General features: G+C 72.8%; 49 protein-coding genes, 1 tRNA gene and 1 pseudogene (1 of these 51 only partly in view). 25 read left to right on the plus strand and 26 right to left on the minus strand.

What is annotated here, in order from left to right:
* Positions 1-103: 103 nt before the first annotated feature.
* The 3 genes from ACIRFH_RS12200 to ACIRFH_RS12210 all read right to left on the minus strand — a co-directional run bounded on the left by ACIRFH_RS12200 (position 104) and on the right by ACIRFH_RS12210 (position 6,712).
* Positions 104-1,678, minus strand: a complete 1,575-nt coding sequence (locus tag ACIRFH_RS12200; protein WP_403519514.1) for a sodium:solute symporter family protein — start codon at positions 1,676-1,678, stop codon at positions 104-106.
* Between the two features lie 310 nt (positions 1,679-1,988).
* Complete coding sequence (locus ACIRFH_RS12205) at positions 1,989-4,028, minus strand: MFS transporter (RefSeq protein WP_403519516.1); 2,040 nt, start codon at positions 4,026-4,028, stop codon at positions 1,989-1,991.
* A gap of 188 nt (positions 4,029-4,216) precedes the next feature.
* Complete coding sequence (locus ACIRFH_RS12210; protein ID WP_403519518.1) at positions 4,217-6,712, minus strand: D-alanyl-D-alanine carboxypeptidase; 2,496 nt, start codon at positions 6,710-6,712, stop codon at positions 4,217-4,219.
* 177 nt (positions 6,713-6,889) lie between these two features.
* On the opposite strand from ACIRFH_RS12210, the gene ACIRFH_RS12215 reads away from it, so the two are divergent.
* The 3 genes from ACIRFH_RS12215 to ACIRFH_RS12225 all read left to right on the plus strand — a co-directional run bounded on the left by ACIRFH_RS12215 (position 6,890) and on the right by ACIRFH_RS12225 (position 9,190).
* Positions 6,890-7,648: a GPP34 family phosphoprotein gene (locus ACIRFH_RS12215; RefSeq protein WP_403519520.1), complete on the plus strand. Its 759-nt coding sequence runs from the start codon at positions 6,890-6,892 to the stop codon at positions 7,646-7,648.
* 320 nt (positions 7,649-7,968) lie between these two features.
* Complete coding sequence (locus tag ACIRFH_RS12220) at positions 7,969-8,826, plus strand: helix-turn-helix domain-containing protein (RefSeq protein ID WP_403519522.1); 858 nt, start codon at positions 7,969-7,971, stop codon at positions 8,824-8,826.
* 172 nt (positions 8,827-8,998) lie between these two features.
* Positions 8,999-9,190: a DUF397 domain-containing protein gene (locus ACIRFH_RS12225; RefSeq protein ID WP_403519524.1), complete on the plus strand. Its 192-nt coding sequence runs from the start codon at positions 8,999-9,001 to the stop codon at positions 9,188-9,190.
* A gap of 95 nt (positions 9,191-9,285) precedes the next feature.
* On the opposite strand, the gene ACIRFH_RS12230 is transcribed toward ACIRFH_RS12225, so the two are convergent.
* From ACIRFH_RS12230 to ACIRFH_RS12255, 6 genes and pseudogenes are all read right to left on the minus strand, one after another.
* Complete coding sequence (locus ACIRFH_RS12230) at positions 9,286-10,164, minus strand: MerR family transcriptional regulator (protein ID WP_403519526.1); 879 nt, start codon at positions 10,162-10,164, stop codon at positions 9,286-9,288.
* A 73-nt stretch (positions 10,165-10,237) separates the two neighbouring features.
* The gene (locus ACIRFH_RS12235) at positions 10,238-10,759 is read right to left on the minus strand and encodes a glutathione peroxidase (protein ID WP_403519528.1); all 522 of its coding nucleotides are present in this window, start codon (positions 10,757-10,759) and stop codon (positions 10,238-10,240) included.
* Positions 10,760-10,886: 127 nt separating this feature from the next.
* Positions 10,887-11,615, minus strand: coding sequence for a DUF5701 family protein (locus ACIRFH_RS12240; RefSeq protein ID WP_403519530.1), 729 nt, complete (start codon positions 11,613-11,615; stop codon positions 10,887-10,889).
* A gap of 59 nt (positions 11,616-11,674) precedes the next feature.
* Complete coding sequence (locus ACIRFH_RS12245; RefSeq protein ID WP_403519532.1) at positions 11,675-12,325, minus strand: CatB-related O-acetyltransferase; 651 nt, start codon at positions 12,323-12,325, stop codon at positions 11,675-11,677.
* Positions 12,322-12,996, minus strand: a complete 675-nt coding sequence (locus tag ACIRFH_RS12250; RefSeq protein WP_403519835.1) for a virginiamycin B lyase — start codon at positions 12,994-12,996, stop codon at positions 12,322-12,324. The genes ACIRFH_RS12245 and ACIRFH_RS12250 overlap by 4 nt, the downstream gene beginning before the upstream one ends.
* Before the next feature lie 261 nt (positions 12,997-13,257).
* Positions 13,258-13,938, minus strand: a pseudogene (locus tag ACIRFH_RS12255) (alpha/beta hydrolase fold domain-containing protein); the annotation flags it as partial.
* 70 nt (positions 13,939-14,008) lie between these two features.
* On the opposite strand from ACIRFH_RS12255, the gene ACIRFH_RS12260 reads away from it, so the two are divergent.
* Both ACIRFH_RS12260 and ACIRFH_RS12265 read left to right on the plus strand, forming a co-directional pair.
* The gene (locus tag ACIRFH_RS12260) at positions 14,009-14,665 is read left to right on the plus strand and encodes a TetR/AcrR family transcriptional regulator (RefSeq protein WP_403519534.1); all 657 of its coding nucleotides are present in this window, start codon (positions 14,009-14,011) and stop codon (positions 14,663-14,665) included.
* A gap of 161 nt (positions 14,666-14,826) precedes the next feature.
* Entirely contained in the window at positions 14,827-16,881 is a 2,055-nt protein-coding gene (locus ACIRFH_RS12265; RefSeq protein WP_403519536.1) for a SpoIIE family protein phosphatase, read from the plus strand.
* Between the two features lie 12 nt (positions 16,882-16,893).
* Here ACIRFH_RS12265 and ACIRFH_RS12270 read toward each other — a convergent pair whose 3' ends face one another.
* Entirely contained in the window at positions 16,894-17,238 is a 345-nt protein-coding gene (locus tag ACIRFH_RS12270; RefSeq protein ID WP_403519538.1) for a hypothetical protein, read from the minus strand.
* Positions 17,239-17,528: 290 nt separating this feature from the next.
* Here ACIRFH_RS12270 and ACIRFH_RS12275 point away from each other — a divergent pair, with 290 nt between their 5' ends.
* The 5 genes from ACIRFH_RS12275 (at position 17,529) to ACIRFH_RS12295 (ending at position 21,627) form a co-directional block, all read left to right on the plus strand.
* The gene (locus ACIRFH_RS12275; protein WP_403519540.1) at positions 17,529-18,050 is read left to right on the plus strand and encodes a toxin-antitoxin system HicB family antitoxin; all 522 of its coding nucleotides are present in this window, start codon (positions 17,529-17,531) and stop codon (positions 18,048-18,050) included.
* A 92-nt stretch (positions 18,051-18,142) separates the two neighbouring features.
* Positions 18,143-18,985 carry a DUF4097 family beta strand repeat-containing protein gene (locus tag ACIRFH_RS12280; protein ID WP_403519542.1) on the plus strand — a complete coding sequence of 281 codons (843 nt, stop codon included), beginning with the start codon at positions 18,143-18,145 and terminating at the stop codon, positions 18,983-18,985.
* 66 nt (positions 18,986-19,051) lie between these two features.
* Positions 19,052-20,056, plus strand: coding sequence for an ATP-binding cassette domain-containing protein (locus tag ACIRFH_RS12285; protein WP_403519544.1), 1,005 nt, complete (start codon positions 19,052-19,054; stop codon positions 20,054-20,056).
* A complete protein-coding gene (locus ACIRFH_RS12290) occupies positions 20,053-20,871 on the plus strand; it encodes an ABC transporter permease (RefSeq protein WP_403519546.1) in 819 nt (272 codons plus the stop codon). Before ACIRFH_RS12285 ends, ACIRFH_RS12290 begins: the two co-directional genes overlap by 4 nt.
* A gap of 231 nt (positions 20,872-21,102) precedes the next feature.
* Positions 21,103-21,627, plus strand: coding sequence for a GtrA family protein (locus ACIRFH_RS12295; RefSeq protein ID WP_403519548.1), 525 nt, complete (start codon positions 21,103-21,105; stop codon positions 21,625-21,627).
* Between the two features lie 192 nt (positions 21,628-21,819).
* On the opposite strand, the gene ACIRFH_RS12300 is transcribed toward ACIRFH_RS12295, so the two are convergent.
* From ACIRFH_RS12300 to ACIRFH_RS12310, 3 genes are all read right to left on the minus strand, one after another.
* Positions 21,820-21,892, minus strand: a tRNA-Arg gene (locus ACIRFH_RS12300).
* A 44-nt stretch (positions 21,893-21,936) separates the two neighbouring features.
* On the minus strand, positions 21,937-23,646 hold the full coding sequence (locus ACIRFH_RS12305; protein ID WP_403519550.1) for an IclR family transcriptional regulator C-terminal domain-containing protein: 1,710 nt from the start codon (positions 23,644-23,646) through the stop codon (positions 21,937-21,939).
* A gap of 84 nt (positions 23,647-23,730) precedes the next feature.
* Complete coding sequence (locus ACIRFH_RS12310) at positions 23,731-25,029, minus strand: M6 family metalloprotease domain-containing protein (RefSeq protein WP_403519552.1); 1,299 nt, start codon at positions 25,027-25,029, stop codon at positions 23,731-23,733.
* Between the two features lie 436 nt (positions 25,030-25,465).
* On the opposite strand from ACIRFH_RS12310, the gene ACIRFH_RS12315 reads away from it, so the two are divergent.
* Both ACIRFH_RS12315 and ACIRFH_RS12320 read left to right on the plus strand, forming a co-directional pair.
* The gene (locus tag ACIRFH_RS12315; protein ID WP_403519554.1) at positions 25,466-26,116 is read left to right on the plus strand and encodes a TetR/AcrR family transcriptional regulator; all 651 of its coding nucleotides are present in this window, start codon (positions 25,466-25,468) and stop codon (positions 26,114-26,116) included.
* 233 nt (positions 26,117-26,349) lie between these two features.
* Positions 26,350-27,885, plus strand: a complete 1,536-nt coding sequence (locus ACIRFH_RS12320) for an MFS transporter (protein ID WP_403519556.1) — start codon at positions 26,350-26,352, stop codon at positions 27,883-27,885.
* 113 nt (positions 27,886-27,998) lie between these two features.
* Here the strand turns inward: ACIRFH_RS12320 and ACIRFH_RS12325 are convergent, their stop codons facing one another.
* Positions 27,999-28,514 (minus strand): MarR family winged helix-turn-helix transcriptional regulator, encoded by a 516-nt coding sequence (locus ACIRFH_RS12325; protein WP_403519558.1) that lies wholly within the window; start codon positions 28,512-28,514, stop codon positions 27,999-28,001.
* 153 nt (positions 28,515-28,667) lie between these two features.
* On the opposite strand from ACIRFH_RS12325, the gene ACIRFH_RS12330 reads away from it, so the two are divergent.
* From ACIRFH_RS12330 to ACIRFH_RS12340, 3 genes are all read left to right on the plus strand, one after another.
* On the plus strand, positions 28,668-29,453 hold the full coding sequence (locus tag ACIRFH_RS12330; protein WP_403519560.1) for a dioxygenase: 786 nt from the start codon (positions 28,668-28,670) through the stop codon (positions 29,451-29,453).
* Positions 29,454-30,062: 609 nt separating this feature from the next.
* A complete protein-coding gene (locus tag ACIRFH_RS12335) occupies positions 30,063-31,061 on the plus strand; it encodes an RNA polymerase sigma factor RpoD/SigA (RefSeq protein ID WP_403519561.1) in 999 nt (332 codons plus the stop codon).
* A 397-nt stretch (positions 31,062-31,458) separates the two neighbouring features.
* On the plus strand, positions 31,459-32,145 hold the full coding sequence (locus ACIRFH_RS12340; protein ID WP_403519563.1) for a TetR/AcrR family transcriptional regulator: 687 nt from the start codon (positions 31,459-31,461) through the stop codon (positions 32,143-32,145).
* Between the two features lie 270 nt (positions 32,146-32,415).
* Here ACIRFH_RS12340 and ACIRFH_RS12345 read toward each other — a convergent pair whose 3' ends face one another.
* A complete protein-coding gene (locus ACIRFH_RS12345; RefSeq protein WP_403519565.1) occupies positions 32,416-33,387 on the minus strand; it encodes a helix-turn-helix transcriptional regulator in 972 nt (323 codons plus the stop codon).
* 62 nt (positions 33,388-33,449) lie between these two features.
* On the opposite strand from ACIRFH_RS12345, the gene ACIRFH_RS12350 reads away from it, so the two are divergent.
* The 4 genes from ACIRFH_RS12350 (at position 33,450) to ACIRFH_RS12365 (ending at position 39,306) form a co-directional block, all read left to right on the plus strand.
* Positions 33,450-34,988, plus strand: a complete 1,539-nt coding sequence (locus tag ACIRFH_RS12350; protein ID WP_403519567.1) for an MFS transporter — start codon at positions 33,450-33,452, stop codon at positions 34,986-34,988.
* A 391-nt stretch (positions 34,989-35,379) separates the two neighbouring features.
* Entirely contained in the window at positions 35,380-36,141 is a 762-nt protein-coding gene (locus ACIRFH_RS12355) for a DeoR/GlpR family DNA-binding transcription regulator (protein WP_403519569.1), read from the plus strand.
* Positions 36,138-37,085: a 1-phosphofructokinase gene (pfkB, locus tag ACIRFH_RS12360; protein ID WP_403519571.1), complete on the plus strand. Its 948-nt coding sequence runs from the start codon at positions 36,138-36,140 to the stop codon at positions 37,083-37,085. Before ACIRFH_RS12355 ends, pfkB begins: the two co-directional genes overlap by 4 nt.
* A gap of 127 nt (positions 37,086-37,212) precedes the next feature.
* Positions 37,213-39,306 (plus strand): fructose-specific PTS transporter subunit EIIC, encoded by a 2,094-nt coding sequence (locus ACIRFH_RS12365; protein ID WP_403519573.1) that lies wholly within the window; start codon positions 37,213-37,215, stop codon positions 39,304-39,306.
* A gap of 144 nt (positions 39,307-39,450) precedes the next feature.
* Here the strand turns inward: ACIRFH_RS12365 and ACIRFH_RS12370 are convergent, their stop codons facing one another.
* The 4 genes from ACIRFH_RS12370 to ACIRFH_RS12385 all read right to left on the minus strand — a co-directional run bounded on the left by ACIRFH_RS12370 (position 39,451) and on the right by ACIRFH_RS12385 (position 44,225).
* Positions 39,451-40,197, minus strand: coding sequence for a DUF6227 family protein (locus ACIRFH_RS12370; protein ID WP_403519575.1), 747 nt, complete (start codon positions 40,195-40,197; stop codon positions 39,451-39,453).
* Between the two features lie 189 nt (positions 40,198-40,386).
* Complete coding sequence (locus ACIRFH_RS12375) at positions 40,387-41,616, minus strand: Ig-like domain-containing protein (RefSeq protein ID WP_403519577.1); 1,230 nt, start codon at positions 41,614-41,616, stop codon at positions 40,387-40,389.
* A gap of 242 nt (positions 41,617-41,858) precedes the next feature.
* Positions 41,859-42,902, minus strand: coding sequence for a P1 family peptidase (locus tag ACIRFH_RS12380; RefSeq protein ID WP_403519579.1), 1,044 nt, complete (start codon positions 42,900-42,902; stop codon positions 41,859-41,861).
* Positions 42,903-42,995: 93 nt separating this feature from the next.
* On the minus strand, positions 42,996-44,225 hold the full coding sequence (locus ACIRFH_RS12385) for a low temperature requirement protein A (protein ID WP_403519581.1): 1,230 nt from the start codon (positions 44,223-44,225) through the stop codon (positions 42,996-42,998).
* 107 nt (positions 44,226-44,332) lie between these two features.
* On the opposite strand from ACIRFH_RS12385, the gene ACIRFH_RS12390 reads away from it, so the two are divergent.
* Positions 44,333-44,509 carry a hypothetical protein gene (locus ACIRFH_RS12390; RefSeq protein WP_403519583.1) on the plus strand — a complete coding sequence of 59 codons (177 nt, stop codon included), beginning with the start codon at positions 44,333-44,335 and terminating at the stop codon, positions 44,507-44,509.
* A 40-nt stretch (positions 44,510-44,549) separates the two neighbouring features.
* Here the strand turns inward: ACIRFH_RS12390 and mscL are convergent, their stop codons facing one another.
* From mscL to ACIRFH_RS12420, 6 genes are all read right to left on the minus strand, one after another.
* Entirely contained in the window at positions 44,550-45,020 is a 471-nt protein-coding gene (gene mscL / locus ACIRFH_RS12395; RefSeq protein ID WP_403519585.1) for a large conductance mechanosensitive channel protein MscL, read from the minus strand.
* Positions 45,021-45,131: 111 nt separating this feature from the next.
* Positions 45,132-45,719, minus strand: coding sequence for an RcpC/CpaB family pilus assembly protein (locus ACIRFH_RS12400; RefSeq protein ID WP_403519587.1), 588 nt, complete (start codon positions 45,717-45,719; stop codon positions 45,132-45,134).
* Positions 45,720-45,905: 186 nt separating this feature from the next.
* On the minus strand, positions 45,906-46,748 hold the full coding sequence (locus tag ACIRFH_RS12405) for an S-methyl-5'-thioadenosine phosphorylase (protein WP_403519589.1): 843 nt from the start codon (positions 46,746-46,748) through the stop codon (positions 45,906-45,908).
* Between the two features lie 83 nt (positions 46,749-46,831).
* Positions 46,832-47,155, minus strand: coding sequence for an FmdB family zinc ribbon protein (locus ACIRFH_RS12410; RefSeq protein ID WP_403519591.1), 324 nt, complete (start codon positions 47,153-47,155; stop codon positions 46,832-46,834).
* Between the two features lie 67 nt (positions 47,156-47,222).
* Positions 47,223-48,533, minus strand: coding sequence for an MFS transporter (locus ACIRFH_RS12415; protein WP_403519593.1), 1,311 nt, complete (start codon positions 48,531-48,533; stop codon positions 47,223-47,225).
* 245 nt (positions 48,534-48,778) lie between these two features.
* On the minus strand, positions 48,779-50,311 hold the full coding sequence (locus ACIRFH_RS12420) for a potassium/proton antiporter (RefSeq protein WP_403519595.1): 1,533 nt from the start codon (positions 50,309-50,311) through the stop codon (positions 48,779-48,781).
* A gap of 337 nt (positions 50,312-50,648) precedes the next feature.
* On the opposite strand from ACIRFH_RS12420, the gene ACIRFH_RS12425 reads away from it, so the two are divergent.
* The gene (locus ACIRFH_RS12425; protein ID WP_403519597.1) at positions 50,649-53,447 is read left to right on the plus strand and encodes a penicillin acylase family protein; all 2,799 of its coding nucleotides are present in this window, start codon (positions 50,649-50,651) and stop codon (positions 53,445-53,447) included.
* A 220-nt stretch (positions 53,448-53,667) separates the two neighbouring features.
* Here ACIRFH_RS12425 and ACIRFH_RS12430 read toward each other — a convergent pair whose 3' ends face one another.
* Positions 53,668-54,282: a 5-formyltetrahydrofolate cyclo-ligase gene (locus tag ACIRFH_RS12430; protein ID WP_403519599.1), complete on the minus strand. Its 615-nt coding sequence runs from the start codon at positions 54,280-54,282 to the stop codon at positions 53,668-53,670.
* A gap of 92 nt (positions 54,283-54,374) precedes the next feature.
* Between ACIRFH_RS12430 and galU the strand changes: the two genes are divergently transcribed.
* The 4 genes from galU to ACIRFH_RS12450 form a co-directional block, all read left to right on the plus strand.
* Positions 54,375-55,301, plus strand: coding sequence for a UTP--glucose-1-phosphate uridylyltransferase GalU (galU, locus tag ACIRFH_RS12435; RefSeq protein ID WP_403519601.1), 927 nt, complete (start codon positions 54,375-54,377; stop codon positions 55,299-55,301).
* Positions 55,302-55,306: 5 nt separating this feature from the next.
* Complete coding sequence (gene glp / locus ACIRFH_RS12440; protein WP_403519603.1) at positions 55,307-56,656, plus strand: gephyrin-like molybdotransferase Glp; 1,350 nt, start codon at positions 55,307-55,309, stop codon at positions 56,654-56,656.
* 85 nt (positions 56,657-56,741) lie between these two features.
* Positions 56,742-57,254, plus strand: coding sequence for a cyclic pyranopterin monophosphate synthase MoaC (gene moaC / locus ACIRFH_RS12445; protein WP_403519605.1), 513 nt, complete (start codon positions 56,742-56,744; stop codon positions 57,252-57,254).
* On the plus strand, positions 57,251-57,384 hold the 5' portion of the coding sequence (locus tag ACIRFH_RS12450; protein ID WP_403519607.1) for a molybdenum cofactor biosynthesis protein B. 406 nt of this gene lie beyond the right edge of the window; only the first 134 of its 540 coding nucleotides appear in the window; the start codon lies at positions 57,251-57,253; its stop codon lies beyond the right edge, outside the window. The genes moaC and ACIRFH_RS12450 overlap by 4 nt, the downstream gene beginning before the upstream one ends.

The following is a 57,384-nucleotide window of genomic DNA, read 5'->3' on the forward strand; positions in this document are numbered from 1 at the left end:
CGTTCGCCCGGTGAGGAGCGGCGTCCGGTGCGGCGAGTGGGGGCACCCCCTCCGGGGGAGCGTGCCGGGCGTCGCGACGGGGCGAACGTCGCCTGGTGCGGCACTAGTCCTTGACCCGCGTGACGACCGCGTCCTCCGTCCCGTCGGCCGGCGCCGGGAGCACCGCCGCCGCACCGGCGCCGTCGTCGTCCGTGTTCACGCGCTCGATGATCGCGAGCCGTTCCGGGGTGTCCTCCGGCTTCAGGAAGCCGACGACGACGTAGAGGACCAGGGAGACCGCGAGCGGGACGGACACCTGGTACTCCAGCGGTACCCCGCCCTCGACGTTCCAGTTGACCGGGTAGTTGACCAGCCAGAAGGCGAACAGACCGGCCGCCCAGCTGGTGAGCGCGGCCGTCGGTCCCGAGCGGCGGAAGGGCCGCAGCAGGCCGAGCATCATCGGGATCGCGATCGGTCCCATCAGACCGGCGACCCACTTGATGACGACGGTGATGATGTCCTTGAACGTCGGCGAGTCGACCTGCGTGGCCACCGCCATGGACAGGGCGAGGAAGACGACCGTCGTCACCCGTGCCGCGACCAGCCCGGACCGCTCGCCCCAGGCCCGTGCCCGCGCCGACACCACCGGCGCCACGTCCCGGGTGAACACCGCGGCGATCGCGTTGGCGTCCGAGGAGCACATGGCCATGGTGTGGGAGAAGAACCCGACGATGACCAGGCCCAGCAGGCCGTGCGGCAGGAGCTGTTCGGTCATCAGGCCGTAGGAGTCGGAGCCGTCCGGCTTCTGCGACTCCACCAGCAGCGGCGACATCCACATCGGGAAGAACAGCACCACCGGCCAGACCAGCCACAGGACCGCCGACAGCCGCGCCGACCGCGCGGCCTCGCGGGCGTTCGCCGTCGCCATGTAGCGCTGGGCCTGGTTGAGCATGCCGCCGTTGTACTCGAAGAGCTTGATGAAGAGGAAGGCGAGCAGGAACACCGTCCCGTACGGGCCGACCAGCGGCTTGCCGTGGCCCTGGAGGGCGGGCTCGTCCCAGACACCGAAGAAGCCGCCGTGGTCGTCGAGTTTCATGACGACGGCCACGAACATCGCGACGCCGGCGAGCAGTTGGATGACGAACTGCCCCAGCTCGGTCAGCGCGTCCGCCCACAGGCCGCCGATCGTGCAGTAGACGCCGGTGACGACGCCGGTGATCAGGATGCCCTGGTTGAGGGAGATGCCGGTGAAGACCGACAGCAGCGTGGCGATGGCCGCCCACTTCGCGGCCACGTCCACGATCTTCAGCAGCATGCCGGACCAGGCCAGGGCCTGCTGGGTCGGCAGGTTGTAGCGGTTCTTCAGGTACTCCAGGGGAGAGGCCACGTGGAGCCGTGAGCGCAGCCGGTTGATGCGCGGCGCGAACAGCTTCGACCCGACGGCGATGCCCAGGGCGATGGGGAGCGACCAGGTGACGAAGGACGTGACGCCGTAGGTGTAGGCGATGCCCGCGTACCCGGTGAACATCACCGCGCTGTAGCCCGACATGTGGTGCGAGATGCCGGACAGCCACCAGGGCATCTTGCCGCCGGCCGTGAAGAAGTCGCTGACGTTGTCCACGCGTTTGTGCGACCAGACGCCGATCGCCACCATCACGGCGAAGTAGCCGATGAGCACGGACCAGTCGAGACCGTTCATGTGCCCCCTTCCGGGGTCCGCCTTGTGAACTCCGCTCAGCAGGCCGGCGCTTCGCGGGAGCGGGGGGAGGGCGAGGCGCACGGCGAAGTGCCCGCTCATCGTGGGTGCGTCGACGCGGGCACGACAAGAAAGCGGAGAGTCAAGAGCGGGTAAAAAGGTTCGGCTTGTTGACCTCGGTTCACCTACATGAACGACGAAGGGGTGAGGCAGCCGGCGTTCGCGGACCGGTTTCCCGGCCGTCTCGCCGGCTCCGGAGCCACCGTCGGGCGGCTCCGGAGCGAATCCCGCGCTGCTCCGGCGCTGCCCGGCGCTACTTTGTCGCGAACTTCAGCTCGTCCTTGAGCTGGTCCGCGAGCCGGTCCTTGAGCTCGTCCTTCATCTCGTCCGGGCACGGGGTGCCGCGCGAGAACCCGTACGGGGCCGCCAGGTGGTACGTGCCCGCCTTCGGGGCGACCAGCACCGTCCACGTGTCGCCGTCGACGGTCTCCTCCGTCTCCGTCAGGCAGCCGTTGACGTTCTCGAACGACTTCGGCGAGCCCTCGGGACGGTCCCTGGAGGCCTCCGTCTCCTGCGGCGGCTTGAGCTTCTTGCCCTCGGCGTCGACGAGACCCAGCCACGGCGAGTACGGCATCCGGACCAGGACCGGACCCGCCTTGTGCACGTCGATCGTCCACTCGCCCTGCTCGGCGCGCTGGACGACCGCGTCCGGCTCGGCCAGCGGGGCGGGGTCGGTCACCTGGAACAACTGCCAGTTGGTGTCGCCCCAGACCTGCTTCAGATACGGCAACCCCCGCTGCACCAGCGCGCGCTCCCGCTCGCCGCCGTCACCGTCCGGCTCGTCCTTGGGCAGCACCACGAAGTGCACCGCCCAGCGCTGCAGCCACTCGTGGTAGTTCGCCGAGTTCAGCGTGTCGTCGTAGAAGAGGGGGTTGCGCTCCATGTCGGCCTGGCGGTTCCAGCCCCGCGCCAGGTTCACGTACGGGGCGAGCGCCGAGGCCTCGCGGTGGGAACGGGCGGGCACGACCTCCACCCGGCCCTTCTCCGCGCCGACCTCCTGGAGCTCGTTGACGAGCGGCGCCAGCTCGCGCGCCCAGGAGGCGGCCGGCGTGGTGTGGACGATGTCGTCGCCCGTCTTGTAACCGATCCAGCCGGTGAAGCAGGCGAGCGTCGCCATCAGCGCGTACCACTTGCGCGAGCGCGGCACCGTGAACGGCAGCGCGGCCACCAGCACCACCCCGGCGAAGAGCATCGGCAGGCGCGTGATGTTGGAGCCGATCTGGGAGCTGATCGCCCAGACGAGGAGCACGGCCAGCCCGTAGACCGCCGCCGTGATCCGCACCGTCCTCCACGTGCGCGGCACCACCGCGTACACGCCCCCCGCGCACAGCAACGGCAGGATCGTCGAGCCGAAGATCATCGGCTGCGTGCCGGAGAACGGGAACAGCCAGGCCGACAGCGCGACCACCACGCTGGGCGCCAGGCCCAGCGCCCAGGCGCCCGGCCGGCGCTTCTGCAGGAACAGGGCCACCGCGACCAGGCCCACGAACAGGCCCGAGACCGGCGAGGCCATCGTGGACAGCGCGGCCAGCGGCGCCGTGCACAGCGCCTTCGCCCAGCGCTCGTGGCGCCAGCGGTGCGGCCAGCAGAACACCGTGGCCACCGCGCCCAGCGCGAACATCGTCCCCAGCCCGAACGTCACCCGGCCCGAGATCGCGTTGCACAGCAGCCCGAACAGGCCCGCGAGCGACGCCCACAGCGGGTTGCGGACCACCCGGCTGCGGATCAGGATCAGCGTCAGCAGCCCGGCCGACAGCGTCCCCGCGATCATCATCGTGGTCCGGACGCCGAGCACCGACATCAGATACGGCGACACCACGCTGTACGACACCGGGTGCATGCCGCCGTACCAGGCGAGGTTGTACGCCGAGGCCGGATGCCGGCCGACGAACTCCGCCCACGCGTCCTGCGCCGCGAGGTCACCGCCGCTGTTCGCGAAGGTGAAGAACCACATGATGTGGAGGATCCCGGCGAGGGCGGTGACGGACAGGACGGGGTGGCGCAGCATGCGCTCGCGCACGGCCAGGAGGGCGCCCTTCACCGCGGACGGCGCTTCCGGCCCGGCAGGCTCCGGCCCGGCAGGCTCCGGGGCGCCGGGTACCCGTCCGCCGGACTCCCGCCCGGCAGGCTCGGTGCGGTCCGGCTCACGGTCGTCGTCCGCCGGGCCGGTGCCGGTCCTCCCGCCGTCCCCGCGGTCCCCGGCGTCCTTGCGGGGCGCGGGTACGTGTGGTCGCGGGCCCGTTCCCGGACCCGGATCGGCGTCGTCGGCGTGTGTCGGCTCCGCAGTGGCCACCTGAAGGCACTCCCCGTGTCCCGTCTTCTGCTTTCGGCCGCGTACGTCCCGTACTCTTCACGACTCTTCACGGCCGCGTTCCCGCGACCCGGCGACCTGCCCCGTTTCGTGACGCTAGCACGCACCCCGTCCGGCGGCCGCCGGACGGGGTGCGTGACAGGCGCCGTGCCGTCCTGTCCTGCCCGGTGTCAGCCGAGCCGGGTCAGCCTGGCCGTGAGACCGGGCTCCGCGAGGTCGTCCCGGAGGGCGACCGGGACCTCGACGGCGTCACCGCCGCTGCCGTCGCCGACGACGAGCGTGCCGACCTGGGTGCCGGCCTTCGCCGTGTGCGGCACCGACCCGTCGCCGGGACCGTCCAGCCTCAGCCGCACGGTCAGGCCGGACCAGCCGACGGCGGAGACGTCCTTGGTGGCGACCACCGGCGTGGTGCCGCCCAGACCGTCGTCGACCCGCCCGACGACATCGCCCTTCTTCACGACGGTCTTCGAGGTGAGCGCGTCCTGCCCCGCCTCGATCAGCTTGCGCACGACGCCGGTGACCTCGTCGATGTTGGCGACGCCGTTCCGCCCGAACTGGCCGAGGGCCGCGCCGATGATCGTCCGGTTCTTGCCGTCGATGTTCTTCTCCGCGGCGAAGAGGATGTTGCCGCCGGCCGCGGTGGTGGTGCCGGTCTTGATGCCGATGGCCACGGTCGGGACGAGCCCGAAGAAGTTGTTCTGCTTGTCGCCGTTGAGGTCGACGTAGCTGGGCTGCCGGGAGATCTCCTTGAAGACCGGGTTCTCCATCGCGGCGCGGCCCAGCTTCACCAGGTCCTCGGCGGTGGAGACGGTCGTCTTGTCGAGGCCGCTGGGGTCCGTGTAGGTGGTGTTCTTCATCCCCAGCTCCTTGGCGGTCTTGTTCATCTTCGCGACGAACGCGTCCTCGGAGCCGTTGCCGGAGTCCCAGCGGGCCAGCAGCCTGGCGACGTTGTTGGCGGACGGCAGCATGACCGCCTGCAACGCCTCGTACTCGGTGATCTTCTGGCCCTCGGAGACCCTCACCACCGACTCGTTCTCGGCCTTGCCGGTCTCGTAGTGCTTCTGCGCGGTCGCGTCGACGGGGATCTCCGGACCCTTCTCGCCCGTCTTCAGCGGGTGGTCGCGCAGGATCAGGTACACCGTCATGACCTTGGCGATGCTGGCGATCGGTACGGGCTTCTGGTCGCCGGACGTGCCGAAGGTGCCGATGCCGTTGACGTCCATGGCCGCCTGTCCCTGACCGGGCCAGGGCATGGAGGGCTTGCCGCCCTCGAAGGAGACGGTCTCCTGCGCGGTGAGGTGCAGCGTGGGCGTGGGCAGCGGGCGCACGGCCTGGACGACCCCGAACACGAGCACCAGCAGCAGGACCAGCGGGGTCCAGATCTTGACCCGGCGCACGGTCGTGCGGAGCGGGGTCTCCGGGGGCGGCGGGGTGTTCGTCAGCTCGGCCAGCAGGTCCAGCGGCGGCTTCGGCGGCAGCGGCTGCTGCGTGGTCCGCTCGGGACCGACCTGCGGCACGGCCGCGGTGGCCCCGGCGGAGGCCGCGTGGGGCGCCTCGGGACCGGCCTTCGGGGCCGGGGCCGGGGCCGGGTCCGGCTGCGCGGGCCGCGGGGGCTTGCGGGTGGCCGGGTCGTCCGGGTGCCGCAGGGCGACGAACTTGCTGGTGCGCTCGGCGTCGGTCTCGGCGTCGGTCTCGGCGTCGGCCTTGCCGGTCCCGCCGGCCTTCCCGTCCTTCTTCGCCGCGTCGCCCAGCTTCAGCATGGTCGTCGGCTGGTCCACGGAGGGCCCGGCGGACGGCCGTACGGTCTTGAAGACGGCGGTGGGCTGATCGACGGGGCCCCTGCCGGCCTCGGCCCCCTTGCCGGCCTCGGCCCCCTCGTCGGCGCCGGGCTCCCGCCCGGCCTCGGCGCGGTCGTCTGCGGGGCCCTCGGAGGCCTCCTCGGGCCCGTCGGCGTCCTCGGCCGCCGCCTCGGGGGAGGCGGCGCCCCCCGGCTCGTTCCCGGCCTCGTGGCGGGCGTTCGCGGCGGCACGCTCGTCCGCGGTCGCGACCCACGCCGCCACGGCGTCACGCAGCCGGCCGTCCCCGGCCGTCCCCGACGCGCCCTTCTCGCCGTCCGCCTCGACCCCGTCCTCGGCCTCGGGCGCGTCGTCGTCCCCGGCCCGGTCGTCGTCCCCGGCCCGGTCGTCGTCCCCGGCCCGGTCGCCGGGCTCGGCGTCCGCGTCGGTCTCGGGCGCGGTCCTGTCGCCGGACACGGGCGTGCTCTCTGCCTCGGACCCGGCGTCCGTCTCGGCGTCCGCGTCGGTCTCGGGCCGGGTGTCCGTCCCGGCGTCCGCCTCGACGCCGGCCTCGGCCCCGGGTGCGGCCTTCGCCTCGTCCTCGTTGTCGGCCCCGGCCTCCGGCGTCTCCGCCTCGGTCTCCGTCCCACGGACCGACAGCACCCGGGTGGCCGTGTCCACGCCCCCACGGGACGCCGAGGACCCGTCGGAATCCGCGGACGCCGACGCCTTCCCGGTCTCCCGCGCCACCGCCAGCCGCGGATCACGCGTCTCGCTCGCCTCGGTCCTGGCTTCGGGAACCGGACCCGCGCTCCCCGACGTCGGTTCTTCCGACGACTCGCGCTGCTTCGACCTGTCGGGGGACTCGCCCGCCACCGATGCCTCCTCCATGCGCCGCACGTCCTGTGTGCGCTACCGAACCATGTACCAGTGTCCTGTGTACGGCTGGAACCCACGCGGTAGACGAGAACGACATACCTACTGGTTCCACTACGAACCGGTCACGCACTCTCGACAGACCAATGTGAGAGGGGTCACCCTGTCTGTCATCCACGCGGGGAGGCATGGATGGGCAGGAGCCGCAGAACACTTCCGGAGGAGCTTCTGCTGCTGGCGTTGGACCCGACCACGGGTACCACCGCACAGCCGCAGTCGCTCGACCTGGGTCTGGCCGGAGCACAGCTGGTGGAGCTGGCGCTGGCCGGACGGATAGCCCCAGACGGGGATCGTATCGCCGTGGTGGCCCCACGGCCGACCGGAGATCCGACACTCGACTGCGCGTTGGAGCTGCTGCGAAGGCGTGGCGCTCCCGTACGGGCGGTCAACTGGATCGGCGGGCCCCGCCTGGGGCTGCGCCAGACCTATCTCTCGCATCTGGAGCGCTGCGGCATGGTGCATGCCGTGGAGGGCCAGATGTGCGGGGTGTTGCCGACGACTCGCTACCAGGCGACGGACACGGCGATCAGCCGGGAGATCAAGGCCCGGCTGGACTCGGCGATCCGCACCGGCGTACCGCCGGACCCGCGGACCGCGGCGCTCGCCGCGCTGGCCCACGCGGTCGGCCTCGGCAAGCACCTGTACCCGGGCAACGAAGGACGCTCGTCGCGGTCCCGCCTGCGGGACCTCATCAGGCACGACCCCATGGGCGGCCTGGTGGCGCACGCAGTGATGGACGTCCAGAACGGTGCGGCGGCGCAGCCGCGCCGCAGCCCGGCACCGGCCGGCCGGCCGGCCGCGGGACCGGGGGCGAGGCCCGCCCCGGAACCCGCCCGCGGCGTTCCGGCGCAACCGCGCCACGGATCCATGGCGCGTGCCGCGGCCCACTGACCGCACCACAGGCACCACCCGCACGACCGCACCACGCACCACGCACGACCACGCACCGCCGCACCGACTGTCCCCGAGACCCGGTCACGGGAGCCGCACATCCGCGCGGGGCGGCGGGACCGGCCGTACGTCCGGCACACCCGGACACGGCCGGACCCGCCGCCCCGCGCGGCCATGTGTGCGGATGTGCCCCCGAACCGGCGTGTACGCGGTGCATATCGACCGTTTGCCAGCGGTAGGAAGCACCTTGGTGGCAGTCTGCTCAACAGCAGATACGCAAAGTGGCAGGTATGAGTCACGCAGCCGGAGGTGCACGTCCCGTGGCGTCCAATGTCAATCCCACCGTCAGGCGACGCCGGTTGGGCCAGGAGCTGCGCCGGCTCCGCGAGCTCAAGGGCATGACGGCGGAGGAGGTGGCGGAGCGGCTGCTGGTCTCGCAGTCGAAGATCAGCCGCCTGGAGAACGGCCGGCGCAGCATCAGCCAGCGCGACGTCCGCGACCTGTGCGGGGTCTACGAGGTCGAGGACCAGCGGGTCGTCGACTCGCTGATGCAGATGGCCAAGGACTCGCGCCAGCAGGGCTGGTGGCACGCCTTCGGGGACATCCCGTACAGCGTCTACATCGGCCTGGAGACCGACGCCGAGTCGCTGCGGACGTACGAACCCCAGATCATCACCGGCCTGTTGCAGACCCGCCCGTACGCCGAGGCCCTGATCCAGGGCGCGTTGCCCGAGACGTCGGCCGCCGACATCGAGAAGCGGGTCCAGGTCCGCATAAGGCGTCAGGAGCGCGTCTCCGCCGGGAGCAACCCCCTGCGGCTGTGGGTGGTCCTCGACGAGGCGTCGCTGCACCGGGTGGTGGGCGGCAGGCAGGTGATGCGCGAACAGCTGGAGCACGTCGCCGAGATGTCGCAGCTGCCGCACATCACCGTGCAGGTGCTGCCGTTCGACGTCGGGGCGCACCCCGGCATCAACGGCCAGTACTCCATCCTGGAGTTCGCCGACGCGGCCGACTCCAGCGTCGTGTACATCGAGGGCGTCACCAGCGACCTGTACCTGGAGAAGGCCCAGGACGTGCAGAAGTACACGGTGATGTACGAACACCTGCGGGCCCAGGCGCTGAACGTGGAGCAGTCCCGCCAGCTCATCGAGGACGTGGCGAAGGAGTACGCGCGCTGAGAGGCGGCGGGATGCTACACCCCTGCCGCGTCGTTCTGGAAGAGTCGCCTGGAATATGCCATCCGGTCGGGTGAACGGCCGCTCCGATCGGCGAGGACAGCGAGTAGCGTCCATCACGCCAAAGATCAAGCGTCATTGGCGTACACCGCACACACTCGCCATCGGAGCAGACATGGCAATTCTTCAGGGCGCCACGGAATCTTGGACCAAGTCCTCCTACTCCGGAGGGAACGGCGCGTGCGTCGAGGTCAAGTCTCCGGTCGTGGCGGCGCTCGCCGTCCGTGACTCCAAGGTCCCCGAGGGCCCGGTCCTGGCGTTCCCCGCCGACGCGTGGAAGGCGTTCGTGGCCTCGGTCAAGGGCTGACGACCCCGCGCACGGCCCACCGGCACCGCCGGCAGAGCCCTCTCGACCAGTTCGCCGACCTTGCCGAGAGGGCCCTGTTCACTCCGGCGGCACGGTCACCTCACCGGGAACGCCACGTCGCACACCGGATCCTCCGGTCCGGCCGCGTCCCAGTCGGCGAAGTACACCTCACGGCACGGCCCGTCCACGGTCAGACCCCGGTCGGCGATCCACGCCTCCACCGCATCGAAGGCCGCCAGGATCTGCGGATGGGCCACCTGGGCCTTGGTGATGCGGGTGAAGGCCAGCCGCCGGGCCGGCTCCACCCGCACCCGCGCCTCCCCCGCGCGCCCCTGCCGTTCCACCCACGCCCGTGCCGCCGCCTCGTCGGCGACCGGCACGCACGACTCGGCCGGCCCGTCGCTCTCCACCGACACCTCGGAGTGGTAGGCGACGAACGGCGCCGCCACCACACCCCCGCAACCCCGGGCGGCCTCCTCCAGCCGTCCCAGCGAGGCACCGATCCACGCCGGCAGCTCGTCCGCCAGCGTGTGCCGCGTCTCGGTGATCAGCACCTGCCCGGGCACGTCCACCGTCTCGACCGCGAACCTCTCGTACACCTCGGACTCCCTTCCCGAAAGCCGTGCACGGAGGTACGCGGCGAGCGTGCGCTGGCCGGCGACCCGCGCCTCCACGTCCGCCCAGTACGCGTCGATCAGCCCGGCCGCCCCGGGCCCGTCCGCCCGGACCACCTCGGCGACCCGGGCCAACGGCATGTCCAGTTGACGCAACAGCGCCACCAGCCGGGCGCGTTCGACCTGGCCGGGGCGGTAGTAGCGGTAGCCGGTGGCCTCGTCCACGTGGGCCGGCGCCAGCAGGCCCAGACGGTCGTACAACCGCAGTGCCTTGGCCGACAGCCGGGCCCGCGCGGCGAACGCCCCGATGGTCAGCAACCCGTCGTCGCGCGCATCGTCCACGTCGTCGTCCTCCGTCACCGGGCGGCCTGTTCCGCCCGGCGACCACGAGGCTCGGCCCTGCCCCAGGGGCAAGGTCAACCGGCCCGCCCGGTCAGCCGGCGAGGAGTTCCTCGACGGCCGCGACGACCTCCGCCGACTCCGGTTCGGTCTGCGGCGAGAAGCGCGCCGCGACCTTGCCGTCCCGGCCGATCAGGAACTTCTCGAAGTTCCACCGGACGTCCCCGCTGTGCCCCTCGGCGTCGGCGAAGCCGGTCAGGCGGTCGTACAGCGGGTGCCGCCCCTCCCCGTTGACGTCCACCTTCTCGGTCATCGGGAAGGTGACGCCGTACGTCGCCGAGCAGAACTCGGCGATCTCGTCGGCGCTGCCGGGCTCCTGCCCCATGAACTGGTTGCACGGCACGCCGAGCACGGTGAAGCCCCGCTCCGCGTACCGCTCGTGCAGCCGCTCCAGACCGGCGTACTGCGGGGTCAGCCCGCACCTGGAGGCCACGTTGACCACCAGCACCACCCGGCCGGCGTACCGGGAGAGACCGGCCGCTCCGCCCTGGAGGGCGCCGATCTCGACGTCGAGGGGGAGGCTGTCGTCGTGCTGCGCGTTCTCTGAGGTCGTCATGGACGGGATGCTAGCCCCGCGCCCCTCGCACGCGCCCCGCGCCCGCCTCCCGAAGGCTCCGGCGTCCGCCCGCCCGGACGCCCTGAGCGAGGACGTCCGGGACGGGGGCCGCGGGTGGCCGGGCGGGTCAGGCGCGGCGGGAACCCGCGGACGCCATGCCGAGCCAGGTGTGCGGGTTGCCCGCCCAGCACCAGCCGAGCTTCGGGGCCTTCCGGCTGATCCAGATCGCCGGGACCCGGCGGTCGCCGGACCGGGAACCACCCAGCGAGAAGCACTTGTTCTTGACCAGGATCTGCGGGACGTGCGTCATCAGCGCGATGCCCTCCTCGAGGGTGAGCAGTCCGCGCCCCCGTTCGGCGACGGCGGCCATCGCGTCGTCGGGCACGACCCCGCAGAACTCCTCCCCGCGCTCGACGTCGCACAGCAGGTGGACGCCGGCCCGGCCGGGCGGCGCGGCCTCCTTCGTGGCGACGAACCGTTCCAGGGAGCCGGGCTCGAAGGAGTGGTCGACGAACCCGGGCAGCCGGCCGCCGTGCAACGTGGTCAGCGGCATCGTCCGCTCGATCGGGGCGAGTTCCCGGCCGACGACCAGGACGAACGGCACCCGGCCGGTGACGGCGGGATCGTACGGAGCGTCCGCCCCGTCCGCTCCGTCCGCCGCGGTGCCCGCGTGGGCCACGGCCTCGGCGCGCAGCGGCGCCACCAGCTCGGCGAACTGCTCCGGGGTGCGCCCGGACAGCGCCGGGTAGCCGAGCGAGACGAGCGTACGGACCTGCCGGTCGAACTCGGCGGCGGGGTCGAAGGCGGGGGAGCCGGGGGCGGCGGAGGCGGCGGGGGAGTGCGTCCGGTCGGTCAAGCCGGTTCCTTCCGTGGGGTCCTGTACGAGGCGGGCGGATGCGGTGGCGGGAACGCCGGTCAGGAGAGCCCCTCCTCGCGCGCGACGGCCTCGATGTCGGCCGGGCTGCCCGACATGATCGTCCGGACGTGGCGGGTGACCAGCTCGACCGGCCAGTCCCACCAGGCGGCGCGGAGGAGCCGCGCGACATCCTCGGCGTCGTACCGGGCGCGGATGGGCCGGGCCGGATCGCCGCCGACGACGGTGTACGGGGGAACGTCGCCGGTGACCACCGAGCCCGCGGCGATGATCGCCCCGTCCCCGATGCGCACGCCGGGCATGACGGTGGCGCCGTAGCCGAACCACACGTCGTTGCCGACGACCGTGTCGCCGCGGCTGGGCATGCCGGTGACGAGGTCGAGCGTGGCCTCGGCCCAGGCGCCGCCGAACATGGTGAACGGGAACGTCGACACGCCCATGGTGGGGTGTTCGGCCCCGGCCATCAGGAACCGGGTGCCGGAGGCGATCGCGCAGTACTTGCCGATGATCAGTTTCTCCGGCCCGTAGGCGTAGAGCACGTTGCGGGTCTCGAAGGCGGTGGCGTCGTCGGGGTCGTCGTAGTAGGTGAAGTCGCCGACCCGGATGCGTTCGTCGGTGACGAGCGGCTTGAGCAGGACGACGCGCGGATGCTGGGCGAGCGGGTGGAGGACGCCGGGGTCGGGAGTCGTCATGCGGGGACCTCGATTCTGGCCAGGGAGCCGGTTTCCAGGGCGCACCACAGGGCGCCGTCGTGCCGGGCGATGCCGTGCGGTTCGCCGTCGGGACGGGAGAGCGCGTACGAGGTGACGCGGCCGTCGACGGTGATCCGGCCGACCCGGCCGCTGCCCCACTCGGTGAACCACAGCGCGCCGTCGGGTCCGGCCGTGACCGCGTGCGGCCGGGCCGCCGGGTCGGGCAGCGGATATTCGGTGACGTCGCCGTCGACGGTGATCCGGCCGATCCGCCCGGCCCCGATCTCGGTGAACCACAGCGCTCCGTCGGGCCCCGCGGCGATGCCCACCGGTGCGGCGGACGCGGTCGGCAGGGGGTGGGCGGTGCCGTGGCCGTCCGTGGTGAGCCGTCCGACGGCGTTGTCCTGGTTGAGGGTGCACCACAGGGCCCCGTCCGGGCCGGCCGCGATGGCGGACGGGAAGGCGCCGGGCGCCGGGTACTCGGTGATCTCGCCGTCCATGGTGACGCGGCCGACGCGGTCCGCCGAGGAGAGCGTGAACCACATGGCCCCGTCCGGCCCGGCGACGATCCCGAACGGCCCGCCCCCGGGGGTCGGGGGCGCGAAGGACGAGTACGTACCGTCGGGGGTGATCCGGCCGATGCGGTGCGCCCGGTACTCGGTGAACCACATCGCCCCGTCCGGGCCCCGCGCGATCACGGTCGGCCCGGCCCCGACCGGGTGGACGGTGACACTCCCGTCGCCGGGATCCCGGCGGGCCACGGCGTCCTGGTGGACGAGGGTGAACCAGAGGGCTCCGTCCGGTCCTTCGGCGAGTGCGTAGGGGCCGGCGTCCGGGCCGGTGACGGCGAACTCCCGCACGGGGCCGGCGAGCAGGCGCCCGACCTCCTCGAACAGCGCGCGGCCGTCCTCCTCGGAGAGGTGGAAGGCGTGCTTCATGCCCTCGTGGACGCGCAGGGTCACGCTCACCCCGGCGGCCTGCGCGGCCCGCGCGAACCGGCGGGCGTCGTCCAGCAGCACCTCGTCCCCGCCGACCGCGACGAGCAGCGGCGGCAGCCCGCGCGGATCGCCGTACAGCGGTGACTGCGGCGCCTCGGTGGCGGACGCGCCGGCGAGGTACTGGGCGCAGACGGACGTGAGGACGGTCCGGTCGATGACGTCCTTGCCGTCGTTGGCCGTCAGGGAGGCGCCGGTGAGCGCCAGGTCGGTGACGGGCGAGACGACGACCGCGGCGCCGGGCCGGGGCCCGCCGGTCCGCTCGATCTCCAGCAGGGCGGACAGGACGAGCGTCGCTCCGGCCGACTCGCCGAAGAACGCCACCCGCGCCGCGGGAACGCCCTGCTCCAGCACGCTCCGCCAGGCGGCGAGGACGTCCTCCAGGGCCGCCGGGTACGGATGGGCGGGGGCCAGTCGGTAGTCCACCCGCAGCACGGGCCGTCCGGTGGCCCGCGACAGCCGGCGGGCGAGGGCCCGCTCGGCCTCGGGCGTGGTGTGGGCGAACCCGCCGCCGTGGACGTAGACGACGACGCCGTGTCCGCGGTCCCCGGCGCCGGGCGCGCTCACCCATTCGAGCGCGGTGTGCTCCTCGATGTTGCCCTCGATAAATTTTTTCATCGGTAGTAACTTTATGTGGGCCCGCTACAGGGTGTCAATATAAAATTACTACGGAGGTAAAATTATCCGCATGGATACGACCTCCCCGTCCGCAGGCGCACCGGCGCTGGGCCTGCGCGAGACCAAGAAGCGCGAGACGCGGCAGCTGATCTCCGACCGGGCGACCAGGCTCTTCGTCGAGCAGGGCTTCGAGCGCACGACGATCGCCGAGATCGCCGACGCCGCCCGCGTCGCCAAGAAGACGGTGACGAACTACTTCCCGCGCAAGGAGGACCTGGCCCTCGACCACCAGGACGAGTTCGTCGCCGCCCTCGCCGACGCCGTGGCCGCGCGCGAGCCGGGCGAGACCCCCCTGGCGGCCCTGCGCCGCGCCTTCCTGGCGGCCGTCGAGGCCCAGGACCCCGTCGCGGGCTTCGCCGGACCCGCCTTCACCCGCATGATCGCCGACAGCCCCACCCTCTCGTCCTGTCTGCGCGGCCTCCACGACCGGCGCGAGGAGGCGCTGGCCGCGGCCCTGGCCGACGCGACGGCCACCCCGCCCGACGACATCACGCCCCGCACGGCCGCGGCCCTGCTCGGCGGCGTCCACCGCGTCCTGTTCACCCGCATCCAGCAACTGACGCTGGCCGGGAACACGAACGCGGAGATCGCGCAGGTGCTGAGGGAGGAGGCGCCACGGGCGTTCGACCTGCTGGCCCCCGCCCTCGCGGAGTACGGACGCTCCTGACCGAGGCCGCCCGGGCGAGGCGTCCCGGAGCCGGTCCCTTCCCGGCGCCCGGCGCCCGGCGCACCGACCGGCCGTCATCCTTCTGCCGTCTTCGATGCCATATGTCGCATACGGTGATCGGGGTGGTGCGCGGGAGGTGCGGAAGGGGCAGGAGGTGCCGGATGCGTGAGGAGGAGCCACAGCGCCCGCTCGGCAGGATCGGGCTGGACGTGTTCGACGCGGCCCCGGTGGGGGTGGTCGTCACCCGCGGCCCCGAGCACCGCATCGCCTACATCAACGCCGTCTACCGGGAGACCTTCGGCGACCGGCCGCTGGGCCGGCCGTTGCGGGAGGCGTTCGCCGACCTCGCGCAGACCGGTTACTTCGAGCTGTTCGACCGCGTCCTCACCACCGGCCGCGCGGAACGGGTCTCCACGGCTCCCGTCGACGTGGCCTACCCGGGATCGACGGCCGGCGTGACGCGCTACTTCAACTTCAGCGTCTCCCGGACGACGCTCGGCGCGGACGAGCGAGGAGTGCTGGCCGTCGTGGTGGAGGTCACCGAGCAGGTCGAAGCCGCCGAACGCATCCGGGTCCTGGCCGAGCAGCGCCGCCGTGTGCTGCTGCGCTACCGCAGCCTGGTCAACGCCAGCACGCAGGTGGTGTGGGTGACCGACGCCGAGGGCGAGGTGAGCGAGTCCAACCCCGGCTGGGAGCGGCTGACCGGGCAGACGTGGGAGGAGTTCCGGAACGGCGGGTGGCTCGACGCCGTCCACCCCGAGGACCGCGAGGCGACCATCAGGGAATGGCGCCGGGCGGTGGCCGAGGTGCCGGCGGACTACACCGACACCTACCGGCTCCGTACGGTGAACGGCGGTTACCGGCACTTCACCATCTACGCCGCGCCCGTCCGCGACGGCGACACGGTGATCGAATGGATGGGCACCTGCGTCGACATCGAGCAGGAGTGGCAGGCGAACCGCCGGGAAGAACTGCTGGCCCGCGCCGCCCGCGCCACGGCCGGCACGGGCCGGCTGGAGGAGATGCTCGACGCCCTCGGCCACGTGATCGTGCCCGACGTCGCCGACGCCTGCGGGGTCTACCTCCTGCCCCAGACGCTGGACCGCCCCGCCGGGGACGTGCTGACCGCCGAACGCGTCGTCGGCATCACCCGCCCGGGTCTGCCCGGCCTGCCCCCGCACCACGAGGAACGCCTGTGGCCCGGGAACCCGTTCACCCGCGCCGTCGAGCAGGGCCGCCCCGTCCACGCCGTCTTCCCGCCCGGCGAGCCACCGCCCGACATCGCTCCGGAGGGGAGCGTGCCGTGGCTGCCCGAGTCGGCCAACAGCGTCGTCCTGCTCCCCGTCGTCGTGGACGGCACCACCGCCGCGCTGCTCGTCTCGTCCGTCAGCGGCGACCGGCCGCCGCTCGGCCGCCCCGAGATCGACCTGCTGCGCGAACTGATCGAGCGGACCCACGTCCCCCTGCGCAACGCCCTCGAGTTCCAGCGCACCCGGCAGGTCGCGCTCGCCCTGCAGCGCAGCCTGCTCACGGCCCCGCCCGACACGCCCGGCCTCGGCATCGCGGTCCGCTACCGGCCCAGCAACGTCGGCGCCGAGGTCGGCGGCGACTGGTACGACTCCTTCGTCCTGCGCGACGGCGCCACGGTCCTGACCATCGGCGACGTCGCCGGCCACGACCTGCCCGCCGCCGTCACCATGAGCCAGTTGCGCAACATGCTCCGCGGAATGGCCCTGGACCACGAGGAGCCCACCTCGACGATCCTGGACCGCCTCGACCTGTCCGTGCAGGCCCTCTACCCGGAGTGCACCGCCACCTGCGTCCTGGCCCGGGTCGAGCCCACCGCCCTCGGCGGCATCCGGCTCCAGTACTCCGTCGCCGGCCACCCGCCGCCCCTGCTCGTCGACGCCGACGGCACGGCCCGGTTCCTGACCGCGGCCCGCGATCCCCTCATCGGTCTCGTCCCCGAACCCCGGTACACCAGCGCCCATGAGCCGCTGCCGCCGGGCTCCACCCTGCTGCTCTACACCGACGGCCTCGTGGAGCGCCGGGACGAGGACCTCGAGACGGGCCTGGAACGACTGCGCGAACGGGCGGCCGGGGCGGCCCGGTGCCCCCTCGACGTCTTCTGCGACGAGCTGCTGACCGGCATGCTCCCCCACGGCGGCGAGGACGACGTGGCCATGCTCGCCCTACGACTGGCCGCCGACGACTGATCACCGGCCCCGTCAGCGGATGTGCGGCCGGAGCCGGTGGGACCGATGGACGGCCGGGCGGCTTCCTGCCGTCTCGTCCACCGTGCCGGTGACGCCCTCCGCCTCCAGCCTCTCCGGGCGGCGCCTCCTGCCGCGGCGACGCGCCGACACCGTGCCGGCCAGCACCATCCACATGCCCAGACCGAAGACCAGCGTGAGGGCGATGCCGCCGAGGAACGCCCCGAGGGTGCTGATCGCGAACGGCCGGCTTCCCAGCAGGGTCACCGTGTAGTCCGGACCGCCGGACAGGTTGTACGCGATCAGCAGGCCCACGAAGGCGGCGGCGCCCGCCATGAGCAGAAGACCCAGCAGCACCATGGTTCTCACCTCGTCGCGTGGTGGGTACTCCGAACGGGTTACCGGAAGACGAAGAGGGCAAAACGTCGACCGGAGATCAACATCCAGCGCCGGCCAGCACCGTCCGGCGCCGGCCAGCACCGTCCGGCGCCATCGTGTGCCACTGCGGGTACCTCAGCATGCTGCCGCTCAGGTCGCCCGGGACCCGTTCTCGGGTGTTTCTGCAGGTCAGTTGATGTGGCATCACTCTCTCTCCCGTCGAACGCCACGAATGCTTGCGCATGGTGCCTTCGTGGTGCCATCATGGCGTCATGGACCTCACCCCGTATGTCGACACCCTCCGCCGCGAACTCGTGGTGGCTGCCGAGGCCGGCGGCGGCGAAGCCCGCGAGCTGGCCGAGCGGCTCACGGCCCCCCTGGAGTCGGTGACCCGGCTGACCATGCTCAACGTGCTCTCCGCCGCGATGGACGAGATCACCCGCGAACTCGCCCCCGGCTCGGTCGACGTGCGGCTGCGCGGCCTGGACCCCGACTTCGTCGTGACACCGCCGCCCACCGACGTCGGCACCTCCCCGGAGTCGTCGGCCGCGCCTGCCGGACCGCTCCCCGCCCCGGCTCCGGCCGACGCCGACGAGGGAGGCACCGCCCGCGTCAACCTGCGGCTGCCGGCCCATCTGAAGGCACGCGCCGAGGAGGCCGCGAACCGTGAGGGCCTGTCGGTCAACGCCTGGCTGGTGCGGGCCGTGTCGGCCGCCGTCGAGGGCGGCGGCGCGCCGCGCACGACGGAGCGGGCCCGCAGCGTCGGACAGAGCTTCACCGGCTGGGTGCGCTAGCCGCGCCCATGCCCGCACCGCACGGAAGCACAGCACTCGCACCACGTCCCGCCAGCGGAGACGCCCCACGGACTCATGAGGACGGTACAGCCATGCCTTCTTTCGACACTCCCGGACCGATCGCGGTGACCGCCCACGTGGGCGCGGGTTCCATCCGGTTCGCCGCGGGCGACCGGCTCGACACCGTCGTCGACGTGCGGCCGGGCGACCCCGAGCGGGACAAGGACGTACGGGCCGCCGAGCAGACGGAGGTCTCCTACGTGAGCGGCGTCCTGACGATCCGCACGAAGGAGCGCCGCTTCATCGGGCCCACCGGCGTCGTCGACGTGACGGTGGAGCTGCCCACGGGCTCGCGCATCGACACGACCGGCTCCTGGACCCAGGTGGTCGGCGAGGGCCGGCTCGGTGAGGTCCGGGTGAAATCCTCGGGCGGTGACGTCCGTCTGGACACGACCGGCCCGCTCCGCCTGACCGCCTCTCACGGCTCGATCACCGTGGGACGGGTGGAGGGTGCGGCCGAGATCACCACCAGCTTCGGCAGCGTGCGCGTCGGCCTCCTCGAAGGCTCCGCCGTCCTGAAGAACTCGCACGGCTCCACGGCCGTCGGCACCGCGATCGGCGACCTGCGGGTGAGCCACGCCAACGGCGACATCGACATCGCCCGCGCCGAGGGCTCGCTCGCCGCCACCGCCGCCCACGGCGCGCTGCGGGTGGGTGAGGTGGCCCGTGGCGAGGTGCAGCTGGAGACCTCCTACGGCGTCATCGAGGTCGGCATCCGCGAGGGCACGGCCGCCTGGCTCGACGCGCACGCGGACGCCGGGCGGGTGCGCAACACGCTCACCGCGTCCGGCGCCCCCGGGGAGGCCGAGGACACCGTCAAGATCCGCGCGCGTACCCGGTACGGCAACATCGACGTCCGCCGCGCCAAGGCCTGACCGACCGCACCCTCGCGAACGCGCCGACCCGCCCCCGTCACCCCACCCTTCGAAAGGAAGGGCTCCATGCCTCCGTCTGTCATGCCCATGTTCAGCAAGGGAAGCGGTCCGCGGACGACCGCGGCCGTCTCCGCCGTCGGTCTGCGCAAGGCGTACGGCGACAAGACCGTCCTCGACGGCATCGACCTGCACATCCCCGCCGGGACCGTCTTCGCGTTGCTCGGTCCGAACGGTGCCGGCAAGACCACCGCCGTGAAGATCCTCTCCACGCTGATCCCGGCCGACGGCGGGCGGGCCCGGGTCGCAGGCCACGACATCGCCACCGCACCCGACGGAGTACGGGCCGCGATCGGTGTCACCGGCCAGTTCTCCGCCGTCGACGGCCTGATCACCGGCGAGGAGAACATGCTCCTGATGGCCGACCTGCACCACCTGCCCAGGCGGGAGGGTCGGCGGGTGACCGCCGAGCTCCTCGAACGGTTCGACCTGACCGACGCGGCGAAGAAACCCGCCGCCACCTACTCCGGCGGCATGAAACGCCGCCTCGACATCGCGATGACCCTGGTCGGCGACCCGCGGATCATCTTCCTCGACGAACCGACCACCGGCCTCGACCCCCGCTCCCGGCACACCATGTGGGGCATCGTCCGCGAGTTGGTCACCGGCGGGGTGACCGTCTTCCTCACCACCCAGTACCTGGAAGAGGCCGACGAACTCGCCGACCGCATCGCCGTCCTCGACAACGGCAGGATCTCCGCCGAGGGAAGCGCCGAGGAGCTCAAGCGGCTCGTTCCCGGCGGACACGTCCGGCTCCGCTTCACCGACCCCGTCGCCTACCGCTCCGCCGCCACCGCCCTGCGCGCCACCGCCGCCTGCGACGACGAGGCACTCGCGCTCCGGATCCCCAGCGACGGCAGCCAGCGCGCCCTGCGCGCCGTCCTCGACCGCCTCGACGCCGCCGGCGTCGAGGCCGACGAGCTGACCGTGCACACCCCCGACCTCGACGACGTGTTCTTCGCCCTCACCGGCAGCACCGACACCCCCCACCGGACCACGGAGGCCGTCCGATGAGCACCCCCCTGGCTCCCGCCCGCCCGTCCCGGATGTCCCTCGCCCTGCGCGACTCGTCCACCATGCTGCGCCGCAACCTCCTGCACGCCCGGCGCTACCCGTCCCTCACCCTGAACCTGCTGCTCACGCCGGTGATGCTCCTGCTGCTCTTCGTCTACGTCTTCGGCGACGTGATGAGCGCCGGCATCGGAGACGGCGGAGCCGACCGCTCCGAGTACCTCGCCTACCTCCTGCCGGGCCTGCTGCTGATGACCGTCGGCAGCACCACGATCGGCACCGCGGTGTCCGTCTCCATGGACATGGCCGAGGGCATCATCGCCCGCTTCCGCACCATGGCCATCCACCGCGGCTCCGTCCTCGTCGGGCACGTCGTCGGCAGCGTCGTCCAGTCCGTCATGAGCGTCGTCCTCGTCGGCGCCGTCGGTGTGGCCATCGGCTTCCGCTCCAAGGACGCCACCGCCCTCGAATGGCTCGCGGCGTTCGGTCTGCTGGTCCTGTTCACCCTGGCGCTCACCTGGATCGCCGTCGGCATGGGCCTGGTCAGTCCGAACGCCGAGGCCGCCAGCAACAACGCGCTGCCGCTGATCTTCCTCCCGCTCGTCTCCAGCACCTTCGTGCCCATCGACGCGATGCCGGGCTGGTTCCAGCCGATCGCCGAGTACCAGCCCTTCACCCCGGCCGTCGAGACCCTGCGCGGCCTGCTCCTGGGTACCGGGATCGGCCACAACGGCTGGCTCGCCCTCGCCTGGTGCCTGGCCCTCACCGCGCTCGGCCACCTCTGGTCGAAGTCGGCCTTCGACCGCGACCCGAAGTGACCCGACCGCCCGTCCCACGCCAGGGCGGCGTACTCCGACACGACGTCGGCGTACGCCGCCCTGCCCGCGTTCACGGCCGCACCGAGCCGCTGACCCGCGTGTCCGTCGAGTCTCCCGCCAGAGTGGTGTCATGGGTGCAGGGTACTGCGCCAAATAAGGTGCTCATGGCGCCAATGATGTGCCATCATGGCGTCATCGCCGAAGACGAGTCGGCGAGAAGGGGGGCGCATCGTGAACACGGAACAGGTCCGGCAGCAGGCGGCACCCGGGGCGCCCGGCGCTCTCGCGTCCTTCGCACGTTTCGTGCTGTGCGGTGGCGGGGTGGGGCTCGCCTCCAGCTTCGCCGTGACGGCCCTCGCCTCCTGGCTCCCCTGGGCCCTGGCCAACGCCGCGATCACCGTGGCCTCCACCCTCCTCGCCACCGAGCTGCACGCCCGCTTCACCTTCGGTGCGGGCGAACGCGCGACCTGGCGCCAGCACACCCAGTCGGCCGGGTCCGCGGCGGCCGCGTACGCGGTGACCTGCGGGGCGATGCTCCTCCTGCACCAGCTGGTGGCGGCCCCCGGCGCGGTGCTCGAGCAGGTCGTCTACCTGTCCGCCTCCGCACTCACCGGCGTCGCGCGGTTCGCCGTCCTGCGCGTCGTCGTCTTCGCACGCAGCCGCTCCCGCTCCCGCTCCGCTGCCGCCGGGACCGGCGTGCGGCTGCGGCAGCGCACCGACGCCGTGATCTGCCGCCCGGGCTTCCGGCCGGCCTGACGGCACACGGCCGTACGGGGGTACGGGAGTACGGGGGTACGGGGGTACGGGAGGCGCCTCCGGTGGATGCTTCAGGACCCGGCACGAACGGCCCGCATGCTGTCGGATTTCTGGAGCACAAGGGGTCCAGCGCCTGGACACGATGAAGGGCCGACCGGGAGGAAACCCCTCCTGGGTCGGCCCTTCTCTCTGTGCCCCCGGCAGGATTCGAACCTGCGACACCCGCTTTAGGAGAGCGGTGCTCTATCCCCTGAGCTACGAAGGCCGGTGATGGCGTGGCTGAGCCACCGCCGACAGTGTAGCGGGTGGTCAGGTCGGAGGGACGGGGGTGAAGCGGCCTGCGGTGTGGAGATCTGTCTCGATGTGGGTGGCTGTCCGGCGGAGCTCGGGGAGGATCTCCGTCACGCAGGACTCCGCCGTGCGGCGGGCCGCGTGCATCGCCACGTTCAGCGCCGCCACCGCCCGGCCCGTGCGGTCGCGTACCGGGACCGCGATCGAGCGCAGGCCGGCTTCCAGTTCCTCGTCGACCAGGGCGTAGCCCTGCGCCCGGACCTCCTCGAGGGAGGGGGCCGGTGCCGGGAGGTCCGCGAGGAGGACGCGGCCGAGGGAGGTGGCCTGGGCCGTGAGGCGGGTGCCCACCGTGATGCGGGCGCTCATCACGTGGCTCGTGGCGGCCCGGGCCGTGTACTGGATCTCCTCGCCCGAGTCCGACAGGACGGCCAGGGAGGTGGACTCGCCGACGCGGGCCGCCAGCGCGGTCAGGTGGGGCTGGGCGATCTGGGGGAGGGAGAGGCGGGAGAGGGGCGGGAAGCCGAGGGAGAGGACACGGGGGGTGAGGGTGAAGGTACGGTCGGGGGACTGTGTCACCAGGCCCGCGTGTTCGTGGGTGATCAGGGCCCGGCGGGCCGTCGCCCGTGCCAGACCCGTCGCCTTCGCGACCTCCGTGAGGGTCATGGAGGGCCTGGCCTCGCCGAAGGCCGCGAGGACGGTCAGGCCACGGGCCAGGGACTCCACGAACTCGCGGCCCAGTTCCTGTTTCGACGCGCCCGTCCAGGTGGCCAGGCCCGCCGCGGGCGGTGCGTCGGTGGCCGGTGGCGGGGCGGTGCGCAGGTCGTCCTCCATCCGCGACACCGCCGCGCGCAGGCGGGGGAGCAGGGTGGCGCGCAGGTCCTGTGCCGTGTGGCGGCTGGTGTGGCTCACCACGCTCGCCACGCACGCCACCCGGCCGGTGCCGGGGTCCCGTACCGGGGCCGAGACCGCGACCAGGCCCGGTTCGATCAGCTGGTCGTCCAGGGCCCAGCCGTCGGCCGCCGCCCTGGCCGTGCGGTGCTCGAAGTCCGCGTCGGGGGCGGTGTGTTCGCGGGGCGGTACGGAGGGGAAGGTGCGGTCGTCCGGGTCGGCCGCGCGGCGGGCGCGCCAGTGGTGCCAGTCGGTTTCCGTCCACTCCGTGGCGAACAGCGGGCCCGGTGCGGTGCGTTCGGCGGGCAGCAGGTCGCCGATGCGGAAGCTCAGGGACATCGCCCGGCGGCGCGTGGCCTGGTGGATGAAGCGCACGCCGTCCCGGTCGCCGACCGCCAGGGACACTGACTCGTCCAGCTCGTCGGCGAGGGCGTCGGCCCGGTGGGACAGCAGTGCGGGAAGGCGCAGGGCGGCGAGGTAGGCGTTGCCCAGTTCCATCAGACGGGGGGCGAGGGTCACGTCGCGGCCGTCCGGGCGGACGTATCCCATGCGGGCCAGGGTGACGGTGACGCGGTCGACCGTGGAGCGGGCGAGGCCGGTGGCCCTCTCCAGGTCGCTGAGGCTGAGGGTGCCGCCGTCCGCCTCGGTCAGCCGCCGCAGTACGGCGATCCCGCGCAGCAGCGGCGCGACCGCCTCGGCCGGGGCAGGGGCAGGGGCGCCTCCGGCGTCCCCCGCGCCTCCGGTGCCCCGAGCAACCCCGGTACCCCCGGTGCCCCCAGCGCCCCCGGTGCCCCCAGCGCCCCCGGCGTCGGCGGTGTCGTTCGTGGTGTCGGCAGGCATCGGCTCTCCGGTACGGCGGTCGCGGCATGCCTACCGTAATGCGGGGGCCGGCAGCCCCCTGTCCCTCCCCGGCAGCCCCGGACGTCAGCGTCGCGTGACCCGCACCCGGTGGTCCCCCTTCAGGTCCGCCCCCGACACCGTGATCGTGATGCCCCGGCGCGGGTCCTTGAAGGTCTCGCCCGGGGTGAAGGCGGCGTCCGAGAGTTCGGCGTGGACGTTGGGGCTGCGGGTGCAGCCGCCGCTGTGCTTGCGGGAGTCGTACACCGTCACCGGGCCCATCCCCGTGTCCACGTCCGCGTCGACCTTGTAGATCAGTACGCCCTCGCGGCAGACGGCCTCGTCGTTGCCCTCGCGGGTGCGCAGCTCGACCGCGTACCCGGACTTCCCGTCCAGCGGTACGACCACCAGCTTGTCCCCGCCCTTGCGGGCCAGCGGCGTCAGCGTGTACTCCGTCGTGCCCGGCTGCGAGGCGCAGTGCACCTGGGACGGCTCCAGCCAGCCCAGTTTCCACTTGTGCCAGCCGAGCAGGTCGTTGTCGGCGCCCCAGTCCTCGCTCATGATGTCCCAGTGGCCGGCCGCGCCCCCGCCCTCCTGGGTGTAGAGGTCGGGCAGGCCGAAGATGTGGCCGTTCTCGTGGGGGAGGACGCGGTAGCCGGTCCTGTCGTAGGAGCCGGAGCCGTCGTCCTGCCGGGAGTAGACGAAGGACGCGTTCGCCACCGGGACGCCGTCGGCGACCGGGGCCTCGGCGTTGCCGGCGAAGGTGACGGACAGGACCGTGTCCAGGGCGGAGGGGCCCGCGTTCGGCGTCACCAGCACGTTCACGAGGTCGTACGCGCGGAAGTCCACCTTCGCGTCGGCCACCGACACCAGGTCCTGCACCAGTTCCCGGTAGCCGGGATCGAAGGGGGCGCCGCGCTGTATGCCGTACTCGGCGAACGACTTGGGCATGCGCAGCCAGTCGCGGACGGGGGTCTCGGGGCGGTAGTCGAGGCGGCCGTAGGAGCTGGTGCGGAACCACTGCCGGGTCTGCGGGAAGAACTCGGCGTACCGGTCGAGGGCCGTGCCCTCGCCGGGTGCGTCGGAGAAGTCGATCATCAGGTTGAGCGCGCGGACGGTACCGGTGGAGCGGGCGTACCCGGACGAGGTCGGGACGCCTTCCGACATCTGGATCTCGGAGCCGCCGCTGATCAAGCAGGGGCCGTGCGCGGAGGAGCGGGAGAGGGTGGTCGGGGCCGGGCCGGCCGTCGAGGTGCCGGGGGCGAGCCTGCCGGTGCCCGCCGAGGTGCTGACGGCGAGCGTCAGGACGGCGACGGTCGCTATCGCGGCCGGTCGGCGCAGGCGTATCCAACGGCTCGGCGGCCGCACCTGCGACTGCGGCTGCATGCAGACCTCCCGGACCACGGCAGCCGCCGGTCACCGGCTGCACCCTTGCGATCACCCTGTGACGAGGGGGGTGCGGGCGCGCGCTGGAGCGGCCCGATCGTGGGTTTCTCGCGGGTAGCCGCCGACGCCGTCCGGGGCCGGGACGTCCGGGGCCTCTCGGTGCCCTTCGCGGCGCCGCTCACGGCCCTGTCCGCGACCCCGTTCACCACCCCGTTCGCCGGCCCGTTCGCGGTCCTGCGGTGCGCCTGCGCGGACGTCCTCCGGGAGTCGGCCACAGGGCACCGGAGGTATGTGACGCACGTCACTTCGAATCGGTGCGCGTGCGGAAATAACCGGGGATCGTTTCCCCGTTTAGCCCTGTGTCCGAGCGAAACGGGGAAACGATCCCCGGATCGCGGCCCAGGATTCACCACCGTCCCAGTCCGAGGAGTGCACCGTGCAGACCGCCACCCCCGTGCGGCGCAAGGCGACCCGGCCGCGTGCCGACGCCCTGCGCAACCGGGAGCGGATCGTCACCGCCGCCCGGGAGATGTTCGTCGAGCACGGCCCCGACGTGCCGCTCGACGAGATCGCCCGCCGGGCCGGCGTCGGCAACGCCACGGTGTACCGCAACTTCCCCGACCGCGACGCCCTCGTCCGCGAGGTCGTCTGCTCGGTCATGGACCGTACGGCACAGGCGGCCGAGCTGGCCCTCGCGGAGACCGGCGACGCGTTCGAGGCGCTGGAGCGCTTCGTGCACGTCACCGCCGACGAGCGGATCAGCGCGCTGTGCCCGATGGTGTCCAGCACGTTCGACCAGCACCACCCCGACCTGGAGGCGGCGCGCGGCCGGGTCGAGCGGCTCGTCGCCGAGGTCATGGAACGGGCGACGGCGGCCGGGCAGCTCCGGCCCGATGTGGGCGTGGGCGATGTGATGATCGCCGTGGCCCAGCTCAGCCGGCCCCCGGCCGGTACCGAGTGCCTGCTCGCCGACCGGTTCGTCCACCGCCATCTTCAGCTGTTCCTGGACGGGCTGCGGGCCCCCGCCCGCTCCGCCCTGCCCGGGAAGGCCATGACCATGGAGGACCTGCGGCGCCCCTGCGACTAGTACCGCCACCGGTACGCGATCACCTCTCCGACCGGCGCCGACAACGGCACAAGGATCAGCAGCAGTAGCGACACCGGCACCAGCGCCGACACCGGCGCCGGTGCTCCACGACGATTTCCACGACGCCCGATCGTCCGCACGGCGGGCGGTCGTCCAGGCGGCCGTCACCGTGGACGAGCCGTCCCTTTTACCGCACCTCTTTTCCGTCACAACGTCCCGAAGTGGGTATCCCCATGTCCGAAACAGCCGTCAAGGCTCCCGGCGTCCCCGACGCCGGCCGCTGGAAGGCGCTCGTCTTCATCGCGCTCGCCCAGCTGATGGTCGTCCTCGACTCGACCATCGTGAACATCGCCCTGCCCTCCGCGCAGCAGGACCTCGGCATCTCCGACGGCAACCGGCAGTGGGTCGTCACGGCCTACGCCCTCGCCTTCGGCGGTCTGCTGCTGTTCGGCGGCCGGATAGCCGACCTGTGGGGCCGCAAGCAGACCTTCGTGCTGGGTCTGGCCGGCTTCGCCGTCGCCTCCGCGCTCGGCGGCGCGGCCACCAACCAGGCGATGATGTTCGGCTCCCGCGCCCTGCAGGGCGTGTTCGGCGCCCTGCTCGCGCCCGCCGCGCTCTCCCTGCTCGCCGTGATGTTCACGGACGCCAAGGAGCGTGCCAAGGCGTTCGGCATCTACGGCGCGATCGCCGGTGGCGGTGCCGCCGTCGGTCTGATCCTCGGCGGATTCCTCACCGAGTACCTGAACTGGCGCTGGACCTTCTTCGTCAACGTCCCGTTCGCCGTCGTCGCCGCGATCGGCGCCTACCTGGTCGTCCGTGAGCCCGAGGGCGGCCGCAACCGCTCCCCGCTCGACGTGCCCGGCGTGATCCTGTCCACCCTCGGCCTGGTCGCGCTCGTGTACGGCTTCACCCGCGCCGAGTCGGCCGGCTGGAGCGACGGCCTGACGATCGGCATGTTCGTCGCCTCCGTCGTGCTGCTGGCCGCGTTCGTCCTGGTCGAGAGCCGGGTCAAGGCCCCGCTGCTGCCGCTGCGCGTGATCACCGACCGCAGCCGCGGCGGTATCTACCTCTCGCTGGGCCTCGCCATCATCGGCATGTTCGGCCTGTTCCTCTTCCTGACCTACTACCTGCAGATCGTGAAGGGGTACACGCCGGTCAAGACCGGCTTCGCCTTCCTGCCGATGGTCGCGGGCATGATCACGGGCTCCACCCAGATCGGCGCCCGTCTGATGACCCGGGTCCCGGCCCGTCTCCTGATGGGTCCCGGCTTCCTGGTCGCCGCCGTCGGCATGCTGCTGCTGACCCAGCTGGAGATCGACACCTCCTACGCCGCCGTGCTGCTGCCCGGCATGCTGCTGCTCGGCCTCGGCATGGGTACGGCGTTCATGCCGGCCATGTCCCTGGCCACCCAGGGCGTCGAGCCGCGGGACGCCGGTGTCGCCTCGGCGATGGTCAACACCTCCCAGCAGGTGGGCGGCGCCATCGGTACGGCGCTGCTGAACACGATCGCCGCCTCGGCCACCACGTCCTACATCACCGGCCACATCGGCGGTGCGGCCGACCGGTCCCAGCAGCAGCTGGTCCAGCTGGAGGGCATGGTGCACGGGTACACCATCGCGATCTGGTTCGCCGTCGGCATCCTGGTCGCCGCCGGTGTGATCGCCCTGACCCTCGTCAACGCCGGTCGTCCGGGCGGCGCGTCCGTCACGGGGTCCGGTTCCGGTGACGGGGTGGAGGACGAGCTGCCGGTTCCGGTCGTCGCCCACTGACGACACGGCCGGTGATACCCCTCGGGTTCCGAGTGCCACCCGTGCGCAGGGGGAGGGGACGCCCCGTGCGCACGGCTTCCCGCGGACCCGTCCCGGCCGGCTGAGCGGTCCGCTCAGCGCAGCCAGGGCAGGTCCGCGCCCGCCTCGGCGGGCTGGAGTCCCTCGGCGATGATCCGCATGATCTCGCCGAGGGACTTCTGCTGTTCCGGGGTGAGCCGGTCGAACACGGCCTGGCGCACGGCGTCCACGTGGCCCGGCGCGGTCTTCCGCAGGACCGCGTACCCCTCGTCGGTGAGCACCGCGAACTGGCCGCGCTTGTCGGACGGGCAGTCCTCGCGGCGGACCCAGCCGCTCTTCTCCAGGCGGGCGATCGCGTGCGAGAGGCGGGAGCGGGTGATCTTGGCGTACTTGGCCAGTTCCGTCATCCGCATGCGCCGTCTCGGGGACTCGGCGAGCTTGACCAGCAGGCCGTAGTAGACGTGCGGCATGCCGGCGTCGCGCTGGAGCTGGCGGTCGAGGTGGTCCTCCAGGAGGGTGGCGGCCTCGATGTAGGAGCGCCACACGAGCTGCTCCTCGTCGGTGAGCCAGCGGGGCTCGTCGGCGGGGGCCGGGATGGGTGCCGTGTTCATGTGTCCCACTCTACGAGGCTACTTCTTGAAAGTTAAACAAAATCGGCGTAGGTTCGGCTCCAAGAGAGATTGAGACTTCAAGCGACAGTCGCGTGATTCCCGGCAGCAGTCGTGTGATCCCGAGCGACAGCCAGGTGAAGAGGAGCCGCCGCCATGTCGACCGACGTCCAGGAGCGCATGCCCGCCCTCTACCTCAGCCACGGCGCCCCGCCCCTCGCCGACGACCCCGTCTGGCCCGGCGAGCTGGCCGCCTGGGCCGCCGGTCTGCCGCGTCCGAAGGCGATCCTCGTCGTCTCCGCCCACTGGGAGGAGGCCCCGCTCGCCCTCGGCGCCACCCGCACCGTGCCGCTCGTCCACGACTTCTGGGGCTTCCCCGAGCACTACTACCGGGTGCGCTACGAGGCTCCCGGAGCCCCCGCGCTCGCCGACTCCGTCCGCAAGCTGCTGCGCGCCCCCGGCACGCCCGTGCAGGACGTCCCCGGCCGCGGCCTCGATCACGGCGCCTACGTCCCGCTCGTGGAGATGTACCCGGACGCCGATGTCCCGGTCCTCCAGGTCTCCATGCCGACCCTCGACCCGGCCCGGCTCATGGAGATCGGCCGCAGGCTGGCGCCGCTGCGCGACGAGGGCGTACTGATCATCGGCTCCGGGTTCTTCACCCACAACCTGGCCGCCCTGCGCCAGTCCGGGGTGCCCGCCTGGTCCGCGGAGTTCGACGACTGGGGGCGGCGCGCGCTCGAGGCCGGTGACGCGGACGCGCTGCTCGACTTCACCCGCAAGTCCCCGGCGGGCCTGCTCGCCCACCCGCGCACCGAGCACTTCGCCCCGCTGTTCGTCGCGATGGGGGCGGCCGACGCGGCGGGCGAGCCGGACCTGGGCCGGTCGGTGATCGAGGGGTTCTGGATGGGGCTGGCGAAGCGGTCGGTCCAGTTCGGCTGACCGCCGGACGGCACGTCCCGAGAGGCTCCCGCGCCGGGCCACGCGCCGCGCCAGGCCACGCCCCGCGCCGCGCCGGGCCACCACGCCCCGGCGCGGGCCCGAACAGGGGCGTGCGGACGGGGGCGGCGCGATGAAAGCCGGATATGGCGCAGCCCGGAATCTCCTGTGAGTCCGCGTCCGTGGCAACCCCGAGCCGGTACGGGCCGTCTTCAGGGGTGGGAGGGCAGTCGCGAACGGCGCTCTTCCGGGACGAGGGAGGCGGAGCCGAACGTGACGGGCGTCTCATGCGCGTGGGGGCCGGAGGGCTCGGTGAGGGCCTCGGGGTCGTCGTCGGCCCCCGGTCTGACCTGGACATCCGTGCGTTCCGACGGCGCCGTCCCTCCTCGTGCGGCGGCACAGGGTACTGCATGATCAGAAAAATCGGGGGGCGGGTTGGGAATTCTGTCCGGTTTCCAGTCGTTGTTTCCATCGGATGCAGGGCACCCGAGGAGTCTCGAGGGAGTCCGGAGACGGATTCCGCGACAGCAAGGCAGAGACCGGAGACAACCCCACACGGTGCCGAACGTCCGCAGGACCGCCCGCTGAACCACTCATCGCAAGGGAGCACGCATGGCAACCCGTGCCGTCGCCCGTCGTAAGTCCGCCACCGGCGGGACGACCGACAGGGCAACCAGCGTCCGCGCCAACGGCGGCGAGCTCGCCGACCGCGATCTGGTCGGCATGTACCTCGACGAGATCGCCCGGACGCCCCTGCTCGACGCCGCCAAGGAGGTCGAGCTGTCCCAGACCATCGAGGCGGGTGTGTTCGCGCGGCAGGTCCTCGAAGGCTACGAGGAGACCGGGGCGGACGCCACCCGGGAGGAGCTCCAGGCCCTGATCGACGCGGGTGAGCGGGCGAAGGACGTCTTCATCCGTTCCAACCTCCGCCTGGTCGTCGCGGTCGCCCGACGCTACCCGCGCAGCGGTCTGCCGCTCCTCGACCTCATCCAGGAGGGCAACGCCGGCCTGGTCCGCGCCGTCGAGAAGTTCGACTACCGCAAGGGCTTCAAGTTCTCGACGTACGCGACCTGGTGGATCCGCCAGGCCATCACCCGGTCGATCGCCGACCAGTCGCGCACCATCCGCCTGCCCGTCCACCTCGTGGAGGAGCTCGGCCGGATCCGTCGCGTGCAGCGCGAGTTCAACCGCGAGCACGGCCGTGAGCCGGAGCCCGCGGAGATCGCCGCCGAGCTCGGTTCGACGCCGGAGCGCGTCACCGACGTGCTCGACTGGGCCCGCGACCCGGTCTCGCTGAACATGTCGGTGGACGACGAGGGCGAGACCCAGTTCGGCGACCTGCTGGAGGACACCTCCGCCGTGTCGCCCGAGCAGTCCGTGATGACGCTGCTGCGCAGCGAGGAACTGGACGACCTGATCGGCCGCCTCGACCCGCGCACGGCCTCCATCATCAAGATGCGCTACGGCATCGACGACGGCCGCGAGCGCACGCTGACCGAGGTCGGCAAGGAGCACGGCCTCACCCGCGAGCGGATCCGGCAGATCGAGAAGCACGCGCTGCTGGAGCTGAAGAAGCTGGCGCGTGACACCGGCTTCGAGGCGGCGGCGTAAGACCGTCGGGGGCCGTCGTGGGCGGCCCGTGAGGCGGGGGCGTGGCGTGACGCCCAGGGCGTACGCCGGTGGCCGAAGCCCGCGCGAACATGGCCGTACAACGCTGCTTCAACCGGCAGGTGCCCGGGAACAAGAATCCCGGGCCCGGCGGTTCGCACCCCGATCCGCACCGGATCCGTCGCACACTTGGACCACGTCCCGACGCACTCCCCCCGGCGCCGGGACTTCCCGAGCCGGGCTCGGCACCCCTCCCCCCCCCGGGTGCCGCAGCCCGGCTCTCTCCGTATGCGGGCGGGGGCGTGCCCGCACAGGACGGGAAAGGCGGGCCACCCCGAACCTGAACCCCGGGGTGACCCGCCAGATGGCAGATTCTGCCACAGCGGCATAACCTGCCGAAGTGAGCAGCACGACCAGCACCCCCCGCACTCCCGCCTCCGGCCGGCCACCGGTCTCGCTGACCGAGCGGCGCAAGGCCGAGACCCGCATGGACATCGCCCGCGCGGCGGCCCGCCTCTTCGCGCGGCACGGCCTGCGGGCCACCCGGGCCGAGGACATCGCGCGCACCGCCGGCATCGCCCCGCGCACCTTCTACCGCTACTTCGCCACCAAGGAGGAGGCCGTCGCGCCCCTCTACGCCCTGGGCGCCGGGCGCTGGATCGAGGCGGTACGGGAGGCCCCGGCCGCCCTGACCCCGCCGCAGGCCCTGGAACGGGCGGTGCGGCACACGCTGACGCCGGGGGCCGGGATGTCCGCCGCGTCGTGGGAAGGGGCCCGGACGCTGATCCGTCTGGCCGGGAGCAGCCCGGCGCTGCGGAAGGTGTGGGCCGACGTCTGCCACACGACCGAGCGGGCGCTCGCGGAGGCGCTGGCCGAGCGGGCCCGGGGAGCGCGGGCCGCGGAGGGCGGGGGCGACGTCGCCGGGCCCCGGCTCCGCTTCGCCGCCGCCACGGCGGGGGTGGCGGTGCGGGTGGCGATGGAGCACTGGGCCGCTTCCGCGGATGAGCCGGCGAGAGCCCTGGAGCTGGCGCTGGTGAACCTGGAGGTGCTGAGGGAGTTCGCGTGGGGGGAGGCGCTGGGGGAGTAGGGGCGGGCGCGCGACCCGGCGCCGACGAGGCGCCGCCGAGGTACGCGCCCGCGCGGTCGGGGCGGGCAGCAGCACGGCAGCCCGCGGTGGAGCGGGACGCGTGGGCGGGGCGGTGGCCGCGGCCGGTCGGACCTCCGTGGTCGGTCGGGTCTCCGTGGTCGGTCGGGCCTCCGTGGTCGGTCGGGCCTCCGTGGTTGGTCGGGCCTCCGTGGTCGGTCGGGCCTCCGTGGGCGGGGCGGTCGCCGCGGTCGGTCGGGCCTCCGCGACCGGTCAGGTCTCCGCGGCCGCCCGGGTCAGGCGGGCGCCCAGGGCGCGTACGCAGGTGACCAGTTCCGGGGGCCCCTGCACCCGGAAGTCCACCCCGGTCATCGCGAGCCGTACCGCCATCCACTCCACCGCGTCCGAGACCGTGGCCCGCAGGACGCACGACGCCCCGTCGTCCACCGGCTCCGGCGCTCCGAGCCAGCCCGGCAGCCGCGCCGCGACCTCCCGGGCCGGCGCGGCGAAGGTGACGACGAGCTCGTACGAGTCGCCGCGCCGCTGCATGGAGCGGCGCAGATACTCCGCCGCGTCCCCCGCCGGCAGCTCCCGAGGGGTGAACCGCGCGCCCGTCGCGAACGGCTCGCTCACCCGGTCCACCCGGAAGGTCCGCCAGTCGTCGCGGTCGAGGTCGTAGGCGACCAGGTACCAGCGGCGCCCCGTCGAGACCAGCCGGTACGGCTCCGTCAGGCGCCGCGACCCGGTGCCGTCCCCGGCGCGGTAGGCGAACCGCAGTCGCTCCCGTCCGGCCACCGTGGAGGCCATGACGGTCAGCGTCTCGGGCGCGATGCTCGGCCCGTCCCCGCTGGTCAGCGGCGTCGTCGCGGCCTGGAGCGTGGCGACGCGGTGCCGCAGCCGCGACGGCAGCACCTGCTCCAGTTTGGCCAGCGCCCGCACCGACGCCTCGTCGACGCCCTCCAGCGCGTGCCCCGCCCCGGCGCGCAGTCCGACCGCGATCGCCACCGCCTCCTCGTCGTCCAGCACGAGCGGTGGCATCGCCTTGCCCGCGACCAGCCGGTACCCGCCGTCGGCGCCCATGGTCGCCTGCACCGGGTAGCCCAGCTCGCGCAGCCGGTCGATGTCCCGCCGGACCGTGCGGCGGGAGACCCCGAGGCGGTCGGCGAGCTCGCCGCCGGGCCATTCACGGGGTGTCTGGAGGAGGGAGAGCAACGTCAGGAGCCGGGCCGGGGTGTCCGTCGTCATGAGTCCGAGGATGCCGCAGATCTAGGACACGATCTGACCTATTGGGACCGTAACTTGCTGTCATGACCTTCTCGCACACCCCGGACACACCCACGGACCGGCCCGCCGCGGACGGCGACCGGCGGCGCTGGTTCGCCCTCGCGATCGTGATGACGGCGGCGTTCATGGACCTCGTCGACGTCACGATCGTCAACATCGCGATCCCGTCGATCCGGCGGGACGAGGGCGCCTCCTTCAGCCAGATCCAGTGGATCACCGCCGGCTACGCCCTCGCCTTCGCCGCCGGCCTGATCACCGGCGGACGGCTCGGCGACATCCACGGCCGCAAGCGGCTGTTCCTCGTGGGCATCGGCGGTTTCACGCTCGCGTCCGCGCTGTGCGGTTTCGCGGTGAACCCGGAGATGCTGGTCGCCTCCCGCGTCCTCCAGGGCGCCATGGCCGCGCTGATGGTGCCGCAGGTGCTGTCGATCGTGCACGCCACCTTCCCGGCGCACGAACGCGGCAAGGTGTTCGGTCTGTTCGGAGCGATCGTCGGACTCGGTGCCGTCTCCGGCCCGCTGCTGGGCGCGCTGCTCACCGAGTGGAACCTCTTCGGACTCGAGTGGCGGCCCATCTTCCTCATCAACCTGCCGGTGGGCATCGCCGGACTGATCCTCGGCAGCCGCTTCATCACCGAGTCCAAGGCCCCGCGCGCCCTCAAGCTGGACCTGGTCGGCGTCGCCCTGGTCACCCTCGGCCTGCTGATGCTGATCTACCCGCTGACCCGGGGCCGTGAGCTGGGCTGGCCGCTGTGGGGACACGTGTCGATGGGCGGCGCGTTCGTCGTCCTCGCGGTGCTGGTGGCCTACGAGCGGCGCAAGAGCGCGCGGGACGGCTCCCCGCTGGTCGAACTGTCGCTGTTCAGGGTGAAGAGCTTCGCGGCGGGCATCGCCGTGCAGACCGTCTTCGGGGTCGGCCTCGGCATCTTCTTCCTGGTGTGGACGCTCTACATGCAGGAGGGACTGGGCTGGACCCCGCTGCGGGCCGGTCTGACGGGCGTGCCGTTCTCGATCGCGGTGTCGACGGCGGCGGGCGTCTCGGTGCAGAAGCTGGTCCCGCGCTTCGGGCGCAAGGTGCTCCAGGCGGGCGCCCTGGTGATGGCGGCCGGCGTGCTGCTCTACCTCTGGGAGGCCGGGCGGTACGGCCTCGGCATCACCTCCTGGCAGATGGCGCTGCCCCTGGTCGTCATGGGGGTCGGCATGGGCCTGATCGTCGCCCCGCTGACGGACGCGGTGCTGTCCCAGGTGCCGCGCGAGCACGCCGGCGCGGCGTCCGGGCTGATCAACACCGTGCAGCAGATGGGCAACGCGCTCGGACTCGGCCTGGTGTCGGTGGTCTTCTTCGGCACGATGAGCGACCACGTGGCCCTGTCCGGCATCGGGGCGGCCTACGCGGACGCCTTCCAGAACGCGCTGGGCTGGGTGGCCGCGGTGATGGGCGTCATCTTCCTGCTGATGTTCGCCCTGCCCGAGCGCCCGGCCCAGCACGTGGAAGGAGCGGCGGCGCAGGACGGGACCGCGGAGGGGGCCGCGGGGGAGGAGAAGGCGCCCGCACTGGTCTGACGGCCGGGCGGTGCACGGCGGGGACGGTGCACGGCGGGGACGGTGCACGGCGGGGACGGGGACGTGGGGGGGGGGCCGCCCCCCCGGGGGCGGCCCCCCCCCCCCCCCCCCCCCCCCCCCCCCCCCCCCCCCCGGGGGGGGGGGGGGGGGGGGGGGGGGGGGGGGGGGGGGGGGGGGGGGGGGGGGGGGGGGGGGGGGGGGGCCGCGCGGGGGGGCCCCCCCCCCCCCCCCCCGCCCCGCCTCGGCCCCTCCACCCGGCGATCGCCTCCAGGGCATGCCCGTTCGTGCCCGATTGTGCTTGTTCACTTCCGCTTGCTGGTTTACATTCCGGGAAACCGGGCGTAGCCTCCGTTGAAACCACACGTTCGGGCATAAGCGGAGGTGAACAGGCATGTACGCACCGGAGCGGCAGCAGGAGATCCTTCGGCTCGCCCGGGACGGCGGCCGGGTGGACGTCGTGTCGTTGGCCGAGGAGTTCCAGGTGACGGCGGAGACCATCCGCCGCGACCTCAAGGCCCTCGACCGCGCCGGTCTGCTCCGCCGGGTGCACGGGGGCGCGATCCCCGCCGGGCGCCTCGACTTCGAGCCGGACCTCGCCGAGCGCGAGTCCACGGCGGCCGACGAGAAGGCGCGCATCGCCAAGGCGGCCCTCGCGGAACTGCCCGCCGAGGGCACCGTCGTCCTCGACGCCGGTTCGACGGTGGCCGGCCTGGCCGCCGCCCTCCCGCCGGAGACACGGCTCACCGTCGTCACCCACAGCCTGCCCGTCGCGGCCCGCCTCGCCGACCACCCCGGCATCCAGCTCCACCTGGTCGGAGGGCGCGTGCGGCACCGTACGCGCGCCGCTGTGGACGCCTGGGCGCTGCGCGCGTACGGCGAGATCCGCGCCGACGTGGCCCTGGTGGCGGCCAACGGCTTCTCCGCCGAGCACGGTCTGACCACCCCCGACCTCGCCGAGGCCGCGGTCAAGCGGGCCGCCGTCGCCGCGGCCCGGCGCGTGGTGCTGCTCGCCGACTCCTCCAAGCACGGTCAGGAGCACTTCGCCCGCTTCGGCGCCCTGAGCGACGTGGACCTGCTGATCACCGACAGCGGGCTGAGCCCCGACGCCGCCGCCGCCATCGAACGCGACGGCACGGAAGTGGTACGCGCATGATCCTCACCGTCACCCCCAACCCGTCGCTGGACCGCACCTACGAGGTCCCCTCCCTGGACCGCGGCGAGGTCGTCCGCGCCACCGGCGAGCGGGTCGACCCGGGCGGCAAGGGCGTGAACGTCTCGCGCGCGGTCACCGCGGCCGGACGGCGCACCGTCGCGGTGCTGCCCCTCGGCGGCGCCCCCGGCGCGCTCGTCGCCGACCTGCTCGACGCCCAGGGCATCGAGGTCGCGCCGGTGCCGATCGCCGGGGCCACCCGCTCCAACATCGCACTCGCCGAGGCCGACGGGATCCTCACGAAGATCAACGCTCCCGGTCCCGAGCTGTCGGCGGCCGAACGGGAACTCCTCCTGGAGACCGTACGGCGCCAGTCGCGCGGCGCCGACTGGATCGCCTGCTGCGGCAGCCTGCCCCGCGGACTCGCCCCGTCCTGGTACGCCGCCCTGGTCGCCCGGGCGCACGCCGCCGGGGTCCGCATCGCCCTGGACACCTCCGGTCCCGCCCTGCGCGAGGCGCTGCGCGAACGGCCCGACGTGGTCAAGCCCAACGCCGAGGAACTCGCCGAGGTCGTCGGGCGCCCCCTGGCCACCGTCGGCGACGCCCTGAAGGCCGCCGAGGAGCTGCGGGAGCTGGGCGCACGTGCCGTGCTCGCCAGCCTGGGCGCCGACGGGCAGCTGCTCGTGGACGACGCGGGCACCTGGTTCGGCGGCGCCCGCGTCGACGCCGTACGCAGCAACGTCGGCGCCGGCGACTCCTCGCTCGCCGGGTTCCTCGTCGCCGGCGGCGCCGGACCGGCGGCCCTCGCCTCAGCCGTCGCGCACGGCGCCGCGGCCGTCCGGCTCCCCGGCAGCGTCATGCCGACCCCGGCCGACCTGGACCCGGACGCGGTGACGGTCACGGCCGAGGTGCCGGTGGACCGCGCGCTGAAGGAGCCGGTGTCATGACCGCCGGTCCACGTGATCCCGGCCCTCGCCCCAGTACCTCCGTCCCCACCCCTGCCCGCAGCACCTCCGTCCCCACCCTCGCCCACCCCTGCGCGTTCCGGGCGACACGCGAGCTAAGGAGCCCGCGATGAGCGACATGATCACCGCCGATCTGATCGACCTCGACCTGTCCGCCGACACCAAGGAAGCGGCGGCACGCGCCCTCGCCGAACGCATGGTGGCCCAGGGCCGGGTGACCGACCTGGAGGGCTTCCTCGCCGACGTGGCCGCCCGCGAGGCGCAGATGCCGACCGGCCTGGACGGCGGCATCGGTATCCCGCACTGCCGCAGCGAGCACGTCACCGAGCCGACCCTCGCCTTCGGCCGCAGCGCGCTCGGCATCGACTTCGGCGCGGCGGACGGCCCGGCCGACCTGATCTTCCTGATCGCCGCTCCGGCGGGTGCCGACGACGCCCACCTGACGATCCTCTCCTCCCTGGCCCGGCAGCTGATGAACGCCGGGTTCACCGCCGCGCTCCGCTCGGTGGGCGACGCCGCGGCCGCCGCGGCGCTGATCCGCGGGGAGGAACCGGCCGCTTCCGGCAGCGACGAGGACGGCGACGAGGACTCCGTGGCGGACTCGGCGGCGGCCTCCGCCGAGTCCGCCACGGGCAGTACGCCAGCCGGCACGACAACCGGCACGGCAGGTGGCGACGAGGAGGCGGCGGGGCCCGAGCGGCCCTTCCGCATCGTCGCCGTCACCTCCTGCCCCACTGGCATCGCCCACACCTACATGGCGGCCGAGTCGCTGGAGAACGCGGCCCGCGAGGCGGGCGTCGAGCTCACCGTCGAGACCCAGGGCTCGGCCGGCTTCACCCGGCTCGACCCGGCGGTGATCGAGGCGGCGGACGGCGTGATCCTCGCCCACGACGTGCCCGTGCGCGACAAGGACCGCTTCGCCGGGAAGGCCACCGTCGACACCGGCGTCAAGGCGGCCGTCAACCGTCCCGGCGAGCTGATCACCGAGGTCCGCGGCAAGGCGGCCCGCGGCGAGGTCGCCTCCGCGTCGTCGGGCGCGACGCCCGTCGAACGCGGCGGCGCCCCCGGCGACGGCTACGGCACCAAGCTGCGCACCTGGCTGATGTCCGGCGTGAGCTACATGGTCCCGTTCGTCGCGGCGGGCGGCCTGCTCATCGCCCTCGGCTTCGCGATCGGCGGCTACGAGATCAACAAGGCGCCGTCGGTGATGGACCACTTCGTGTGGTCGCAGGCCGACAGCTGGGCGGCGCTGCTGTTCCAGATCGGCGGCGTGGCCTTCGGCTTCCTCGTCCCCGTCCTGGCCGGCTACATCGCCTACGGCATGGCCGACCGGCCCGGCCTCGTCCCCGGCTTCGTCGGCGGTTCGATCGCGCTGACCATCAACGCGGGCTTCCTCGGCGGCCTGGCGGCCGGTCTGATCTCCGGTGCCGTGGTGATGGCGATCCAGCGGGTGCGGATCCCGGCGGCGCTGCGCGGCATCATGCCGGTGGTGGTGATCCCGCTGATCTCCTCGGCGGTCGTCGGCTTCCTGATGTTCGTGGTGATCGGCAAGCCCATCGCGTCCGCGCAGAAGGCGATGACCGACTGGCTGAGCGGACTGTCCGGCACCAACGCCGTCCTGCTCGGCGCACTGCTCGGCCTGATGATGTGCTTCGACCTCGGCGGCCCGGTCAACAAGGTCGCCTACGCCTTCGCCACGGCCGGCATCGCGGTCAGCGACCCCAGCGACTCGGCGATGAAGATCATGGCCGCGGTGATGGCGGCCGGCATGGTCCCGCCGCTGTCGATGGCCCTGGCCACGACCGTGCGCGGCAAGCTCTTCAACGCCGCCGAGCGCGAGAACGGCAAGGCCGCCTGGGTGCTGGGCGCCTCCTTCATCTCCGAGGGCGCGATCCCGTTCGCCGCGGCCGACCCGCTGCGGGTCATCCCCTCCTCGATGGTGGGCGGCGCGCTCACCGGCGCCCTGTCGATGGCCTTCGGCGCGACGCTGCGCGCCCCGCACGGCGGCATCTTCGTGGTCCCGCTGATCGGCAACCCGCTGCTCTACCTGGTCGCCATCGCGGCCGGCGTGTGCGCCACCACGGCCCTGGTGATCGTCCTCAAGGGCCTGCGCGGGCAGACGCCCGGAACGGCGGCACCGGGAACCGGCGACACCGACCCCTCGGCCTCCACGACGGGGACGAAGCAGCCCGTGGCGGCGTGAGACGGCGGCCGGTGGGCGCCTGGGACCGGCGGGCGCCGACGGGGTGAAGCAGCGCCCCACGCCCCGTGCGACAGCCGGGCCGGGTCCGACGAGGACCCGGCCCGGCTGTTCGCGTCGTCGCCCCGGCCGGCCCGGGAGGACGGCTCAGGACACCTGCGCCGCGCGCCGCTCCATGGCCCGGCGGGCCGCGTCCTCGCTGACGTACACCTCGCACATGTGCCGCCCGTCGGGCGTGGCCGTGTGCTCGACCTCCCACAGGGAGACCTCGGCGCCGTCCCGCAGCAGGAAGGCGTGCTCGTAGAGCGAGAAGCCGACCGCGGCGCGGCCCGTGCGGCCGGGTCCGCCGAAGGCCTGCGTGATCTGGTGCGCGGACGCCGTGGCCAGCAGGGCGGCGGTGTCCGCGCCGGGCCGGTCCGCGTTCTCCGCGCGGCGCAGCAGCCGGCGCGCATGGTCCGCGGAACCGCCCTGGACGTAGACGTGCCGCGGGGCCGGTATCGGCGACAGCCGCACCGACACCGGCAGCTCGAAGTCCGGCGTGTCTGGCGGCAGCGCCAGCCGGGCGGTCGCGGTGCGCAACTCCTCCTCGTCGACGTACACCTCGTGCTGCGCCTCCCCGCCCGGAGCGGTGTTGTGGACGAGCTCCCAGAGGGTGAGCGCCGAACCGTCGGCGAGCAGCCACGTGTGCCGGTACGTCTCGCGGTGCAGCCCCGCGCTGTGGTGCGCGGAGTGCAGCGAACCGTCGTACGCCAGCGCACAGTCAAGTCGTCGTATCGTCTCGTCGGGCAGCTCGAACGAGTTCAGGGTGCGGCCGAGCAGTCGCACGAGATGCTCCTCCGGAGACTCGGGCGACTCGGCTGGTTCGTACGCTGCCGTGTCGTACGGAACGCTCAAGTTTTCTCCCGGCGTTGCTGCATGTCACCTGGTGGGTGCATACCGTAGCCCCTCGGTCGGACATCGTGTTCGGGAACCGGGAAAACGTACACACGAAAAACGCGCGGGTCGCGCGGGAAGTTCCCGCGCGACCCGTCGATCCGTCAGAAACCGCTGCTCACAGAGCCGGTCGGCCGATACCGGCCGGGATCAGACGGCGCTGCCGGCGACCCACTCGCTCCAGCCCATGTTCCAGCCGTTGAGTCCGTTGTCGGGCGCGATCGTGTCGTCCGGGGAGTTCTTGACGATCACGACGTCCCCGATGAGCGAGTGGTCGTAGAACCACTTGCTCGGCGTGTCGCCCTGGCCGCCCCGGACGTCCCGCAGCCCCACGCAGCCGTGGCTGGTGCCCTGGCTGCCGAAGGGCGGATTGCCCTGCGAGTACCAGTAGTTGCCGTGGATGAAGGTGCCGCTGGTGCTCAGCCGCATCGCGTGCGGCACGTCCGGGATGTCGTACTCGCCGCCGAAGCCGACCGTCGAACCGTCCATGTGCGTCTGGAGGGACTTCTCGGAGATCACCATCTGCCCGTTGTACGTCGGGTTCTGGGCGCTGCCCGCCGAGATCGGGATCGACTTGACCGTCTTGCCGTCGCGCACCACCGTCATGGTCTGCGTGTTCACGTCGACCGTGGAGACCTGCGAGCGGCCCACGGTGAAGGTGACGGTCTTCTTCTGCACGCCGAAGACGCCGTTCGCGCCCTCCACCCCGTCCAGGTCGATCTTCATCGTGACCTTGGAGCCGGCCTTCCAGTAGTCGTCGGGCCGGAAGTCGAGCCGCTGCGAGCCGAACCAGTGCCCGACCACCTTCTGACCGCTGCTGGAGGTGACCGAGATGTGCGACTGCACGGCCTTCTTGTCGCCGATCGCCTTGTCGAACGTGAACGACACCGGCATGCCCACACCCACCGTGGCACCCCCGTCCGGGGTGTACGTGCCGATGAAGCTGTTGGCCGAGGAGACGGTGGTGAAGGTCGCGTCGGCCGAGGACGGCAGGCCGTTCGCGTCCTTCGCGGTCGCGCTGATCCGGTACTTCGTGCCGCGCTCCAGCCGCTCCTTCGGCTTCCAGCTCGTGCCGTCGGCGGACACCGAGCCCGGTACGGCCGTGCCCGTCCCCGCCACCGTCATCTTCACGTCGGTCAGTCTGCCGTCGCTGACCTTCACGCCGGTCGCGTTGATGGACGCGCCGGTCGAACCGTCCTTCGCGGAGATCACGACCTTCGCGGCGGAGGTCTTCACCGAACCGGTGCCGTCCTTGCCGTCACCACCGTCCTTGCCGTCGGCGCTGGCGCTGCCGCCGCAGGCGGTGAGGGTCAGGGCGCCGACCACGAGGGCGGCGCAGGCCACCAGTGCACGACGCGCTGATATGTCCTGCGTTGTCACGAGCTGCTCCAGGTCCGGGTGATGTGCCTATCCGCTTCGGTCCTGAAGAGCGGGCCGACGGCCGGCGGGGTTCCCGCCGACCGTCGGAAAAGCTGATCAGTGACAGAACCGCGACAATCGCCCCTCCCGACCGGGTACTTGCTCCCGCCGGACACCCGCTCGCTCACTCACTCCTGGACGGTCCCCTTCCGCCGGACACCCGTACCGCTACGACATCCCGCTCCCGCCGGGCACTCGTCCCGCTACGACTTCTCGCGCAGGTCGCCGTACAACTCGCCGTACGAGGGCCACGTCCCGCCCGGCCCGTCCACCGGGCCGGCGGCGCGCACCGCGCGCACGATCGCCCGCGTCACCATGTCCGCGCCCGCCGCCAGCACCTCGTTCAGCGCGAGCGGCCGCGTCGCGTCGAGCGTGCGCCCACCGGTCGCCAGGGCGAACACCGTGTCCCCGTCGTTGAGCAGATGCACCGGCCGCACCGCACGCGCGATGCCGTCGTGCGCCGTGCCGGCCAGTTTCTGCGCCTGCGCCTTGGACAGCCCGGCGTCGGTGGCGACCACGGCGAGCGTGGTGTTGAGCGGAGGCGGTGCGTTCCGCGCCGCGGCCTCGGCGAGGCGCCGCCGCGCGGCCTCGTGCGCGTCCGCCGCCGGATACTCCACGCGCCGCCCCTGGAACAACTCCCCGTACAGCACCCCCGTCTCCGGATCCATCACCGACCCCGCCGCGTTGGCCACCACCAGCGCGGCCACCGTGACGCCCGAGTCCAGCACGGTGCTCGCGGTGCCGACCCCGCCCTTCAGCAGCCCCACCACGGCGCCCGTGCCGGCCCCGACGCCTCCCTCGGCCACCCGCGCGCCCGGCGCGCTCGCGTGCGCCGCCTCGACGGCCGCCCGCCCGGTGGCCGCGTCCGGCCTGGCCCGGAAGTCGCCGCCGCGCCCCAGGTCGAAGACGCAGGCGGCGGGCACCACCGGCACCACGTGCGCCGGATCGGGTCCGACCCGCACCCCGCGTCCCCGCTCCTCCAGCCAGGCCATCACCCCGGACGCCGCGTCGAGCCCGTAGGCGCTGCCACCGGTCAGCACCACCGCCTCGACCCGCTGCACCAGGTTGCGCGGATCGAGCGCGTCGGTCTCCTTGGTGCCGGGACCGCCACCGCGCACCTCCACGGCGGCGACCGCCCCGCCCGCCGGCGCGAGCACCACCGTCGTCCCCGTGAGCCACCCGTCGCCGATCCGTGTCGCGTGTCCCACGCGCAGCCCGGCGACGTCCGTCAATGCGTCCACTGTCATGCACCCAGTGTCGGCCGGACCCGGCACCCCGACCGGCGGCGGCCGGACCCGGCAGGGCAGCGGCAGGACCCGGGCGGCGGCCGGCGGGCGGGCTCACGCGGCCGGTGCCGTCTCCCCCTGCTCCGGCGCGCCCGCGAGAGCCGTCAACGTCACCCCGGTCGCCACCGCCAGCGTCAGGACGATGCCCGCCGCGAGCACCGCCACGTCTCCGAGGAAGGTGCAGCCGATCACCAGCAACGCGGCGACCGGCAGCACCAGTTGCTGCGCGGCCCCCACCTTGGAGTGGCGCGCGTGCAGCAGCCAGACCGTGAGCAGGTACAGCGCCGTCGGCAGGGTCACCGCGGCCGACGCCGCGAGGGTCGAGATGTGCGCCTTGCCGACCGCCTGCTCCACCGCCACCTCCAGTCCGGCGCCGATCGCCGCCGCCGAGGCGAACACCAGGTAGTGGCCGTATCCCCAGACGAAGGCCTGCCTGCTGGTGCGCAGGTGCCCGTGAATGGGCACCACGAAGTAGATCCACCAGGCGGCGAAGACGATCAGCAGCCCGCCCACCGCGATGGGCAGCAGCTCGCCCAGCGCGTCGTTCTCGTCGATGCCCGACTTCACCGCGACCGTGGCCGCGGCGATGGTCTCGCCGAGCACGATGATCGTGAACAGCCCGTACCGCTCGGAGATGTGGTGCGGGTGCCAGGCCGACTGGTGCTTTCTCTCCGCGAGCGCCGGCACGCACAGCTCCAGCACCGCCATCACCAGGAACAGCCACGCCCGCCCGGCCTCCGGCACGAACAGCAGCCCCACCCAGCCGATCTGGCAGAGCAGCACCCCGGCGGCGTACCTCAGGGTCATCGCGCGCTCCGCCGGTGCGGCACGGCGCGCCGCCCGCAGCCACTGCGCCGACATGGCGAGCCGCATGATCACGTAGCCCACCACGATGACCAGGAAGTCGTGGTCCTGGAAGGCCCGGGAGATCCCGGCGGCGAGGACCAGGACACCGGCGATCTGCACCAGGGTGACGATCCGGTAGAGCACGTCGTCGTTGTCGTACGCCGAGGCGAACCAGGTGAAGTTCATCCACGCCCACCAGATCGCGAAGAAGACCATCGCGTAGTTGAGGATCCCCTCGCCGGCATGCCCCTCCGCGACGGCGTGCACCAGCTGGACGCCCGCCTGGGCGACGGCCACGACGAAGCACAGGTCGAAGAGGAGCTCCAGCGGCGAGGCGACGCGATGGGACTCGTGACGGGGCCGGGCCGTGAGCCTGCGCAGCGGCCGGTGGCCGGCGGACGGGCTCGGGGACTCGGGCGGGGAAGCGGGACTGGACATCATGGTTCCCAGCACAGCAGAGACGGAGCGGACGTGCTCGCAAGGGGTGGGAACGAGGCGGACGTGCTCCCGGCCGGCGGACACGGGGCGGGCCGTACCCTGGAGCCATGAGCACCGCCCCCGAACCCGAGCCCCGCGCGCCGAAGCCCGCGCTGGTCTTCGACGACCCGCTCGACCAGCAGTCCTCCGACGACACCGACCGGGGGTGGGGCGAGCGGTCCGAGGCCGACGGCGCGGCCGACCTGAAGCGCTTCCTCGACGAGAAGCCGCCCCACCACCTGTGAGCCGCGCGGACGGCCGTCCGCCGACGACGGGCCGCTCGCGCTACGAGCGGTCGTGGCCCGATCCGCGCTGCGCGACCAGTGCGTCGCGGATCTCCTTGAGCACCTCCAGCTCGGACACCTCGACAACCTCCTGCGTGCCCTCCCGCGCCTTGCGGCGGGCCTCCTGACGGGCCAGGTACTTGGACATCGGCAGCACCATCAGGAAGTAGACGACGGCCGCCGTGATCAGGAACGTGAGGGTGGCGCCGAGCACCGAGCCCCACAGGATCCGGACGCCGGTCGCGTGGTCGCCCGTACCGGTGCACGGGCCCTTGAGACAGGAGCTGTAGCTGTCCAGGTTCTGCGTGCCGAACGCGCCGACCAGCGGATTGATGATTCCCTTCACCACCGAGTTGACGATGTTGGTGAAGGCGGCGCCGATGACCACCGCGACTGCCAGATCGACGACGTTCCCGCGCATCAGGAAGGCCTTGAAGCCCTGCCAGACGCTCGGATCCTTCTTCGCGCTCACCTCGGGGGCACTCCTCACATGACCAGGTTGTGGAATAAAACGCTCCGCAACCTACGCCGTCGCCCGGCGGTGCTGTCCAGTCCGCTTCCACGAACGAGGGACTTGACAGGTTCAGCACAGTGTCACCGCCAGTCGCGCCCGGGCTCCTGCGCCGACCAGCCGGTGCGCGGTGGCGGGCGGCACCGCCAGCACGACCAGCGCCCCGGCGTCCGACACCTCGACCCCCGGCGCCCCGGCGTCCGACGCGCCGTCCCCCGACGCCCCGGTGACCGGATCCGGCACCTTCAGCACCCGCGCTCCCCGCGCGATCACGGACGCACCGCCGCCCGCGTCCCCCTCGGACGCGACGACGTCGACCCGGTCGCCCGGCGCCAGCAGCCGCACCGTGGCGGCGTCGGCGATCCGCACGGGTGCCGCCACCGGCCGCGCGGCCGACCGCTCACGCGCCCGGTCGGTCACCGGATGCCCGCGCGCCCGGCCGCCGTCCTGCGTCCCGCCGCCCGGATACGGGCCCGCCGCCACCAGTGCGGCGGCGGTGACCGCGAGACCGGCGGCCACGGCACGCCGGCGGTGCCGTACCAGCCGGTGCAGCTGATGACGTCCGCCGCGCACCCGCACGGGAGCGAAGTGCGGCACCTCGCAGGTGGGCGGGGCGTCGGCGCCGAGCGGCTGCGGGAAGGGGACGGCGGAACGGGACACGGTGACCACCACCTGTGACGAGGGATCGGCTTGCGCACCCACGATGAGGCCTCTCGCCGTCTCCCGCAGGGGCCCGTGGACCACCGGCCGGTTGTGGAGAACTCCCTCACCCGATCCGGACGTTCCGCCTGCCCCGGGACCGCCTGCCCCGGAACCGCAGGCCCCAGGCCCCAGCCCCCCGGCTCCCTAGGGCAGCGCGATCCCCGGGTCCATCCCGCCCAGCGCCTGCCCGCACCGGCAGTCCCGCTCCCCGGCCGCCGGCAGCGCCGCCACCGCGTCGAACAGCACGCCCCGCAGCCGGTCCACGTTCGCGGCGAACACCCGCAGCACCTCCTCGTGCGAGACGCCCTCGCCGCTCTCGGCCCCGGCGTCGAGGTCGGTGACGAGGGTCAGTGAGGTGTAGCAGAGCTCCAGCTCACGGGCGAGCGCCGCCTCCGGATGGCCGGTCATGCCGACCACCGACCAGCCCTGCGCCCGGTGCCACAACGATTCCGCACGGGTCCCGAAACGCGGCCCCTCGACCACGACCAGGGTGCCGCCGTCCACCGGCTCCCAGTCCCGCCCCCGCGCCGCCTTCAGCGCGGCCGCCCGCCCGGCGGGGCAGTACGGGTCGGCCAGCGACACGTGCACCACGTTGGGCACCGTGCCGTCGGGCAGCGGCATCCCGTCGAAGTACGTCGACGGGCGCGTCCGCGTCCGGTCGACGAACTGGTCCGGCACCAGCAGCGTGCCCGGCCCGTACTCGGGTTGCAGTCCGCCCACCGCGCACGGACCGAGGACCTGGCGCACGCCGACCGAGCGCAGCGCCCACAGGTTGGCCCGGTAGTTGATCCGGTGCGGCGGCAGATGGTGGCCGCGCCCGTGCCGGGGGAGGAAGGCGACCCGCCGGCCGGCGACCTCGCCGAGGAAGAGGGAGTCGCTGGGCGGCCCGTACGGGGTGTCCACCCGGACCTCGCTCACGTCGTCGAGGAACGAGTAGAAACCGGAGCCGCCGATCACGCCGATCTCGGCGTTCGCCTTGTTCGCCATGCCCGCACCCTAACCGCACCCCGGAGGGCGGGAACGCCGAAGACCCCGCCGTCGGACGACGGCAGGGTCCCGAGGGGAATGTCCTACGCGGCGGTGCTGCTCGAGGCGGAGCTGCCGGCGCTCGACGACGAGGACGACGAACCGGAGCCCGACGACGAGGACGAGTCCGAGGACGACGACGAAGAGCTCGACGACTTCGAGGACGACGCCGGCGAGCTGCTGGACGAGCTGCCGCGGCTGTCGTTGCGGTAGAAGCCGGAACCCTTGAAGACGATGCCGACCGCCGAGAACACCTTCTTCAGGCGGCCCTTGCAGTTCGGGCACTCGGTCAGGGCGTCGTCGGTGAACTTCTGCACCGCCTCGAGGCCCTCGCCGCACTCGGTGCACTGGTACTGGTACGTCGGCACTGTCTTCCTCCTGGCACTCTCACTCGATGAGTGCTAACGACGATCCATAGTGACGTATTCCGCGGGTTCAGTCCACTGCGGCGGGCGTGCGGTGACCGACGCCACGTGCGTCCGTCCCGCCGCCGGGCGGTGTCGCCAGCCGCGAGCGCAGGGCCACCAGCACCCCCAGTGCGAGCACCGTGCCGCCCATCGGCACCAGGAACCCGGCGCCGCCCCAGAGGCGGTCCTCCAGCTGTCCGGCGACCGTGACGGCCGCCGCCTGGCCGAGCGCCACGGCGCCGGTCAGCCAGGTGAAGGCCTCGGTGCGGGCACCCGCCGGGACCAGGTCGTCGACCAGCGTGTAACCGGTGACCAGGGCGGGCGCGATGCACATGCCGACGAGCAGGCCGAGGCCGGCCAGCACGAGCACCGAGTGCGCGGCCCACAGGCCCGAGGCGGTCAGGGCGAGGGCGGTGTAGCCGACGAGGAGACGGCGCTGCGGGGCCACCTTCCAGGCGATGGCGCCGCAGGCCAGACCGGAGAGCATGTTGCCCGCGGCGAAGACGCCGTACAGGACGCCGTTCATGCCGGGCTCGCCGATCGACTCGGTGAACGCGGCCAGCGAGACCTGCATGCCGCCGAAGACCGAACCGATGCCCAGGAAGATCACGGCCAGCACGCGCACGCCGGGCACGCGCAGCGCCGGGACGTGCTCCACGCGCGCGTGGCCGCCGTCACCGCCGCCGACCCGCGGCTGGGTGCCCTTCTGCGCGGCGAACAGCAGACCGCCCACCAGGGTCAGCGCGGCCTCGGTGACCAGGCCGGCGGCCGGGTCCACGCCCGTGCACAGAGCGGTCGCCACCAGCGGGCCGAGGACGAAGGTCAGCTCGTCCGTGACCGACTCGAAGGCCGCCGCCGTGCTCATCAGCGGGGAGCCCCCCAGCTTCACGCCCCAGCGGGCGCGCACCATGGGCCCGATCTGCGGCACCGAGGCGCCGGTGGGCACGGCCGCCGCGAACAGCGCCCACAGGGGGGCGTCGGAGAGCGCGAGGACGGTCAGGGCCAGGCCGGACGCGGTGTGCACGAGCACGCCGGGCAGCAGGACGGCGCGCTGTCCGAAACGGTCGGCGAGCCGGCCGTTGTAGGGGGCGAACAGGGCCATGGAGACGCCGGTGACGGCGGCGGCGGCGCCCGCGACGCCGTAGGAGCCGCTGGTGTGCTGCACGAGCAGCACGATGGAGATCGTCAGCATGGCGAACGGCTGGCGGGCCGCGAAGCCGGGAAGCAGGAACGTCCAGGCGCCGCGGGTGCGCAGCAGCTGCCCGTATCCGGGGCGGGAGGAGGCGGGGTGCCGCGACTCCTCCGGGGACTTCTTCGACGAGGTGACCGTGGATGCCACGGCCCGTCCCTTTCTGCCGCCTGGTAGCGCCGGTCCCGCCTGCGGGCTGTGCCGTGCGGGAGCGCCGAGAGCTGTCCTCTTGCGCGGACTGCGGTAGTTACCGGGGCCCGGCTCACGGGGGCGTTCCGGCCGCCATACGGTCGCGCCAGCTCTGCATCAGGCAGAGTTGGTTCGATCAGGTGCCGCCTTCATCGTACAGGGATCAAGCGGGGCATCACCTGTGAAAGTGAGCACGCACACCCTGTTCACCTGCTCTTCCCTCCGGAGTCGGCGGTGCCGAGCCAGCCGGCGAGCTTGCCGCCGTGGCCGACCGCGCGCAGCCGGGCCTCGGCCGCGTCCCGGACGGGGTCGGTGGCGACGACGAGGAGTTCGTCCCCGCGCCGCAGCCCCGTCGTCGGCAGCGGCACGAACGACGTTCCGTCCCGCACGATCAGCGTGACGGCGGATCCGGCGGGCAGCCGCAGCTCGCTGATCTCGACGCCGTGCATCCTGGAGCCCTCGGGGATCGTGACGGACAGCAGGTGTCCGCGCAGCCGCTCCAGGGGCGCCGACTCGATGCCGAGGTCGGCGGCCTCGTCGCTCTTGCCCAGGTGCAGCTTGCGGGCCAGCCAGGGCAGGGTCGGGCCCTGGATCAGGGTGTAGACGGCGACCAGGACGAAGACGACGTTGAAGATCCGGCGGCTGCCCTCGACGCCCTCCACCATGGGGATGGTGGCGAGGATGATGGGCACGGCGCCGCGCAGCCCGGCCCAGGACATCAGGGCCTGCTCCTGCCAGGGCACCCGGAAGGGCAGCTGGCACAGCACGACGCTCAGCGGACGCGCCACCATCGTCAGCACCAGTCCGATGACCAGGGCGGGGACGACGTCGTCACCGAGTTCGTGCGGGGTGACCAGCAGGCCGAGCAGCACGAACATGCCGATCTGGGCGATCCAGCCGAGCCCGTCGGCGAAGCCGCGGGTGGCGGGCCAGTGCGGCAGCCGGGCGTTGCCCATCACCATCGAGGCGAGGTAGACGGCGAGGAAGCCGCTGCCGTGCGCCATGGCACCGGCCGCGTAGGCCGTGACCGCGATGGCCATGACGGCGATCGGGTACAGGCCGGAGGCGGGCAGCGCCACGTGCCGCAGCCCCCACGAGCCCAGCCAGCCCACCGCGAGCCCGATGGCGACGCCGATGGCCAGTTCCAGGGCGATCTCGCCGATCAGCACGTACCAGTGCTCGATGGGTCCGGCGGTGGAGAAGGCGACGACGAGGATGACCACGGGGGCGTCGTTGAAGCCCGACTCGGCCTCCAGCGTGCCCGTTATGCGCGCGGGCAGGGGGATCCTGCGCAGCACCGAGAAGACCGCCGCCGCGTCCGTGGAGGACACCACCGCCCCGATGATCAGCGCCTGCCGCCACTCCAGCCCGGTCAGGTAGTGCGCGCCCGCGGCGGTCACGCCGACGCTCACCGCGACCCCGGCCAGCGCCAGCACGGAGGCGGACGGCAGGACCGGTCTGATCTCCTTCCACTTCGTGCCCAGGCCGCCCTCGGCCAGGATCACGACGAGGGCCGCGTACCCGATGACCTGCACCAGTTCGGCGCTGTCGAACTCGATGTGGCCGATGCCGTCCTGGCCCATGGCGATGCCGATGGCCAGGTAGACGAGCAGGCTGGGCAGTCCGCTGCGCGAGGAGATCCGGACCGCCGCGACGGCGATGAGCAGGACGAGCGAGCAGACGAGCAGGAGCTGGTTGAGGTGGTGGACAGTCAGCGGCCGTTCCCTTCCCTGGCGCACGGCACCCGCGCGCGTCGCGGTGCGCCCACGGGGACCGCGCGCGGATGCGCGGTCGCTCGTGCGCACGCCACGAGGCGCGGGCCGGTGTGCGGACACAGCGCGCGTGAGCGCACGTACATGGCACATGAAGCCGCGGGAATCCGCGACCGACTACTTCGTTACCTTACCTAACTCTTGACGATTTCTTGACGCTCGTCTTGGCAGGATCGAACGCCCGTGCGCGCCGGTACCCGACTCCGCGTCAAGGGGGGCCGGGCCCTGCGCCTACAGTTGCTCCAGCGCTCAGTACAAAGCACAGCCCGCCCCTGCCGCTCGTGTTAGGACAGCAAGGACAGCGATGCCCCCCACCAACACCGCCTCTTCGGGTCAGCAGCCCGGCAAGTCCGGCAGGAAGAAGGGGCGCAAAGCACGCCTCCTCGTCCTCGTGCTGGTGCTGGCCGTCATCGGCGGCCTCGCCTACGGGGCGTACTGGTCCGTCAGCACCGTCCGCGCGTCCTTCCCGCAGACCAAGGGCTCCCTCACGCTGAAGGGCCTGGCGGGCCCGGTCGACGTCAAGCGCGACGGCTACGGGATCCCGCAGGTCTACGCCTCCTCCGAGGAGGACCTGTTCATGGCGCAGGGCTACGTCCAGGCGCAGGACCGGTTCTACGAGATGGACGTGCGCCGCCACATGACCTCGGGGCGCCTGTCGGAGATGTTCGGCAAGAGCCAGGTCGACAACGACGAGTTCCTGCGCACCCTGGGCTGGGACCGGGTGGCGAAGAAGGAGTACGACGAGAAGCTGTCGGACTCCACGAAGAAGTACCTCCAGGCGTATTCCAAGGGAGTCAACGCCTACCTGGCGGGCAAGGACGGCGCGGACATCTCGCTGGAGTACGCGGCGCTCGGCTTCACCAACGACTACAAGCCGCAGGCCTGGACCCCGGTCGACTCCGTCGCCTGGCTGAAGGCGATGGCCTGGGACCTGCGCGGCAACATGCAGGACGAGGTCGACCGCGCCCTGATGACCAGCCGCCTCGGCCCCAAGCAGATCGCCGACCTGTACCCGGCGTACCCGTACAGCCGGAACAAGGCCATCGTCCAGGAGGGCCAGTACGACGAGCTCACCGAGACGTTCGAGGGCGGCGCCGACGGTTCCACGGACGGCACGGGCTCCGGCTCCGGCACGGGTACCGGCTCCGGAACAGGTACCGGAAGCTCCGGCGCGGGCGCGGGCGCGGGCACCGGCAGCGCCCTGGAGAGCCAACTCGCGGGCCTGCAGAACGTCCTGGACGACCTGCCCACCGCCGTCGGCGTGAACGGCAACGGCATCGGCTCCAACTCCTGGGTCGTCTCCGGCGAGCACACCATCACCGGCAAGCCCCTGCTCGCCAACGACCCGCACCTGTCGCCGTCGCTGCCCTCCGTCTGGTACCAGATGGGCCTGCACTGCCGCACCGTCTCCGCGAAGTGCCGGTACGACGTCGCCGGCTACACCTTCGCGGGCATGCCCGGCGTCGTCATCGGCCACAACCAGGACATCGCCTGGGGCCTGACCAACTCCGGCGCCGACGTCACCGACCTGTACCTGGAGAAGGTCACCGGCGACGGCTACCAGTACGACGGCAAGACCGTGCCCTTCGAGACCCGCGAGGAGACCATCAAGGTCGCCGGCGGGAAATCCAAGACGATCGTCGTCCGCGAGACCAACAACGGGCCCCTCCTGTCCGACCGCGACGACGAGCTGGTGAAGGTCGGCAAGAAGGCCACGGTCGACACCGCGGCGCCCGACCGCGCCGACGGCTACGGCGTCTCCCTGCGCTGGACCGCGCTGGACGCGGGCACCACGATGGACGCCGTCTTCGCGATCGACCGGGCCAAGGACTGGGACGGCTTCCGCGAGGCCGCGGCCCTGTTCGACGTGCCCTCCCAGAACCTGGTCTACGCCGACACCGAGGGCAACATCGGCTACACGCTGCCGGGCAGGATCCCGATCCGCGCCAAGGGCCACGACGGCTCCGTGCCGGCGCCGGGCTGGGACCCCAAGTACCACTGGACCGGCAAGTACATCGAGCCGGACGAGCTGCCGTACGAGTACAACCCCGACCGCGGCTACATCGTCACCGCCAACCAGGCCGTGGTCGACGAGGACAAGTACCCGTACACCCTCACCACGGACTGGGGCTACGGCACCCGCAGCCAGCGGATCACCGCCCTGATCGAGCAGAAGATCAAGGACGGCGGCAAGATCTCCACGGACGACATGCGGCAGATGCAACTGGACAACAGCAGCGAGATGGCCAAGCTGCTCGTGCCCCAGCTGCTGAAGATCGACATCGCCGACAAGGACGTGCGCGAGGCGCAGAAGCTGCTGGAGGGCTGGGACTACACCCAGGAGGCCGACTCGGCCGCCGCCGCCTACTTCAACGCGGTCTGGCGCAACATCCTCAAGCTCGCCTTCGGCAACAAGCTGCCCAAGGAGCTGCGGGTCGAGGGTCAGTGCCTGTGGGTCGACCCGGTCAACAACACCAGGCCCGCGGACGAGGTCAACAAGGTCTACGAGTGCGGTCAGCGCGACGCCGACCAGGCGCAGCCGGACGGCGGCGACCGCTGGTTCGAGGTCGTCCGCACCCTGCTGGACGACCCGAAGAGCGACTGGTGGACGACCCCCGCGAACGGCACCCGCAAGGGCGCCGACCACAACCGCGACGACCTGTTCGAGCGCGCCATGGTCGACGCCCGCTGGGAGCTGACCGCCAAGCTCGGCAAGGACATCGACAGCTGGAACTGGGGCCGGCTGCACCGTCTGTTCCTGAAGAACCAGACCCTCGGCACCGAGGGCCCCGGCTTCGTGAAGTACGCCCTGAACCGCGGCCCGTGGAAGCTCAGCGGCGGCGAGGCGGCGGTCAACGCCACCGGCTGGAACGCGGCCGGCGGCTACGGGGTGGTGTGGGTGCCGTCCATGCGGATGGTGGTCAACCTCGGCGACCTCGACAAGTCCCGGTGGATCAACCTCACCGGCGCCTCCGGGCACGCCTACAGCGCCCACTACACCGACCAGACGGACAAGTGGGCCGCCGGTGAGCTGCTGCCGTGGTCGTTCTCCAAGAAGGCGGTCGACGACAGCACGAGCGACACCCTGGTGCTCAAGCCGTAGGGCGACCACCGGAACCGGAAGCGGGGGGCCCCCCGGCGGGGGGGGCGCGGGGGGGGGGGGGGGGGCCGGGGGCGCCCCGCCGCCCCCCCCCCCCCCCCCCCGGGCCCCCCCCCCCCCCCCCCCCCCCGGGGGGGCGCCCCCCCGGGGGCCCCCCCCCGCCCCCCCCGGCCCCCCCCGGGGGGGGGGGCCCCCCGCTTCCGGTGGTGCGCGTCCGAGGCCGTCAGCGGAACCTGCGCACCCCCGACGGTGTCACCACCGCGTCCACCGGCCGGTCGTGCGGCTCCCCGGGGACGCGCGCGACGACCTCCCGGTCGTACAGCAGGACCAGCAGCGCGGGCCGCGCGCCCGCCCGCTCCAGCCGGGCGAGGACCCGGTCGTACGACCCGCCGCCCCGGCCCAGCCGCAGGCCCCGCCCGTCGACCGCCAGGCCCGGCAGCAGCACGACGTCGGCGGCGGTCACCGCGTCCGGGCCCAGGCGCTCACCGGCGGGTTCGTACAGGGCCATCCGCCCGCCGTGCCGCACGCGCGCGAGGGAGTCCTGTCCGGCGTAGACACCCCAGTCCAGGTCGTTGTCGGGCAGCAGCGCCGGCAGCAGCACACGCACACCCCGCGTGCGCAGCGCGTCCAGCAGCGCGAGGGTGCCCGGTTCGGCACCCACGGAGACGTACGCCGCCACGACGCCCGCCCCCGCGACCTCGGGCAGCGCGAGCGCCCGGTCGGCCAGCGCCTCGGCCGCCTCGCGCACCTCGTCCGCCGTCAAACCGTTCCTCACCTCGAGGAACTCCCGCCGCAGGGCCCGTTTTCCGGACTCGTCGGCATGTCCGCTGGGCGTCAAAAGTCCCTCCTGTGCCGTTCTCGTATGCTCATATGAGCGCAGGTGATCCGGAGTTGCGGATTCTCCCAAAGTCACCGGATATGGTGGCGGGCATGACACAGTCCCACTCCAGGATCAGCAAGGCTGTCATCCCCGCAGCCGGACTTGGTACCCGGTTCCTGCCGGCCACCAAGGCCACTCCCAAGGAGATGCTGCCGGTCGTCGACAAGCCGGCGATCCAGTACGTGGTCGAAGAGGCCGTATCCGCGGGCCTCGGCGACGTCCTCATGGTCACGGGCCGCAACAAGCGCCCCCTCGAGGACCACTTCGACCGCAACTACGAGCTCGAGTCCGCCCTCCAGAAGAAGGGCGACGCGAGCCGGCTGGCCAAGGTCCAGGAGTCGAGCGACCTCGCCATGATCCACTACGTCCGCCAGGGCGACCCCAAGGGCCTCGGTCACGCCGTGCTGTGCGCCGCCCCGCACGTCGGCGACGAGCCCTTCGCGGTCCTGCTCGGCGACGACCTGATCGACCCGCGGGACCCGCTGCTGCAGCGCATGATCGACGTGCAGGAGCAGTACGGCGGCAGCGTCATCGCCCTCATGGAGGTCGACCCCGAGCAGATCCACCTCTACGGCTGCGCCGCCGTCGAGGCCACCGAGGACGGCGACGTCGTCAAGGTGAGCGGACTGGTCGAGAAGCCCGACCCGGCCGACGCCCCCTCCAACTACGCCATCATCGGCCGCTACGTCCTCGACCCGCACATCTTCGACATACTCCGCAAGACCGAACCCGGCCGCGGCGGCGAGATCCAGCTCACCGACGCCCTCCAGCAGCTCGCCGAGACGCACACGACAGCGGCCACCGCCGCGGGGAAGGCCGGCGGCCCGGTGCACGGCGTCATCTTCAAGGGCCGCCGCTACGACACCGGCGACCGCGGCGACTACCTGCGTGCCATCGTCAGGCTCGCGTGCGAACGTGAGGACCTGGGCCCCGACTTCCGGACCTGGCTCCGCAGCTACGTAGCCGAGGAGATGTAACGACGTTGAGCAGCGACGCGCCCCGTGACACCGGCCACGACCACGCCGCCGCGGACTTCGGTCCCGACCGGCTCTGGTCGGTGCAGGACCACCTGGACGACATCCTCGCCACCGTCCGCCCCCTGGAACCCATCGAGCTGAACCTGCTCGACGCCCAGGGGTGCGTCCTGGTCGACGACATCACGGTGCCGCTGTCGCTGCCGCCGTTCGACAACAGCTCCATGGACGGGTACGCGGTGCGGGTCGCCGACGTGGCGGGCGCGAGCGAGGAGTACCCCGCCGTCCTGGAGGTCGTCGGCGACGTCGCCGCCGGCCGGACCGACCCGCCGACCGTGGGACCCGGCCAGGCCGCCCGCATCATGACCGGCGCCCCGCTGCCGCCCGGCGCCGAGACCGTCGTCCCCGTCGAATGGACGGACGGCGGCCTCGGCGAGGGCCCGGTCGCCGGGATGCGCGCCCGCAGCCTAGCCCCCGAGGGCGCCGAGGGGCAGGTCCGCGTGTACCGGCCGGCCGAGGCACGCGCGCACGTGCGCGCGGCGGGCAGCGACGTGAGGTCCGGCGACCGCGCCCTGGAGGCCGGCACCGTCCTCGGGCCGCCGCAGATCGCCCTGCTCGCCGCGATCGGCCGCGGCAGGGTCCGGGTGCACCCCCGCCCGCGCGTGGTGGTGCTGTCCACCGGCAGCGAACTCGTCCAGCCCGGCGAGGAACTGACCCACGGCCAGATCTACGACTCCAACAGCTTCGCCCTCACCGCCGCCGCCCGCGACGCCGGTGCCATCGCCTACCGCGTGGGCGCGGTCGCCGACGACGCCGAGACACTGCGGGACACCATCGAGGACCAGCTCGTCCGCGCCGACCTGATGGTCACCACCGGCGGGGTCAGCGTCGGGGCGTACGACGTGGTCAAGGAGGCCCTCGCCCACGTCGCCGACGAGGACGAGCCAGGCAGCGGCGTGGAGTTCCGCAAGCTCGCCATGCAGCCCGGCAAACCCCAGGGCTTCGGCTCCATCGGCCCCGACCACACCCCGCTGCTCGCCCTGCCCGGCAACCCGGTGTCGTCGTACGTCTCCTTCGAGCTGTTCGTGCGCCCCGCGATCCGCACGCTCATGGGCCTTCCCGACGTCCACCGCCCGACCACCACCGCGACCCTCACCGCCGACAAGGCGCTGACCTCGCCGGCGGGCCGCCGGCAGTTCCTGCGCGGCACCTGCGCCGACGGAACGGTCACCCCGGTCGGCGGCGCCGGCTCCCACCTCGTGGCGGCCCTCGCGCACGCCGACGCGCTGATCGTCGTCCCCGAGGACGTCGAATCGGTCGAGCCCGGCAGCGAGGTCGAGGTGGTCCTGCTCCGCTGATCCCGCCCGGATGGCGGTACCGTGTCGCGCACAGCAGGCCCACGCGCCGCACCGCGCCGGGCCCGGACCGGGAGCGCCACACAGCATGAGCACGCACGACCGACCCACGCAGGACGGCCAGGACACGCAAGGCAGGCTGACGCACATCGACGAGGCGGGCGCCGCCCGGATGGTCGACGTGTCCGCCAAGGACGTGACCGCGCGCACCGCGCGCGCCAGCGGACGCGTCCTGGTGGCGCCCCGCGTGGTCGAGCTGCTGCGCGGCGAGGGGGTCCCCAAGGGCGACGCCCTGGCCACCGCCCGGATCGCGGGCATCATGGGCGCCAAGCGCACCCCCGACCTGATCCCGCTCTGTCACCCCTTGGCGCTCTCCGGTGTGAAACTGGACCTGTCGGTCGCGGACGACGCCGTGGAGATCACCGCCACGGTGCGGACGACGGATCGCACGGGTGTCGAGATGGAGGCGCTCACCGCGGTCTCCGTCGCCGCGCTCACCGTGATCGACATGGTCAAGGCGGTCGACAAGGGAGCGGTCATCACGGACGTGCGAGTGGAGGAGAAGACGGGCGGCAAGTCGGGCGACTGGAGCCGGTCATGACACCGGACACGTCGGTGGGAGGGGCGCTGCCCGCGTCCTACAGCGCCTTGGTCGTCACCGCCTCCAACCGGGCCGCCGCCGGTGTCTACGAGGACCGGGGCGGCCCCCTGGTCGCCGAGGGCCTGCGCCG

Origin of the sequence: Streptomyces sp. NPDC093586 (genome assembly GCF_044764905.1) — a bacterium.
In the GTDB taxonomy this organism is placed as follows: domain Bacteria; phylum Actinomycetota; class Actinomycetes; order Streptomycetales; family Streptomycetaceae; genus Streptomyces.

Coding starts and splice junctions, on each gene's coding strand:
- ACIRFH_RS12200 (WP_403519514.1), bottom strand. CDS start 1,678: ATGAACGGTCTCGACTGGTCCGTGCTCATCGGCTACTTCGCCGTGATG.
- ACIRFH_RS12210 (WP_403519518.1), bottom strand. CDS start 6,712: ATGGAGGAGGCATCGGTGGCGGGCGAGTCCCCCGACAGGTCGAAGCAG.
- ACIRFH_RS12215 (WP_403519520.1), top strand. CDS start 6,890: ATGGGCAGGAGCCGCAGAACACTTCCGGAGGAGCTTCTGCTGCTGGCG.
- ACIRFH_RS12225 (WP_403519524.1), top strand. CDS start 8,999: ATGGCAATTCTTCAGGGCGCCACGGAATCTTGGACCAAGTCCTCCTAC.
- ACIRFH_RS12235 (WP_403519528.1), bottom strand. CDS start 10,759: ATGACGACCTCAGAGAACGCGCAGCACGACGACAGCCTCCCCCTCGAC.
- ACIRFH_RS12245 (WP_403519532.1), bottom strand. CDS start 12,325: ATGACGACTCCCGACCCCGGCGTCCTCCACCCGCTCGCCCAGCATCCG.
- ACIRFH_RS12250 (WP_403519835.1), bottom strand. CDS start 12,996: ATGTGGTTCACCGAGTACCGGGCGCACCGCATCGGCCGGATCACCCCC.
- ACIRFH_RS12260 (WP_403519534.1), top strand. CDS start 14,009: ATGGATACGACCTCCCCGTCCGCAGGCGCACCGGCGCTGGGCCTGCGC.
- ACIRFH_RS12265 (WP_403519536.1), top strand. CDS start 14,827: ATGCGTGAGGAGGAGCCACAGCGCCCGCTCGGCAGGATCGGGCTGGAC.
- ACIRFH_RS12270 (WP_403519538.1), bottom strand. CDS start 17,238: ATGGTGCTGCTGGGTCTTCTGCTCATGGCGGGCGCCGCCGCCTTCGTG.
- ACIRFH_RS12275 (WP_403519540.1), top strand. CDS start 17,529: ATGGACCTCACCCCGTATGTCGACACCCTCCGCCGCGAACTCGTGGTG.
- ACIRFH_RS12280 (WP_403519542.1), top strand. CDS start 18,143: ATGCCTTCTTTCGACACTCCCGGACCGATCGCGGTGACCGCCCACGTG.
- ACIRFH_RS12285 (WP_403519544.1), top strand. CDS start 19,052: ATGCCTCCGTCTGTCATGCCCATGTTCAGCAAGGGAAGCGGTCCGCGG.
- ACIRFH_RS12290 (WP_403519546.1), top strand. CDS start 20,053: ATGAGCACCCCCCTGGCTCCCGCCCGCCCGTCCCGGATGTCCCTCGCC.
- ACIRFH_RS12305 (WP_403519550.1), bottom strand. CDS start 23,646: ATGCCTGCCGACACCACGAACGACACCGCCGACGCCGGGGGCGCTGGG.
- ACIRFH_RS12310 (WP_403519552.1), bottom strand. CDS start 25,029: ATGCAGCCGCAGTCGCAGGTGCGGCCGCCGAGCCGTTGGATACGCCTG.
- ACIRFH_RS12320 (WP_403519556.1), top strand. CDS start 26,350: ATGTCCGAAACAGCCGTCAAGGCTCCCGGCGTCCCCGACGCCGGCCGC.
- ACIRFH_RS12325 (WP_403519558.1), bottom strand. CDS start 28,514: ATGAACACGGCACCCATCCCGGCCCCCGCCGACGAGCCCCGCTGGCTC.
- ACIRFH_RS12330 (WP_403519560.1), top strand. CDS start 28,668: ATGTCGACCGACGTCCAGGAGCGCATGCCCGCCCTCTACCTCAGCCAC.
- ACIRFH_RS12335 (WP_403519561.1), top strand. CDS start 30,063: ATGGCAACCCGTGCCGTCGCCCGTCGTAAGTCCGCCACCGGCGGGACG.
- ACIRFH_RS12345 (WP_403519565.1), bottom strand. CDS start 33,387: ATGACGACGGACACCCCGGCCCGGCTCCTGACGTTGCTCTCCCTCCTC.
- ACIRFH_RS12350 (WP_403519567.1), top strand. CDS start 33,450: ATGACCTTCTCGCACACCCCGGACACACCCACGGACCGGCCCGCCGCG.
- ACIRFH_RS12355 (WP_403519569.1), top strand. CDS start 35,380: ATGTACGCACCGGAGCGGCAGCAGGAGATCCTTCGGCTCGCCCGGGAC.
- pfkB (WP_403519571.1), top strand. CDS start 36,138: ATGATCCTCACCGTCACCCCCAACCCGTCGCTGGACCGCACCTACGAG.
- ACIRFH_RS12365 (WP_403519573.1), top strand. CDS start 37,213: ATGAGCGACATGATCACCGCCGATCTGATCGACCTCGACCTGTCCGCC.
- ACIRFH_RS12380 (WP_403519579.1), bottom strand. CDS start 42,902: ATGACAGTGGACGCATTGACGGACGTCGCCGGGCTGCGCGTGGGACAC.
- ACIRFH_RS12385 (WP_403519581.1), bottom strand. CDS start 44,225: ATGTCCAGTCCCGCTTCCCCGCCCGAGTCCCCGAGCCCGTCCGCCGGC.
- ACIRFH_RS12390 (WP_403519583.1), top strand. CDS start 44,333: ATGAGCACCGCCCCCGAACCCGAGCCCCGCGCGCCGAAGCCCGCGCTG.
- ACIRFH_RS12405 (WP_403519589.1), bottom strand. CDS start 46,748: ATGGCGAACAAGGCGAACGCCGAGATCGGCGTGATCGGCGGCTCCGGT.
- ACIRFH_RS12425 (WP_403519597.1), top strand. CDS start 50,649: ATGCCCCCCACCAACACCGCCTCTTCGGGTCAGCAGCCCGGCAAGTCC.
- galU (WP_403519601.1), top strand. CDS start 54,375: ATGACACAGTCCCACTCCAGGATCAGCAAGGCTGTCATCCCCGCAGCC.
- moaC (WP_403519605.1), top strand. CDS start 56,742: ATGAGCACGCACGACCGACCCACGCAGGACGGCCAGGACACGCAAGGC.